At 43.1% G+C, this 57,383-nt stretch carries 44 protein-coding genes and 2 pseudogenes (1 of these 46 running past the window's edge); 10 read left to right on the plus strand and 36 right to left on the minus strand.

Annotated elements, in window-relative coordinates; genetic code table 11:
• From recD to BLT94_RS16465, 3 genes are all read left to right on the plus strand, one after another.
• A protein-coding gene (gene recD / locus BLT94_RS16455; protein ID WP_245743155.1) for an exodeoxyribonuclease V subunit alpha crosses the window boundary here: on the plus strand, positions 1-59 show its 3' end. The gene continues 1,930 nt to the left of window position 1, outside the view; only the last 59 of its 1,989 coding nucleotides appear in the window; its start codon lies off the left edge, out of view; it ends in the stop codon at positions 57-59.
• A 94-nt stretch (positions 60-153) separates the two neighbouring features.
• Positions 154-705, plus strand: coding sequence for a hypothetical protein (locus BLT94_RS16460; protein WP_092236512.1), 552 nt, complete (start codon positions 154-156; stop codon positions 703-705).
• Between the two features lie 328 nt (positions 706-1,033).
• Positions 1,034-2,491 (plus strand): UbiD family decarboxylase, encoded by a 1,458-nt coding sequence (locus BLT94_RS16465; RefSeq protein ID WP_092236515.1) that lies wholly within the window; start codon positions 1,034-1,036, stop codon positions 2,489-2,491.
• Between the two features lie 138 nt (positions 2,492-2,629).
• Here BLT94_RS16465 and BLT94_RS16470 read toward each other — a convergent pair whose 3' ends face one another.
• The 36 genes from BLT94_RS16470 to BLT94_RS16645 all read right to left on the minus strand — a co-directional run bounded on the left by BLT94_RS16470 (position 2,630) and on the right by BLT94_RS16645 (position 46,572).
• Entirely contained in the window at positions 2,630-3,385 is a 756-nt protein-coding gene (locus BLT94_RS16470) for a 4Fe-4S binding protein (RefSeq protein WP_139169053.1), read from the minus strand.
• A gap of 63 nt (positions 3,386-3,448) precedes the next feature.
• Positions 3,449-3,673 carry a MoaD/ThiS family protein gene (locus BLT94_RS16475; RefSeq protein WP_092236521.1) on the minus strand — a complete coding sequence of 75 codons (225 nt, stop codon included), beginning with the start codon at positions 3,671-3,673 and terminating at the stop codon, positions 3,449-3,451.
• Positions 3,674-3,739: 66 nt separating this feature from the next.
• Positions 3,740-5,710 carry an aldehyde ferredoxin oxidoreductase family protein gene (locus BLT94_RS16480; RefSeq protein WP_092236525.1) on the minus strand — a complete coding sequence of 657 codons (1,971 nt, stop codon included), beginning with the start codon at positions 5,708-5,710 and terminating at the stop codon, positions 3,740-3,742.
• 16 nt (positions 5,711-5,726) lie between these two features.
• Complete coding sequence (locus tag BLT94_RS16485; protein ID WP_014959514.1) at positions 5,727-6,374, minus strand: 4Fe-4S dicluster domain-containing protein; 648 nt, start codon at positions 6,372-6,374, stop codon at positions 5,727-5,729.
• 84 nt (positions 6,375-6,458) lie between these two features.
• Entirely contained in the window at positions 6,459-6,974 is a 516-nt protein-coding gene (gene mobB / locus BLT94_RS16490; RefSeq protein WP_092236528.1) for a molybdopterin-guanine dinucleotide biosynthesis protein B, read from the minus strand.
• Between the two features lie 71 nt (positions 6,975-7,045).
• Positions 7,046-7,837 carry a formate dehydrogenase accessory sulfurtransferase FdhD gene (fdhD, locus tag BLT94_RS16495; protein WP_092236531.1) on the minus strand — a complete coding sequence of 264 codons (792 nt, stop codon included), beginning with the start codon at positions 7,835-7,837 and terminating at the stop codon, positions 7,046-7,048.
• A gap of 97 nt (positions 7,838-7,934) precedes the next feature.
• Positions 7,935-8,966 (minus strand): molybdopterin-binding protein, encoded by a 1,032-nt coding sequence (locus BLT94_RS16500; protein WP_092236534.1) that lies wholly within the window; start codon positions 8,964-8,966, stop codon positions 7,935-7,937.
• Between the two features lie 41 nt (positions 8,967-9,007).
• A complete protein-coding gene (locus BLT94_RS16505; RefSeq protein ID WP_092236538.1) occupies positions 9,008-9,397 on the minus strand; it encodes a hypothetical protein in 390 nt (129 codons plus the stop codon).
• Between the two features lie 201 nt (positions 9,398-9,598).
• Entirely contained in the window at positions 9,599-9,799 is a 201-nt protein-coding gene (locus BLT94_RS22060; RefSeq protein ID WP_175530385.1) for a hypothetical protein, read from the minus strand.
• A gap of 54 nt (positions 9,800-9,853) precedes the next feature.
• Positions 9,854-11,752, minus strand: coding sequence for a methyl-accepting chemotaxis protein (locus BLT94_RS16510; RefSeq protein WP_092236541.1), 1,899 nt, complete (start codon positions 11,750-11,752; stop codon positions 9,854-9,856).
• A 10-nt stretch (positions 11,753-11,762) separates the two neighbouring features.
• Positions 11,763-12,779, minus strand: a complete 1,017-nt coding sequence (locus BLT94_RS16515) for a molybdopterin-binding protein (protein ID WP_092236544.1) — start codon at positions 12,777-12,779, stop codon at positions 11,763-11,765.
• Between the two features lie 178 nt (positions 12,780-12,957).
• Positions 12,958-13,770, minus strand: coding sequence for a selenium-dependent molybdenum cofactor biosynthesis protein YqeB (gene yqeB, locus BLT94_RS16520; RefSeq protein WP_092236547.1), 813 nt, complete (start codon positions 13,768-13,770; stop codon positions 12,958-12,960).
• 100 nt (positions 13,771-13,870) lie between these two features.
• Complete coding sequence (locus BLT94_RS16525) at positions 13,871-16,279, minus strand: xanthine dehydrogenase family protein molybdopterin-binding subunit (RefSeq protein ID WP_092236549.1); 2,409 nt, start codon at positions 16,277-16,279, stop codon at positions 13,871-13,873.
• A 14-nt stretch (positions 16,280-16,293) separates the two neighbouring features.
• Entirely contained in the window at positions 16,294-16,767 is a 474-nt protein-coding gene (locus BLT94_RS16530; protein ID WP_014959504.1) for a (2Fe-2S)-binding protein, read from the minus strand.
• A 24-nt stretch (positions 16,768-16,791) separates the two neighbouring features.
• On the minus strand, positions 16,792-17,652 hold the full coding sequence (locus BLT94_RS16535) for an FAD binding domain-containing protein (protein ID WP_092236551.1): 861 nt from the start codon (positions 17,650-17,652) through the stop codon (positions 16,792-16,794).
• Between the two features lie 264 nt (positions 17,653-17,916).
• Complete coding sequence (locus BLT94_RS16540; protein WP_014959501.1) at positions 17,917-18,594, minus strand: FmdE family protein; 678 nt, start codon at positions 18,592-18,594, stop codon at positions 17,917-17,919.
• A 157-nt stretch (positions 18,595-18,751) separates the two neighbouring features.
• Positions 18,752-19,633: a DmsC/YnfH family molybdoenzyme membrane anchor subunit gene (locus tag BLT94_RS16545; protein ID WP_014959500.1), complete on the minus strand. Its 882-nt coding sequence runs from the start codon at positions 19,631-19,633 to the stop codon at positions 18,752-18,754.
• 25 nt (positions 19,634-19,658) lie between these two features.
• Positions 19,659-20,276 carry a 4Fe-4S dicluster domain-containing protein gene (locus BLT94_RS16550; RefSeq protein ID WP_014959499.1) on the minus strand — a complete coding sequence of 206 codons (618 nt, stop codon included), beginning with the start codon at positions 20,274-20,276 and terminating at the stop codon, positions 19,659-19,661.
• Positions 20,277-20,288: 12 nt separating this feature from the next.
• A complete protein-coding gene (locus BLT94_RS16555) occupies positions 20,289-22,877 on the minus strand; it encodes a molybdopterin-dependent oxidoreductase (protein ID WP_092236554.1) in 2,589 nt (862 codons plus the stop codon).
• 17 nt (positions 22,878-22,894) lie between these two features.
• Entirely contained in the window at positions 22,895-24,214 is a 1,320-nt protein-coding gene (locus BLT94_RS16560; RefSeq protein WP_014959497.1) for a thiamine pyrophosphate-dependent enzyme, read from the minus strand.
• 27 nt (positions 24,215-24,241) lie between these two features.
• Positions 24,242-25,498 carry an NADH-dependent phenylglyoxylate dehydrogenase subunit epsilon gene (gene padH / locus BLT94_RS16565; RefSeq protein WP_092236556.1) on the minus strand — a complete coding sequence of 419 codons (1,257 nt, stop codon included), beginning with the start codon at positions 25,496-25,498 and terminating at the stop codon, positions 24,242-24,244.
• A gap of 9 nt (positions 25,499-25,507) precedes the next feature.
• Positions 25,508-26,704, minus strand: a complete 1,197-nt coding sequence (gene padG / locus BLT94_RS16570) for an NADH-dependent phenylglyoxylate dehydrogenase subunit alpha (protein WP_092236559.1) — start codon at positions 26,702-26,704, stop codon at positions 25,508-25,510.
• Positions 26,701-26,994 (minus strand): 4Fe-4S binding protein, encoded by a 294-nt coding sequence (locus BLT94_RS16575; protein WP_092236565.1) that lies wholly within the window; start codon positions 26,992-26,994, stop codon positions 26,701-26,703. The genes padG and BLT94_RS16575 overlap by 4 nt, the downstream gene beginning before the upstream one ends.
• The gene (padE, locus tag BLT94_RS16580) at positions 26,991-27,563 is read right to left on the minus strand and encodes an NADH-dependent phenylglyoxylate dehydrogenase subunit gamma (RefSeq protein ID WP_014959493.1); all 573 of its coding nucleotides are present in this window, start codon (positions 27,561-27,563) and stop codon (positions 26,991-26,993) included. Before padE ends, BLT94_RS16575 begins: the two co-directional genes overlap by 4 nt.
• Positions 27,564-27,625: 62 nt before the next feature.
• Positions 27,626-28,978: a dihydroorotase gene (locus BLT94_RS16585; protein ID WP_092236567.1), complete on the minus strand. Its 1,353-nt coding sequence runs from the start codon at positions 28,976-28,978 to the stop codon at positions 27,626-27,628.
• A gap of 66 nt (positions 28,979-29,044) precedes the next feature.
• Positions 29,045-29,464 (minus strand): VOC family protein, encoded by a 420-nt coding sequence (locus BLT94_RS16590; protein ID WP_014959491.1) that lies wholly within the window; start codon positions 29,462-29,464, stop codon positions 29,045-29,047.
• 480 nt (positions 29,465-29,944) lie between these two features.
• Positions 29,945-31,225, minus strand: coding sequence for a DUF1329 domain-containing protein (locus tag BLT94_RS16595; protein WP_175530386.1), 1,281 nt, complete (start codon positions 31,223-31,225; stop codon positions 29,945-29,947).
• Between the two features lie 73 nt (positions 31,226-31,298).
• Positions 31,299-32,807, minus strand: coding sequence for a DUF1302 family protein (locus tag BLT94_RS16600; RefSeq protein WP_092236573.1), 1,509 nt, complete (start codon positions 32,805-32,807; stop codon positions 31,299-31,301).
• Positions 32,808-32,984: 177 nt separating this feature from the next.
• Positions 32,985-35,366 carry an efflux RND transporter permease subunit gene (locus tag BLT94_RS16605; RefSeq protein WP_092236576.1) on the minus strand — a complete coding sequence of 794 codons (2,382 nt, stop codon included), beginning with the start codon at positions 35,364-35,366 and terminating at the stop codon, positions 32,985-32,987.
• Positions 35,367-35,437: 71 nt separating this feature from the next.
• Positions 35,438-36,415, minus strand: a complete 978-nt coding sequence (locus tag BLT94_RS16610; RefSeq protein WP_175530387.1) for a WD40/YVTN/BNR-like repeat-containing protein — start codon at positions 36,413-36,415, stop codon at positions 35,438-35,440.
• Between the two features lie 279 nt (positions 36,416-36,694).
• Positions 36,695-37,051: a hypothetical protein gene (locus BLT94_RS16615; RefSeq protein ID WP_092236578.1), complete on the minus strand. Its 357-nt coding sequence runs from the start codon at positions 37,049-37,051 to the stop codon at positions 36,695-36,697.
• Between the two features lie 10 nt (positions 37,052-37,061).
• Positions 37,062-37,901 (minus strand): sulfite exporter TauE/SafE family protein, encoded by an 840-nt coding sequence (locus tag BLT94_RS16620; protein WP_014959485.1) that lies wholly within the window; start codon positions 37,899-37,901, stop codon positions 37,062-37,064.
• A 459-nt stretch (positions 37,902-38,360) separates the two neighbouring features.
• Entirely contained in the window at positions 38,361-39,788 is a 1,428-nt protein-coding gene (locus BLT94_RS16630; protein ID WP_014959484.1) for a sigma-54-dependent transcriptional regulator, read from the minus strand.
• A gap of 4 nt (positions 39,789-39,792) precedes the next feature.
• Positions 39,793-43,488 (minus strand): PAS domain S-box protein, encoded by a 3,696-nt coding sequence (locus tag BLT94_RS16635; protein WP_175530388.1) that lies wholly within the window; start codon positions 43,486-43,488, stop codon positions 39,793-39,795.
• A 484-nt stretch (positions 43,489-43,972) separates the two neighbouring features.
• The gene (locus tag BLT94_RS16640; protein ID WP_014959482.1) at positions 43,973-44,524 is read right to left on the minus strand and encodes a 4Fe-4S binding protein; all 552 of its coding nucleotides are present in this window, start codon (positions 44,522-44,524) and stop codon (positions 43,973-43,975) included.
• 20 nt (positions 44,525-44,544) lie between these two features.
• The gene (locus tag BLT94_RS16645) at positions 44,545-46,572 is read right to left on the minus strand and encodes an aldehyde ferredoxin oxidoreductase N-terminal domain-containing protein (protein WP_092236580.1); all 2,028 of its coding nucleotides are present in this window, start codon (positions 46,570-46,572) and stop codon (positions 44,545-44,547) included.
• A gap of 1,481 nt (positions 46,573-48,053) precedes the next feature.
• Between BLT94_RS16645 and BLT94_RS16650 the strand changes: the two genes are divergently transcribed.
• From BLT94_RS16650 to BLT94_RS22550, 7 genes and pseudogenes are all read left to right on the plus strand, one after another.
• A complete protein-coding gene (locus BLT94_RS16650; protein ID WP_041279681.1) occupies positions 48,054-48,686 on the plus strand; it encodes a TetR/AcrR family transcriptional regulator in 633 nt (210 codons plus the stop codon).
• Positions 48,687-49,375: 689 nt separating this feature from the next.
• Positions 49,376-51,403: an aldehyde ferredoxin oxidoreductase N-terminal domain-containing protein gene (locus BLT94_RS16655; RefSeq protein WP_014959479.1), complete on the plus strand. Its 2,028-nt coding sequence runs from the start codon at positions 49,376-49,378 to the stop codon at positions 51,401-51,403.
• Positions 51,404-51,423: 20 nt separating this feature from the next.
• On the plus strand, positions 51,424-51,978 hold the full coding sequence (locus BLT94_RS16660; protein WP_014959478.1) for a 4Fe-4S binding protein: 555 nt from the start codon (positions 51,424-51,426) through the stop codon (positions 51,976-51,978).
• A 35-nt stretch (positions 51,979-52,013) separates the two neighbouring features.
• Positions 52,014-53,165, plus strand: coding sequence for a (Fe-S)-binding protein (locus BLT94_RS16665; protein ID WP_092236581.1), 1,152 nt, complete (start codon positions 52,014-52,016; stop codon positions 53,163-53,165).
• Between the two features lie 98 nt (positions 53,166-53,263).
• The gene (locus BLT94_RS16670) at positions 53,264-56,275 is read left to right on the plus strand and encodes an FAD-dependent oxidoreductase (protein ID WP_092236609.1); all 3,012 of its coding nucleotides are present in this window, start codon (positions 53,264-53,266) and stop codon (positions 56,273-56,275) included.
• Between the two features lie 110 nt (positions 56,276-56,385).
• Positions 56,386-57,144, plus strand: a pseudogene (locus tag BLT94_RS16675) (hydrogenase iron-sulfur subunit); the annotation flags it as partial.
• Positions 57,145-57,282: 138 nt separating this feature from the next.
• A pseudogene (locus BLT94_RS22550) lies at positions 57,283-57,383 on the plus strand (NAD(P)H-dependent oxidoreductase subunit E); the annotation flags it as partial.

Here is a 57,383-nt window from a genome sequence, read left to right on the forward strand (position 1 = left end):
CATCTGCTGTTGGGCAGCGCACCCACAGGGCCTCTGGCCTTGGTGATCTGATCCGTTAAATAGAATCTATTGCCCACATGCAGTTTCGTGCTTAATTTATTGAAATGAATGATGAATGATCTCAAACATCAACCCATCATTGAGGAGGATAACATGCATGCAAAAACAACAAATTTGATTTTACTTCAATTATTTTGGGTGTGTCTTTTGACAATTCTCCTGGCCGGCTGTTCTGCCAAGTTTTTTACTTACAATGGATCATGGGTTGCAGAAGACGACCGCATAATTGTACAGGATGGCAAACCCCATAACGGAGCCTGGCAGACCCGCGACGTGACCATCGACTATACATATCAAAAAAAGATGCAAAACTTACAGATTTCCGGCGATGTAACACTGAGGAGTTACATCACCATGGGCTTTGGCACTCTGGACAACTTAACGCTCAATCTTCACATGCTGGACCCTGATGGTATTGTCCTGGATTCAAAATTGATACGGATTTTTGCCTATCGTCTTGATTTTCATACCCTTGGAAAGATGACCTTTAACAAGCAATTGGAATTGCCTGCCAATACCGCTGCAATTGCTTTCGGCTACAGTGGCAGGGTTTCCGAGGGAGGCGGCGGGATTCACGGGGACAAAAGAGGGGGGCAAACTGACTGGAGCTTTTGGAAAATACCCGGTCGCAAGCCCTCAGAGTAAAACAAAATGGTTTTTGCAGCCTTCCTGAAATTATGTGCTATTCCAACCCTCTGGTATAAGCTGAAAAACTAACCGCACAGATTGAAAATTTTCATAATCCGCCTTCATTAAAACACAGATTCGCACAACAGGTTATATATTTAAATTATAAAGCAAAAGAAATTATTATACTTATATAATAAGTCAAATATTATTATTAGCCTAATAATGACTGTATATTTATCGTATTTATCCTTATAAAATAAATTTTGCCTTGACAGTGAGGCTTGAATCTGATTAGCCTGTACAAAAAGAAGATAAATTAATTTGCTTTTATAAGGAGACTGGTATGCCGTACCATAACTTTAGAGAATATGTGGAGAGATTAAAGGAAACAGGGGATCTGGTGGTTGTTGACAGGCAGGTGAGTACTGATATGGAAATGTCTGTGATTACCCGGCGAAATTGTCAGCGCCAGGGCCCGGCCCAGCTGTTTACCGATATTAAAGGATATCCCGGATGGGATGTAGTGATGACCCCCATCGGCACATGGCGAAGGTATGCCATATCCCTTGAGATGGACCCGGACAGTCATTTTAATGATATAATGGCCGAATACAACAAAAGAAAGGAAAATCCGATCAAGCCGGTGCTGGTGAAGAACGCACCCTGCCAGGAAAACGTGATAACCGGTGACAATATAGATCTTTTTTCCTTTCCCGTACCGTCCGAAGGCCATGCCGGGCTGGATTCACGTCAGGCCCGCAATATCGGGACCTGGAACAGCGCAATATGCAAAGATCCTGACAGCGGCTGGGTGAATTACGGCAATTACCGTTCCATGATTCTGGATAAAACATCCACCACGGTTTTCACTTCACCGGCTCAGCATATCGGCATGATGTATTATGAAAAGTATAAACCTGCGGGAAAGCCCATGCCCTTTGCCATTGCCATTGGCGGTTCTCCCTTGACAGGTTTGATTGCAAGCACGAGCCTGCCGGCCGGTGTCAGTGAACCCGACATCATAGGTGCCCTGCAAAAAGAACCACTTGAGCTGGTAAAATGCACCAGTATAGACCTGGAAGTTCCGGCAAATTCTGAGATTGTCCTGGAGGGAGAGTTGTCGGTGGATGAACCCCTGGCAGACGAAGGCCCCTCCACCAATTATGCAGGATACCGGTCCAAGCTGTTCTTTAAGCACCCGATTTTTAAAGTCAAAACGATTACACACCGAAACAATCCCCTGTTTATCAGCTCAATTTTAGGGCTGCCCGTATGTGAAAGCACCATTGTCGCCGGCATGGGCATGTCATCTGAGTATTTGCGGATATTAAAAGAAAACGGGTTGCCGGTAACCTCGGTTTATGTGCCTCCGGAAGGCGGGCTTCACATTGTTGTGGTGGCCACGAAAACCCCGTATCCCAACATTGCCTCCAGAATAGGCGCAACGATTCTGGGACATAAAATGGGGGCCTTGTCCACCAAGGTTGTTGTTGTGAATGATGATATTGATATCACCAATCTAAATGAGTGGTTTCATGCCTTCTGCACACGCCTGGACCCTGCCGAAGACATAGCCGTGAACAAACATGCGTTTAATTACCCTTACGGCACCTCCTACCTGGGGCCGGAACAAAGGGTTTCCGGAGACGGCAGCAATGTTGTTTTTGACGCAACCATTCCCCATTCCTGGAAACCGGAAGAGACACCGTATCGCCATTCATGGGACAATCCCAATATTTATACGCCTGAAGTGATTGAAAAAGTAAGAAACAACTGGGATAAATACGGATTTGAAAAATAGCGGATAGCTTACCCCATTGTGTTGTGTGTTTTTATTTGACGAATCATCGCTGGCTTGGGTCATCCTATACGGATTCCAAGTCAGCGGTATTCAAGTCAATCCAAAACTGAAACGGTTAACAAGAGTCCAAACTTTTTTTTATCCATCCCTCACGGATTTTTTCAAATTTAATCCGATTGTTGCAGGTTTAATTTTCTTTTTGCGATACATCGAAATCAACTCATGCAAATCACCAAAGGTTTGCGCCGGAAGACCCTGCGTTTTATCTTTCCTGTATACCATGGCAATTGCGTCCGTATGGCAGGCCGTGACACAGACACCACAACCGATACACCAGTCGGTATCAGTTTCCGACACATCATCGGCCGACATATTCACGGCATCCACCGGGCAGATATCTGCACACGCCCCACACCCGATGCATTTATCAATGTCTGTTTCCCGGATGAAATAGGTCGCCATAATTGCATTCCTGGGGGTTGATCTTCGTCGAATGGCTCCCACATTCCAGCAGGCGCACCCGCAGCAGTTGCAGTTATGCTGAATCTCTCCCTCGGTATTATCCACAAAATGGACCAACCCATGTTCCTCGGCCAGTTTTATCACTTCAAGGGCTTCGGTTTTGGTAATTTCTCTTGCAAAGCCCTTGTCGATGAAAAAACTGGCCATATCATTAAATTTCATGCAGACCTCAGTGGGGTGATCACATCCGCCGCCGACAAGGGCAAAGCCCACTCGGCAGGGGCAATGCCCCAATGCAATGCCACGGGCATCTTCAATGACCTTTTCCATCAGATTAAAGGGCAACACGCTCTGAGGGGCAGACTGGATGGTTTTTCCTGCGGGTATATAGCGATAGGCCTTAGGGTCTGTGTCGTGTATCTCCCGGCTCATTTCGGAGTTGTTATTATGAAAAAACCGTTTAAGATAAATGGGAACCAAAGGGCAGATGAGTCATCAACCACCAGCCATCATTGGGATAAAAAAAAGATCGTCCCCGGATTTTAGCTGCTGAGTCATCTCTGCTTTCTTTTTGTTTATCAGGACATACTCGATAGAATAATCCGATAAGCTTACGTCTTTCATGAATTCCCGAAGTGTCTTTCCTTCAGCCACTTCAACCGTTGCATTTCGCAAATCAGGTCTTAAATGGGTGATAGGAGTATTAACAGTAATTTCCATAAAACCTCCTTTAAATTAATTAATGTTTAGGGATTTTCATACCCTGCTAATTATAGATTGCCTGGTTCAGGCGATTGCTTTTTTTAATTTTCTTGCAACATCCACAAGCCCGAGTTCTTTTAGATGGTCTTGCTTTGGAATACCTGTCTTTTTATCCCAGCCTCTGACTTTATAGTAAGCATCAAGGATTTTATTGTATTTTTTACTATCAATTGGTGGTAAAGGAACAGGTCCCGCAGGGTGATCACCGGGACAACTTTGTGTCAGGCATTTATGGTTTGGCTGATCATCCTTTCTTCTGATCCCGCGCATTGTAATGGTAGCTCTTTCAATCTGGTTGGATTTTTCAAAGATGGCAAACAACTCCTCTTTGCTATACTTGATGCCGGAAGCATAATAAATCCCCTTAAGAACCATATCATACATGTATTCCAGATGTTCCGGCTTGTCATGGAAATAGCCCAGATGTCCAAAATTAAACTTGCAGACTCCTAAAGAATCGCTCATAAAGAAAAGATTTTCATAATACTGTACCAGTTTTGCTTTTCCCTCGGGATGGTATGACCTGATATCCCCTGCTTCTTTATGGCCTGTAACATGCAAACCGAGTGCAGGCACATTGACCCATTCTGCAGTGGGCAGACCGCTCAGGTGATGCGAGCCTCTCGGAGAAACAGCAAATTGAAGCATGGAGCCGATGGTTGAACGTGTTTCAACCCCGGTGGCACACATTCCTTTCTGGTGGTAGACTGATTCCATTGCTTTTTCACCAAGTGTCCGGGCAAGCCGGTAGGGTCCTAAAACCAGTTTTTTCCCGCATCCTTTCTTAAACACTATTTTCGGCATGAGTTCCACCATGGCATCGCCGTTTCCAAAAACCAGGTCAACATCATCAGTGAATTTTTTATCAATGATATTTTTTTCTCTCAGTTCCATCAATGTTGAGAAAAGGGCACCTGTTTCTACGGTATCAAGGCCGTAGTCATTACACATGGTATTGAGCTTGAGAACAACTTTTTCATCTGTCACATCACATTTATGTCCAAATGCGGTGGTGGTTTCATATTCAGGACCGCCGCCCCGGGTGGGATATTTGCCCTGAGTTACTGCGTAGGAAGCATGGCAGTGGACAGGACAGCTAAAACAGGACTCCCTGCGGGTGCCCCATTTTTCAAACCAATAGGTCACAAGTTTGTCAAATTTAGGATCAATACCGCATCTTTGCCAGTTTCTGATAGGAGTCATACCTGTCTGGGCAATGAGATTGGTAACGGCTGGAACTCCCCCGGTGGACATCAATTTATAGGTCAGGCTGTGAACCATGCCATAATCAGGATCCATGAACGTGTTGCGAAGTTCAAGGCTAAGTTTATAAAACTCTTTTGGCTTAAAGAGTTTCACAGGTTTGGTTCCCTTGGCAACAATGGCTTTAAGGTTTTTGGAACCAAATACAGCACCCAGACCGCAACGCCCCATGGAGTTTGTCTGCTCGGTACGCACATTGGCAAACGTAATCAAATTTTCACCGGCCGGACCGATACAAAGGATTTTTGCCTCTTCTCCATTCTTGTTTAACAGTTCTGCCTGGGTATCATTACACCCTTTTCCCCAAAGGTCTTGTGCGGGAGAGAGTTTGACCGAGTCGTTTTCCATTTGGATTACAACAGGCTTGGGGGATTTACCCGTAATAATAAGCATGTCATAGCCACAGCGCTTCATAGAAGGTCCAAAATGACCTCCGCAGTTACTGTCCCCCCAACCGCTGGTATTATGGGGAGACAGAAAAGTTGCGTGGGTTCTGCCGGAACTTGGAAATGTGGTTCCGCCCAAAACCCCTGTGCTGATCAATATCATGTTCTGGGGGGAGAGGGGGTCTGTTTTTGCCACGTCCACTTCCTTGAAAAGAAGGTGATGGCTTAAGCATCTTCCCCCTAACCACTCTTTATAGTATGGATTGGCATCTTCTGTTTTTGTGCTTCCTGTTGTAAGATCTATCCTGAGGATTTTTCCCATGTTACCATATGTTTGATTTGTCATTTCATTATCCTTCTAACTATAATTTATGGAATGTTATGGCTTTTGTGGGGCACCAGGTTACACACTGGGGATCTCCATCACACAGGTCGCATTTATAGGCTTTTTCAGTTTCAGGATTAAGATGCATCATTTCAAACTGACAAGCTTCAATACAGTCTCCGCAACCAACACATTTTTCTTCATCCACCACCCGTGCCCCTGTTTTGGAATCAACATATATGGCATTTTCAGGGCAGGCATCCAGGCATTCTGGAGAATCGCACTGACGGCAAAATTCATTGGTGCTGAAATCGGCAAATGTTGCCATGGCAATGGGCTGTGTCCAACCAGGGGCATTGGCTGAAATGGGAGAAATGCCCATGCTTTTGATTAACGGTTTTGCAGTGAAACGGTTTCTATGCGTTGCACCGGCGTCACCTTCATGAAACTGGGCACAGGCCACTTCACAATATCCACATCCTGCACATTTTTTTGGGTCAAATTGTAATTCATACTTGACCTTTGGAAGTTCACAGCCTTGGCCGTCAGATCGATAGGCATACGCACTGCCTGTAATTCCCTGAAACAGAGCCATTCCAGCTAATACGCCGCCGGTTTTTTTTCCGGCCCTCCTGAAAAATTCTCTTCGTGAAAATTGTTTGGTCGAAATTTTTTTTGGTTTCATAATTCCTCCTTGGCAAGAGTCATATTATGACAATTAATAAAATAATATGGGGTAGGGTTTTTTGAAAACCCCCGGCTTCAATCGTTATCCACTTGTAAGACCCATAACAAAATCGGCAACTCCTTCAACATCAGAGCGTTTCAGACAGTCAATTTCATTTGATCCGGCATCCTGTACAACCCTGGATGGAAGTGCATCATCGGTCACCAATGCTTTCACTCTTTTCAGGTCGGGGAAAAGCGGCATGCGCTTAACAACTTCCCTCCAGAGTTCAATCTTGTCATACGGACCGCTGATCCAACCTTCAATCAAGATAATATCAGTCTGCTTAAAATATGTTTTGATCAATTGATCAGGCGTATTGGTATGATTTCTAGGCAGGTAAACGGCAGCCATCTCTTCTGTCATCATTGCGGCAGGACAGGCACCGGCCTTTCTGTGACGATAGGAATCCTTCCCGGGTTTGTCCAGCTCGTGCGCATGGGCACTGTGTTTCAGGGTACCGACCGAAATCTGCCTTTTGGTCAGCTCTTTAACCAGATCAACGATCAAGGTGGTCTTTCCGCAACCTGCATGGCCAATGATGTGGATGGGTGTCATTTTCTGACTCCTGTTTCGATATCGTATTAAAAATCACCTTTGGTGACAAAAAAATATTGTGGTTGTTTGTATTACACCATGGCAAGACGATGCTCTCCGCAAAAAACAAACAAATCCTTATTTCTGGTCTGGCAGACAAGCGCCATGCCGAGACTTTCAGCCAGTTCCACCGCAAGCGCAGTCGGTCCTGAAACTGCAAATATAACAGGGATTTTTGCCCGTGCCGCTTTTTGAACAAGCTCATAACTGATTCTTGAAGTAAGAACCAGCACAGACCCCATATCAAGTTTCCCATCCTGAACAAGCTTTCCTATTGATTTATCCAGGGCATTGTGACGTCCGACATCCTCTCCTACAGATAAAAGCTTTCCGTCTCCTGTAAAAATCGCGGCAGCATGGCAACTTTGGCGATGAGTCTGGTGATCTGAAAGCGTATTAAGGCAATGGGTTGCCATTTTTGCATCAACTTTCGGACCTTCCAATATCGGTGTTATATTTTGTTTAAGATCATCAACAAGTTCTTTGCCACAAATTCCGCAGCTGGTCTGACTGATAAAACCCCTGCGTTTCAAAATATCCGGTATGCGGTTAATCCTCTCAGGTTTTAACGTAACCGTAACAACATTCACATCTTCACCGCAATATCCGAGATTTTCAAAATCATCAGAAGAATCAATGATCCCCTCTCCTAAACAAAATCCGGCAACATGAGCGATTTCATCACCAGGTGTCCGCAGAACAACCGTATAGGGTTTTCCCTGTATTCTTATTGAAAGCGGATCTTCCTTAATCAGATCAAGACAAATTTCATCTTTTTCCGGACCGGAAAATTTACTCATTATGCAATTTTTATAGCCTGTCATCTGCTCACCTTTTTTAAAGTTATGATGAATCCTTTTTGAGTTCAGATCCTAAGCCCAAACCGACCCGGATGATTTCATTATTCACCTTATTTAGAAATCAAACACCTTTTCCAAAGGGACAATGGGGAAACGTGCATTTCTTACAATTCATGCAAAGCCCGCCATGACCCAGAAATGCCAATTCTTTTTTATCGATATGCTCCCCTGCCATGACTCTCGGGAGTATCAGATCCAATACTGTAATTCGATGGAACAGTCCGCATGCAGGCACACCCAAAAGCGGTATATCATTGATATATGCCACAAGAAACATGGCACCCGGCAGCACCGCACTCCCGTAATACATCTCGGTTGCCCCGGCCTGCTGAATACCCGTCCGGGTCACGTCATCGGGATCAACACTCATCCCGCCGCTCAAAATAATGAGATCACACCCTGAATCCAGGCAGTTTAAAATAGCCTGCTGAATATGATTTGAATCATCAGGCGCATATTTTACGCTCAGTATCCGGGAACCAAGATCATTGATTTTCTTTGACAACACTGGAGCAAACCCGTCTTCAATCAATCCGTTATAAACTTCACTCCCTGTTATAACCAAGCCTGTTTTCAGGTTTTTCAACGGTTTTACGCTGACTATTCCTTTGTCATGGGCCCCGATCAACGCGGCTCGTTCAATAGGCGCCTGTTTCATGACCAGAGGAATTGCACGGGTGGCAGCAACCAGATCGCCTTTTTTAACAAGTGTGTTATTATGCTGGGTAGCACACATGACCTCATCTATCAGATTGAATGCAGCCAATGATGCGATATTAATGGAAAGAATGCCGTCATATGCGGCATGCAAGGTGATTTTCCCTTCTTTTGGATCGTCATTCCATTCTATCCCTTGACCGGCCAGACCTTTTGCCAGAATTTTTGCAGCCTGGTTTTCATGGATTTCACCTTCTTCCATATTAAGCAGATAGAGATGGTTCTTGCCAAGTTTTTGAAGATGGCAGATATCTCCATCACAGACTGTATGCCCTTTTCTGAATGCAGGGCCCTTAAATTCACCCGGTCTGATTTCAGTAATATCATGGGCAAGGCGAGTACCAACCGCGTTTTGTACAGACACTTTTTCTAACATGCAATTTCTCCTTTATGATCATTTTTAATTTTGGTTTTCCATTAAATTTCTCTGGTCTTTGAACGCTGAATTAAATTATGTAAAATATGATTCAAGTACCCATAATTACGCCCAATCTCGGTAATATATCGCGGATAAAGTTCTCTTCCATAAATGAGGGCTTTTTTATCATTTTTAGGTACAATAAGAATAATATCCATGTGAATTAAGCAGTCTTTCCAAGCATGAAGACAATTAAGCTCCTCCATATTGCAGGCCGTGAGAATTGCGATATTATATTGATTGTTAACGTCTTTAAGTTTCTTTGATAATGTATGAAACTTTTTGATGATATCGATATGATCCGAAGAAATTTCTTTCTCTATTATTTTTCTTAATTCCGTAAAGGAACCATTTAATTCCTGAGAACAATAAAAAAGTATTTTAAACATTCTACTTCTCCAAAAAAACAAGGCGTTTGCTGCTAATCCATACTATTGCAAAAGTCTTGCCAATAGATTAGCATATGATTATTATATATAAATTCAACAGGTTAAAAAATATCATGATCTTTAGGACACAAAACTCCTGAAAAACAGGAGCTTTGTGTCCATGGGTATTAAATTTTTTATTCCTGAAAAACAGGAGTAATTTTAGAAAGAAACTAAAAACTTAAGATCAATAAATAAAAAATATGGAAGAAAGTTTAAACCAGGAGTTGCACCGGCACGATTGATCCGACTGGAATTTTTATCGTTCTCTCGGGCAGGATAAAAATTCCTTCTTCTTTTACTATGGTTTGAAGCTGGCTTTTTATTAAGAAGACCAAAACCAAATGCTTTTCCCGGATCCATTCTGACCCGTTGAAAAATCTATAAAAGGGATTACCTGGTCCGGTCTTACCTCTCTTAACTTGTGTGCAAGTTTTTTATTTTTCCTTGCCGGACTTGGATGGGAGGTGGAATGAGGCATTTTTCTTTTGGAAATGCTGTGTGTTTTCTGTTTTTTTCGCCGTTTGTCATCATAACAAGGTCGCTGACATATTCCTTGAGCTGCTCTGCCTGGGCACTCATCTCTTCGGATGCAGAGGCGGATTCTTCGGCATTGGCTGCATTCTGCTGGACAATTTTGTCCATTTCCGCAATGGCGGTATTCACCTGTTCAATACCATTGGCCTGCTCATCAGATGCCCCTGAAATTTCATCAACAAGTTTTCCGATTTTCATGGAAATGTCTACATTTGCCTTAAACGCTTCCTGGGTTCTCTTTGTGAGTTCATTGCCTTTTTTAACTGCTGTAACCGTCCCGTCAATTAACTCAGATGTGTTTTTTGCAGCTTCTGCAGCCCTCATGGCAAGATTTCTCACTTCATCTGCAACAACGGCAAAGCCTGCACCGGCTTCTCCTGCACGGGCAGCCTCAACTGCAGCGTTTAAAGCAAGTAAATTGGTTTGAAAAGCGATTTCATCAATGGTCTTAATTATATTGCTGGTTTCCTCACTAGACTTTGTGATCTTATTTATAGCGCCAATCATTTCTTCCAGATTTTTATTGGCATTAACCACAATCTGGCCGGCTTCAACCATTTTATTCTGGGCTTCTTTGATGTTTTCAACGTTTTTCTTGGTCATTGAAGACATTTCTTCCATTGATGAAGATGTCTCTTCAATGGAGGCTGCCTGTTGCGAAGCGCCTTCTGCAAGGGACTGGCTTGAAGATGAAACCTGGGTCGAAGCGGAAGAAACCTGGTCCGCCCCTTTCTGCAAACCGTTAATAAGCATATTCAATGGTTTGGTGATGCCCCTGGTGATAAAAAAGGCCAAACCCAAACCGATGATAACGGAGCAGGCTATTATGATGGAAAGAAGCATCCTTAAATTGAATACAAGCCCTGCGGTGGAAATTCCCATGTCATAGGCAGCCTTATCCGCTTCCAATGCTGTTTTAGTGGTAAGGTTGACAATTGCCCTGACATTTTTATCCAGCCAGGATAGAAGCTCTGCCTGCCTTTTCTTGTTTAGTACCCAGACTTCAAACAGTTTCTCCGCTTTTTCCGTATCAGAAAGTATTGCTTCACCCGTTTCAACATTTGCCGAATCTATAGACATGTTGATCACACTATTAGCAATACCAATCAGTTTGCTGATGTTGGAGTTTATCGCCAGGGCCTGTTCATCCTCCTGGTAAATAGTATAAAGGTATTGGTTTTTTATGATCTCATTAAAAAAATTCATACCATCGTTGGCTATTTTGATCATGTCTACCCTTATAATAATATCATCAAGCTCCTGATTTTCAATTGATCTTTCTATTTTCATATTCTGATCCAGAATATAATCAAGCCAATGTTTGGCAACAATGGAAGCGCCGGTTTTCAGGTTTTTTTCGATTTCTTTATTTTTCAGGGCCAGGGATGTGTATTCTTCACTGATCTTTGAATACTCCCCCAGCATCTTTTTAATATCATTAACTGACTTTAATATGTCCTTATGATTTAAAGCCGTGGCAATGGGCTCAAGTTTATCAAGGCCTTTTTTTATTTCTTCGCGCTGCCTGACCCATTCTTTTTTACTTTGTTTGTCTTGTTTTAGATCAAATTCATAGGACAGAATATGGGTATGCCAAGTGGCCCGCTCAGTCTCAATCACAGCAGATGTTTCAGGAATTCCCTGTGTTGCCAGACGGTTAACAATATCGCCGATTTTACTGATATTGTACACACCTGTAACACCAATTATAACTGACAAAAGAATGCCGATAAAAAAACCGCTTACAATTTTTGTTCCGATCTTCATATTTTTAAACATTTTTACCCTCTTATTTGCCGAATCCGCATAACGGATATCGGCAATGCTCGCAACTGGAGCAGAATCCGCCATGTCCCATGGCTGTGATGTCGGATCTTTCTACTGTTTCACCGGCAAGAAGCCGGGGCACGATCAGATCAAATATGCTGGCCTTGTGATACATGACACATCCGGGCAGGCCCACCACGGGCACATCTCCGATATAGGCCAGAAGGAACATGGCTCCGGGCAGGACAGGCGCACCATAGCTTATGATCCGTCCGCCGGCGGCTTTTATGGATGCCGGGGTCAGATCGTCCGGATCCACGGACATCCCGCCGGTCACCGCTATCATCTCTGCACCTTCGTCCAGAAGTTCATGAACGGCCGCAACAGTCATTTCAATATCATCGGGAACAAATATCTGCCGGGATACGACGCTTCCCAGCGCATCAAATTTTTTCCGGACCACGGGACCGAAACCATCTTTGATCAGGCCTTTGTACACCTCGTTTCCCGTGGTGACCATGCCGACTCTCAACCGGGCAAAAGGCTTGATTTCAATTACTGGAAATGCGGCCCTGCAGATCTGTTCCACAGCCTCAACCTTCGCCTCCTCAGTGGAAAGGGGGATGATCCTTGTCCCTGCAAGGGAAGTTCCCGCAGACACCTGGTGATTTGATTGAAGGGTCGCGAACATAATATCCTGGATATCGTTCATCCTGTTTACCGCATCAATATTGACTTTCAACAGGCCGTCTGTCTTTGCGGTAAACGATACTTTTCCCTCGTAGGGTTCTGAAAGTGTCAGCCCGTTCCCCGCAGCAGCCCGCGCAATACGCTGTGCCGCATCATTTTCATGAACACTGCCGTCAAAGCTTTGGACATAGATATGTTCCTTTCCCAACTCCAGGAGCCTGGGAATATCCTCCTCCCTGATGACATGTCCTTTTTTAAACGCTCTGCCTTTAAACAGGTCCGGAACAATTCTCGTGATGTCGTGGCATAGCACCATTCCTATGGATTCTTCTACGGTGACGCTTTGCATAACCTGATTCCTTCTTTTTCCTCAGGTCGTACCCCCGTCGGGTTACGGCTTGAGCATTAACATTAATGACCTCTCTTTAAAAAATTACCAAAACGATCAATCAGCAAGGCAGATTACCGTCATTCCAAGGAATACAGCAATCGCCCCTGCAAGGCTTTATCCTTGAGTTAATTGTATTTTATTGATTGGGTATTGTTGCATGATGTAAATGATGCAGAACCGCCTCAAGCACGCCCCCGGCAACAGCCCGGGCCTTATCCGAGAAGCTGTAACAATACTCCTTTTTGCATCTTGGATCAACATCCCCTATTTTCAACCCTTTTTTAACGCTTGCGCCTTGCATGATCAATCCTCTCAGCATTCCATCAAAAGGAGCTTTAACCGGCTCGTTGTTAACAGAACAGATGACGCAACCTTTATTTATAAAATCTCCTATTTCCCGTTTATGCATTACAGTTCCCTGGCAAGGAGCCCTTAAAACCCTCTCTTTGCCATAGCCGTTGACATTCTCGGGAATACCTGTATTGGCGATGGCCTGGCCATTGTAGATTATCCTGCCCAGGAAATGGCCTCGTTTGGTTTCTATAACGGCATCGACATCCTCTTTTGCTTTAAATCCTGGACCAAGGGCCAGGGTAAGGGGCGCCATTTGAATGTTCATGCCCCTGTTTTTTTTTGACATGGTTGAATCAATAACGGCATAGGGTTTCAAGCGCTCAATGATACCTAATTGAGGATCAATAAAAACAGGAATATCGCCATGGGATATGGCTGGAATAATATCATCCTGGGTTTTAACAAGAACAGCCTTTACGCCTTCAACTATGGATTCACCTTCTATCACCGCCTGGGCATAAGAAACGGTTCTTCTGACCACCAGAGGATTTTCAACCTCTGAAATAACAACTCTGAAGCCGCACCTGTAAAGTTTGTTTGCAACTGCAGAACCCAAGTCTCCACCACCACGCATGAGTATAAGTTTACGGTCCATTGGTTCTCCATTAAAATAATCTTGGTGAGCCTGTTCATCCCATCCAAATCCTGTTGACAGAATGAACAGGGACTAATCCTTTTTTTTAAGCCACCTTTCTTTATTTTAAATTCGGGATATCATTGTCCTCGCAACCATATCCGAATGGAAGGATGGTATCGGAATCAATGCCGAATTCCTTAATAGCTTTCAGTATTTTTTCCGCCGTAATGGGTGCGCCGGTGAACTGGATGCCGATGGCATTATAAACTGCGTTTGCAGTCGCACCTGTAGGAGCTACAAGTCCGGATTCGCCGCAACTTTTTGCGCCGTATGGCCCTATCGGATCAGGTTCTTCAACCAGTATGGATTTGCAGACAGGCATATCTGAAGGTCCGAACATTTTATAATCAGTGAAATTATTATTCACGCAAAGCCCTTTTTCATTATAATAGGTCTCTTCAGTAAGAACCATTCCAAGGCCCTGGTGTACACCGCCTTCCAGTTGGCCTTCAACCGATGGCGGATGGATGGCCTTTCCTATATCATGAGAACTTACAACTTCAATCACTGCCGCTTCGCCTGTTTGCGTGTCCACTTCAACTTCAACAAAACACGCTGCAAACGGGGGAGAATTATGTTCGGCATAATGGCTTGAATATCCCTGGATTTGTCCCGGGGTACCTATTCTTTGACCTGTAGCACCGTCAAGAAAAGCGTTAACACCTTCATAGCATATTTGCTCCACTGAGATGAAGGTATTCGGATCTTTCTTAACACAGACCTTTTGATCAATTATTTCAAGAGCCTCCTTATCAGTTTCAAGGCTGATGGCTGCCTTTTCAAGGATTTGATCTTTTGCATCATTACACGCCTTTAGTACGGCAAGGCCTGCCACATAAATAGTACGGCTGGCATGGGCGCCGATATCATAGCCTGCAGCATCCGAGTCTCCAACCTTCATATGTACCTTCTCTAAGTCAAACCCCAGTGTTTCTGCTGCGATTTGCTGTAAGGCTGTGTGGGCACCTGTGCCCAGGTCAGATGCCGATGTTATGATTTCTGCGGAAGCATCTTCATTAAGCTTAACAGTACATGTGGTGTGTTCATGGAGAAACGGAAAGGCACCGCTTGTATGGTTCATGACTGCAACCCCGATCCCTCTTCTTTTTGTCCCGGTCTGTGTCTTGTATTTATTGCGTTTTTCGAACCAGCCAAACGATTCAGCACCCTGGTCGAGACAGGCATCAAGGGCACAAGAAGAATAGGGAACCCCAAGCATCCATCCGTCATCACCGGTGGTTTTATGCCATTCTCGCCTCCATTCCACAGGATCAATATCCAGTTTTTTCAAGGCCCGGTCAATGATCTGTTCCAAAACAAAATTAGTCTGGGGATTTCCATACCCCCTGAATGCACCGCAGTTCATCTGGTTGGTATAGTATCGCTGGCATTTGAAATTACAGGCCGCAAATTTGTACATTCCGATCATCCAGGTTCCGGCCACGGCAGGCGCGCCGGAAGAATGGCTGTAATACCCGCCCCCATTGGTTAAAAAATTTGCCGTGCAGGCAATTGGCGTGCCATCATTTTTCAGTCCGATCTTAATTGAATATTCTCCCGGATGGCGGCTTTCGGACATGAGCCAGTCTTCTTCCCTTAAGGCAGAGACCTTCACATACTTTCCGGGCACACTCATTGCCATGGCACAGGCCTCAGGTTCCATGATCATCCCCAGCTTCACCCCAAAGGCACCGCCAATAATGGTCTGATTAACCTTAACCTTATTCATTGGAAGTTCAAACAGGTCTGAAATCTTTTTTTGGACCGGCTTGGGCATCTGGGTGGAGGACCAGCAGTTCATTCTGCCTTCATCGTCATAAAGTGAAATATAGGTGTGGTTTTCCATCTGGCATTGCTTTACCTTTGGTACATAAAAAGTATCTTCAACCACCAGATCGGCCTCTTTCATCAATTCTTCCGCATCGCCCCAGCCATAAGTATTGCCGGGAAAAACCTGTTCAGGCAGCTCAAATGCCAGGTTGCCCGGTTTTTGGGAATCAATCTGAAAAGCTTCCTCATTTTTTGCCTGTGTTGCCGTGTGATAAACAGGAAGTTCTTCATATTCAACCTTGATCAGTTTTGCCGCAGCTTCCGCAAGCTCTTCGGTTCTTGCGATGATTCCGCAAATGGCATCCCCCTGGTGTCTCACATGGTTTGTAAATATGTTTTGATCGTCAAGATCACCTACAAGCTCGGCAAAGTTTTTCGGGTAAAAGAGATCAATCACCCAGTTTGAATATTTCTTTTGCGTCACATCATCCGGACCGAGAATCTTCACAACCCCGGGAACTTTTTGCGCTTCAGATACATCAAGATTTAACACCCTGGCATGGGCATACTTCATACACCGAACAACTTTTCCATACAGCATTCCCGGGAATTTAAGATCACCCGCATAAGCCGCCCGGCCCGTCACTTTTGCTTTTGCATCAATTTTTGGAATTCGTTTGCCTATAATAGAAGCCATGGGAAATCCTCCTTTTACTTGTCCATTTGTTTGCTGGCATATTGAACAGCATCAATGATTTTCACATAGCCTGTGCAGCGACAAATATTTCCTTCCAGATGACTTCTGATTTCAGCCTCTGTGGGGTTTGAGTTTTTTGCCAGCAAAGCCGTGGATTTCATAATCATGCCTGGTGTGCAGAATCCGCATTGAACCGCATTTTTTTCAACAAAAGCCTCTTGGACAGGATGCAAAACACCATCCTCCTCAAGGCCTTCGATGGTGGTTATATTTTTTTTGTGCATAACCGCAGCCAGTGTCAGGCAGGATAGAATAGGTTTATCGTCCATAAGGACTGTACAGGAACCGCACTCTCCTGTTCCGCAACCATATTTTGTTCCCATAAGCTCCAAATCATCCCTGAGTACCTGGAGAAGAGTTCTGTTCACAGGAATGGTCATGCTGTATTGTTCTTTATTGACAAAAAGCGTAATATCACATGTTTTCATTTCATACATCCCTTTCTCTTGAGTTTAACTCAAAATTTCTTTAATGACTTTTTTCATTAAAACACCTGAAACGCTGCGCCTGTATTCTGCAGAGGAACGAACATCATCAATGGGATTTATCTCTGTTGGGGCAAGTTCAACAATCCTTTCAAGGATGTCGTCATTAATTTCATGCCCTTCCAACAAGGCTTCACATTTTTTGAGGCGGATATGGGTCGGGCCAACGGCCCCCATTGCCAGGCGGGCCTTGGAGCAGATGTTTTTTTCCATTGTAATGGCAGCTGCCGCATTTATTTTTGCCAGATCTTTTTTAGTTCTGGTTAAAGCAGAGAAAGAAGATTTACTGTTTTTCGAGGGATGGATAACAACTTCTACTGCAAATTCATCAGTTTTCTTTTCCGTTTCACGATAATTAATCCAGAAATCGTCAATATTAACCTGACGACTGCCATCAGGACCATGCAGGACAACATATCCTCCTAATGCAAGGATCGCACATGCACAATCCCCTGCCGGAGAGGCATTTAAAATATTTCCAACAACAGTGGCAACATTACGTGTCTGCTCCGTTCCATTTTCATAGGCTGATTTATGGAGAGCCGGATAGTTGTCTTTAACATCCCGGGATTCAAGCACCTGATTTAAGGTTGCCATCGCTCCGATGGTCAATCCCTTATCTTCATCATATATAACATGGTCAAGCCCCGGCACATTGGAAAGGCTGACAACATACTCCGGGGAAAACCCGGATTTCATACGAACCATCAAGTCGGTTCCGCCTGCCATAACGGCAGCTTTATTGCCATGCTTGCCAAGACAATCAACAACCTGCTCGATACTTTCCGGCATGAACAATTCAAATTTTGGTAAAATTCTGCTACTCACTGTTTTTGCCTCCTGTTAAATTAAGTTATTTAAAAATGGCTTATGGAACAATATCTTTCAAGCATAACTAATCCAATGCAGTCATCTGTTGGTTAGTCCTTCATGTTTACCAGTATTTTCCTGGTATTCTTCCGTAGAAGGCAGATCTTCATTCTCAGTTAATAGCCCCCGCTTTTCAAAATCATTGCTCACATAATCCAAACCCAGTTCATGTAAAGATTCTTTGGTTGGAATCCTTTTGAGGTGTTTTATTTAAGCTTGTTTTTAATTTTGGTTTTCCATCATATGGGTGTCTAAAACAGTGTTCTTGTTTACCGGGGCCCAATCCATATCTCCCATTGATATTTCATGGGGATCTGAAAAATAGACCTTTTCCGTGCATGGTCGGCAGACAGGCATATTGTCAATCATTACCTCGCGATGATCCCTTACCACCTGGCCGCACCGGCTGCATATGGTTTTACTGCGGGTCGGGCCGGGCATGTCGTAATCTTTAAGAAAGGTATTTACCTCCTGAACCCTGAACAGAACATAGTCCGGCATGCGCTTGTACGCCGCAAGTTGCTGGGCTGCTTTTCCTTCAATTTCCGGCGCATAAAATTGTGCAAGATCTCTTGATTCTTCTGTGGATATGATCCGGAAGGCTTTCTGGGTTTCAAGGTTGAGAAATGTGGCTGCCATAATTCCGTAATTCATAAATTTCAAACTCCGCCTGCCCAGCTTTACGCCTGTTACATGGGCCACGGCATCCCCTGCGCACCGATCCATTTCAAGGTAGACAATGAGCTTTTTTATTTGAGTATGGGACCGGGGATCATCCAGCCCAATCAGGCGACACCCGAGTATGGCCATGCGAACGCCGATCACCTGACCTGAACATAAATGTCCATGTATTATGGCCGATTCATTTAAAAGGGTTTCAAAATTTTTTCGAAGAGACATCTACTTTCTCCTAATATTTAAACCTCAACATTTTTATCCGCTTATCAGCAAAAATTGTTTTTGTCCGGATACCTATAGAACAAACCACCTGGCGGCTCTTCGAAAAATTCTCGAAGAGCCGCCCAAGGCAGATCTCTTTCAAGTCAACTGTATCCTGTTAAACCATGGAATGAGTAAGCGGCGGAGAATATAGAGCAGATTTAAACAATACCATCTTAAGTCCAAAATCTCCGATCAACTCCATGACAGCCACAAGGAGCAGCACAAAAACCGATATGGAACCGGTTAATGCCAGAAGTCCTGCACCGATAATACCTACCAGCACAACGTACCCCAAGAACCATTTTGCATATTCTCCAAAAAGTAATTGCAGAATGGTTGCCATGCCGGTGCTGCTTTGATACGCTGCACCATGAAGCATGCTTACAATGCTTACAGCGGTAATTCCAATGAGAATCAACTCAATTGTTTTCAGCATTTGCAATGCACTGGGATCAAGGGAGTTGCCACCAAAAAGGATCGTCACGGTTACCCCGCCCATAAGTCCATACACAAGACATATCACCGGCATTAAACCGCTATTCCAAAGCGGAATGGAAGGAGAATGGGACAACACATATCCCAGATAAATCATCACGATAAAACAACCCAGCATGGCCAGAAAGAACACAAGGCCTCCTGCAAAAGAGCCGAAAACAGCCCATTTCAGATTTATCATATGAAAGAATCCAAACCCCGTGAAAAGAATCGCGCCCAGAACACCTCGGCTGATCCAAGCAGTGCGCAGATTTGTAATGGCTCGCCAGAACCTTTTCGGTTGTCCTAAATGCATGAAAAGCGCTGTTGGTTTAAAAAAAGTGGTGAGAATCCAACCAAAAATCAGACCCGGCATGTAATCATAAAATGCCGAAACAAAGAAAGTTCCTGCTCCCACATCACCAAAGAAAAATGCGAGGGCTATTTTCCAACCCCATGCGTTCTGCTTTCTATATCCTACTCTAAAATCGTCCCCCACGATATCATACGTTCTTGAACTCATAATTTTCTCCTGCTTAGTTTCCCTGTTAATCCACATAAAAAACTTTTGGTTTGGTATTCAGCTCTGACAACGCTTGATAACCCTTTCTGGCCTGAATCAGCTTGCGCGGTTTACTTTCAGGGTCATTAAGATCACCAAAAATCCGTGCCTCTGTCGGGCATGTAACAACGCAGGCCGGATCAAGCCCCTGGTTCACCCTTTCATGGCAGAAGGTGCATTTTACAGCCGTACCAACGGTAAATCGTGTATAACCCTGAACTTCAAAAGGCGTAATTTCCCCGGCGGTATAGAGTCCTTTTTCAAACGGTTCTTTAGCAAGTTTCGCTCTTTTTTTATACGGGCAAGCCGTTATACAGGCACCGCACCCTATGCATTTATTATCGTCCACCAGCACGATTCCGTCATCTGTAATATAGGTTGCCCCGGTGGGACATACCCTGGCGCAAGGGGCGTCTTCACAATGGTTGCAGGTGGTGGGAATATAGGCCCGTGTCACGTTGGGATATGTGCCTATCTCTTCACTCAGGGTTTCCGTCCAATTGATGCCGGCTGGAACACTGTTCTCCTGTTTACAGGCTACTGTACAGGCATTACATCCAATGCATCGTTTTAAATCCAATACCATTCCCCATTTTACAGTCATATGTCACCTCCTTCATTTTTCATAACGATATTTTGAAAATTCACTTTCAACGACTTGTCCATCATTGGGATTCTTCCTGAAAAACTCCACCTTTACCTTTGCGGCCGCTTCCATTTGTCCGCTGCATGCGCATGTGTTTTCAAGGTTTGCCGGAAGAAGTTTGTTAAAATGTCCGCCACCGGCTTTTACCACGGCATGGTAGCCGGTCCATCGTGTCAATGCGTTGGAAACAGCAATTGTTTCATGGTGAACCCCTTCTGTTAATCTGGCAAGCCCCATAATGGTGCCATAAGGAGAGGTGACCTTCATCAGATCCCCATTACCGATCCCCCTCTTTTCAGCGGTTTTGGTGTTGATCAAAATTCCCATGTGAACAGGATCTTTGTGTACAATATCAGCAATCCAGGGAATGCTCATAGTTTCACCGAAATTTATCTGGACATCTTTGAAACTGATGGCATACATATCAAATTCAGCTGCTTCTTTGTGAATGGGATCCAAAACATCAGTTGGAACTCCCTGGTAATCATCCCATCCCCAGATATCGTAAAAGGGAACCTTTGCTTTTTTCATTTTTTCCTGAAGCTGTTTCTTTTCTTTAAGAACATCTTCAAGATAAAAATGAATTCTCTGACCTTCCCATGGGCGGTAGAATTTATCCGGCCGTCTCTTTGTGACTGCATGACCTTTTTGTTTAAACCACTCAAGGTCTTTGTTGTCCCACAATTTGCCTTTTCTTTCAGCAATATCCTTATCCGAATATTTCACCCCGGGCTTGAGCATAAGTTCAGGTTTTTCAAAAAACATGTTTGCAAAATTTTGAACTTCATTCCATTGATCAAGGATGCCGACTCTTTCTGAAATTTCGTTGAAAATTTCCTCTTCACTCTTTCCATCATACAGCGGTTTGATAATCGGCTGTGTCAGACAAGGTCCTTCCGTAACAGTCGGTTCGATCATCGTCATGTTCCAGCGTTCAAGGTTATCAAGGGTTGGAAGAACCACATCCGCCCACACAGTACTTTCATTGAGCAGAATATCTATGGCAACTATAAACCGCATGCTTCGCATGATCGCAAAATATTTATCCTGGGGCCCGTTCATGTTCCACAATGGGTTGGAATGACAAATCAGCATGGTGTCCGGTTGAAAATCCATTCCCCATTTTTTAGGGTCAAAAAAAGTTTCAGCGATCAGATGGCCGGTATGAACTCCAACGGGGAAATAATCCATTAAATGTGCGGTATTTGGCGGATAGGCAAAGGGCACTCCAGGACCAAGCTGATGGGGAGTGGTTTTGATCTGTCCGCCTTCTCCTTCCCAGATATGTCCTCTGTCAATCATAACATCATCCAGAGTAAAACCAACATGGCCACCGGGTGCATCAATGCTTCCCACCAGAAAATTCACCAGTTTATATGCATGGTTGCTCATGGTTCCGCTTTTATGTCCCTGGGCTCCCCTATAATAATTATAACCGGCAGGTCTCAGCGGCAGTTCTTTTCCATCAATCTCTATTTTAGACCCGATAGAGGCTGCTTTGGCAAATTCCCTTGCGATGCGCTGGATATCCTTTGCCGGAATCGTGGTGATCTGAGAGACCTCGTCCGGTGTGCAGTTCTTTATATGATTCTTAAATATCTGAAAGGCAGGAGATGCTTTTACGCCCTCAACCTCGTATTCTCCTTCAAGGGCATAGTCTTTAATGGTTTTATCATCATAAGTTTTTGCTTTATTTTCAACGGAATCCCACACATAGGGTTTTTTATCTTTATTCCTTACAAAAAAGCCGTCCGGTCCCACCAGATAAACCGCATTGGTGTCTTTTTTTAAAAATTTGGCATCATAGAGGTTTTCAGAAATCATCACATAACACAGGCCCAGTGCAAAATGCCTGTCTGTTGCCGGCCTGATGGGAATCCACTCATCTGATTTTGCAGCGGATGTGGATAGTCTCGGGTCTACGGAGACCAGTTTCATGCCCCTGGCACGGGCTCTGGCCATATGGCGTGCCGCACCTGCCACATGGAGATGGGAAGAAAAACCGTCGCAACCACCGTTATTGATCCAGTAATTGCAATAATCAGAGTCATTCCCTGCGGCAAAGGTAGAGTGGATAAAACCGTTCATGGGATGATAACCGCCACCACATAAGGTTCCCACAACCGAAAAATAATTGTTATTTCCGCCAAAGGCAGCAGGCCATCCCCACAAATAAAGTTTGTGAAAATCATTAATTGCCGGCAGCAATTTTCTGGGATCATCATCAAAGGTTTTCTTCAGCTCCTTGCCGACAATATCCAAGGCTTCGTCCCATGAAATAGGTACCCATCCAGGATCATCATCCGGACCTTTTCTCGGATTGGTTCGTTTCATAGGGGTTTTAATGCGTTGAGGATCATAAAGCCTCATAAGCGCAGAATTGCCTTTTGGACAAAGTCCGCATTCATTGCTCGGGTTTGTTGGATTTCCCTCAATCTTGTTCACCACGCCGTCATCGGTGACATGAACTCTTATGCTGCATGAGTGAAGGCACATTTTACAGGTTGAATTAATCCATTTGCCGGGTTTTACAGAATTCTGTACAGCGTTTTCATACATCTCCCGTTTCCTTTTTTTTATGAGTTTGATATATTTTTAAGCATCTCGATTCTTCTGTCTCTATTCTGTTCAATAAATTCAAGCTGGGCTTCATCAAGATGCTTGTATTTACCAATCAGAAAAAGATAATCTTTTATCGAAACCGGATCATCCACAGGGTGAGTAAACTCAAGTTTTTTTGTTGCATTTGTATATTCCCATAAAGGCACAATATTGGATTCGACTGCCTTTCTTCCAACCTCAATGAGTTTTTCCGGCGGAAACCGCCAACCCGTTGGACATGGAGAAAACACATGCAGATATGCCATTCCTTTTTTTGAGGCCTCATAGGCCTTGTCCAGCTTCTCGTAATAATCATCCATAAAAGATGTCGAAGCCGTTGCAACATACTCGCAATTATGCATCATCATAATGATAGGAAGATATTTGGCATCGCGGGTTTTGCCTTTTAACGCAGATCCGACCGGCGTAGTGGTTGTCCATGCGCCATAAGGTGTTGTGCTTGATCTTTGCACACCGGTATTCATGTAGCCTTCATTATCGATACAGATATAAATCATCTGTTCACCGCGTTCCGCAGCACCGGACAGAGACTGGAAACCGACATCTGCGGTTCCGCCGTCTCCGGCAAAGGCCATCATGGTGATATCCCGTCCTATTCTGTTATAATATCTTTTTATCCCCGCAAGCATTGAGGATGTATTGGTCAGCAGAGGATGAAAGGACGGCACCTTTGTGGCCGTAACCCCATTAACACCGACAGCCCCGACTCCGGCAGTACATCCGGGAGGAATGGCAAGTATGGTGTTTGAACCGACTTTTCTTAAGGTATGCCTGAAAACAAGCTCCGTATTACACCCGAGACAAGATGAAATACCAGGGGCAACAAGATCTTCTTTATCGCCCCAGGATTTGAACATTTCATTGTTTTTAAGAAATTTCAATGCGCCTTTTTCACATGCCTTTGTGCATGCAGGATCTCCGCCACAAAGATCGCATTTCATGACCCTTTTTGTAATGGCATTGATCGTAATGCCTGCATAAGCACAGCTGAGCGTGCAGATTTTACAGCCGATACAAGAGTCATTGCAAGAAATAACACCTGTATCCGGGTCTTTGGAAAGCGCTCCCACAGGACAATTCTGAACACATTCAGGTTCGGCACACTGGCGGCACAAAGCCAGTCCAAATTTTTTATTTTCATCTTTTGCAAGCTGAATGCGTGAATTTTCAATGGACCCCTCTTCATCATAGATCAAAGCGCAGGCATTCACACAGTCATCACATCCGTCACATTTATCCGGATCAAAAGCTATGGTTGAGTAACTTTTCCCCAAAACCGTATCTCCTTTTTATTAAATTGTTTAAAACAATTCCCTCATCACTTGTCTTCCGGTTTCAAGGGGAGTTTTTATAAAGTCTTCTTTTTTTGTGGAAAGGTCTGTTTTACGCAGGATTAATTCCTTTAAAATGCCAGGATCAAGCCGCCTGTTAATGGCGGAAACCCCTGTTAAAACAGGTCCGTCAAAAACAAATTTGCAAAAACTCTTTTTTTCCGGATCAGTTTGTATTTCAAATTCTAATTTGCTGTCAGGAAATGTGTCTGCCACATTTCCTATGGAAAAAGCAAAATTCCCGAAAAATCCAAAGGTATTCATATTCAAATTTCCAGGATAATCCTTAACATAGGAATCTTGCGACATATCCATACCTGCAATCTTTCCCTGCGCTGTTGCGCAGGGAATCGTTCCGCCTATGGTTTTCATCGGAGAGAAAAAATCGGAGGCACAAGCAACATCACCTGCTGCCCACACATTGGGAACACAAGTACGCATCCTTTCATCCACAACAATCCCATGATCACAGTCAATTCCGGAATCTGCAAGAAAATCGGCATTTGGTTTAATGCCTGCTGCAATGACAAGCATGTCCCCGGAAATCTCATCTCCGTCCATAAGAGAAAGAACAGTTTGATCGCCACTTTTGTAAACCTTTGATACTTGCTTGCCTGTGAGTATGGTAATGCCTTTTTCAACAAAAGCCTTTCTGATGAGATCAGACGATTCAATATCAAAACTTGCCGGCATAATGTAATCAAAGGTTTCTACAACGGTTACGCTTAAACCCGAATTTGCAAGGTTCTCCGCAGCGTGCATGCCGATGAAACCAGCCCCTATGATGAGTGCGGACTTGGCCTGTGACATCTCTTTTTTTATTTTTTCAGCATCCGCCATTGTGCGGATACAAGAGAACTCAACATCTTCAATTCCGGCAATGTTCGGGACCAAAGCACTTGCACCCGTTGCAACAAGTAACTTTTCATAGTCAATTGTGCCCCCGTTATTCAACCTTACCTGATTGATTTGGGTGTCTATTTGAGTTGCGGAAGCACCGTTTATATAATTAACATCAAGGTCTTTGAAGTAGTTAGATGGTATGATATCCGTATTCGCCGGTTCTGTTTTACCGGAAATTACATATGGTAAAGCAGTTGGAGAATAAGGCGGTCTTTTTTCCGTTGTCACCAATGTCAGGGCAGCTTCACTGTCGCATCGTCTGATGGCATCAATGGCGGAAAGTCCTGCATGGCTTCCGCCAATAATAAGATATTTGGTATGCATGATAATCACCTATTCATTTATCCAGATTGTTGATTTCGGCAAATCACCATTTAAAGCCTTTTTCGTTGTCATAATGGTGTCTTTGAAATCGTTGATGGTAATATCGGCTCCTGCCAGACCTCCAATAAAACTGACCGCTGGAATCTTTTTTTCCATTTGATAAAGAATCCCTAAGATTTCCTGATAAACAGGACCGGAATTCCAACCAAAATTAACAGACCGATCCACAACACCTACGGCCGCAACCTTGGAAACAGCTTTTAATAAAGCTTCCTGGGGAAAGGGACGAAAGGTTTTAATTTTGATAAGACCCACATTCTCTCCTTCAAGGCGCATCTCATCAACAGCATCCTTGCCGGCTCCGGTCATCCCGCCTATGGTGACGATTGCATAATCCGCATCGTCTAATCGGTACTCCTCAACCAAAGGTGCATAATGTCGTCCTGTGAGTTCACCCCATTCTTCATGGACATTCGTGATTACATCAAGGGCATTTTGCATTCCCTTGCAGGACCCTTTTCTGTATCTTACGAAACGCGAAGGCCCCTCACCGCCTGCACCACCTGTCAAAGGATCAATTCCCATGGGTTTTTCAGGATCAAGAGCAGCATGCCAGTTTGTATTTTTTTCGCCAAGAAACCCATCCACCATATCCTGATCCGGCAGTAGAACCTGCTCTACGCCGTAAGATTGATAATTTCCATCATGACATACATTCACCGGCAACATAACATCTCGATTTTCCGCGATCCTGTAAGCCAGGATCATGGTGTCAAGAATTTCCTGGTTTGTTTCGCAATACATTTGAATCCAGCCGACTTCTTTTACCGTCATGGCATCCTGTTGCCCTCCCCATACACATTGAGGGGTAATGCCGTCCCTTGTCACAATGGACATAACAATGGGAAGCCTTAAAGGCGGCGTTCGAAAATAAGGTTCAAACATAAAAGCAAGTCCCTGGCCACAGGTAGCCGTATAGGTCCTGGCCCCTGCAAGACATGCTCCCTGGAGAACCGACAAAACACTGTGTTCTCCTTCTACATCCATCAAATCAGCATCAATCAACCCGTCCGCCACAAACTGAGCAATATACTCGGCAAGTGAAGATTGAGGAGTTATAGGATATACTGCGACCATATCAGGTTTGGCTTTGGCAACACCCCATGCAGCCGCTTCATTCCCGTCACAAACTATTTTTTCGGTCATACTTCAGTTTCCTCTTCCATTATGATTGCATTATGGGGGCATTCCTCTGCACAGATTCCGCATCCCTTGCAAATATCAAGATTTGCTTCAAACCATGTTGCTTTTTCAGAAATGCATTGAGTAGGGCAATAAAGCCAGCAGGTGGCACACTTTACGCATTTTTCCCGCAGGAGAATGGGGCGCATGGCCCTCCAGTCACCGGTTTTAAGAAACACAAAATGTGTTGCAATGGGGCACAAATCATTGGGAATCGTTGAACTGTCAAAGGTGGGGGTGGATTGTTTAATCATGATATCTCCTTTCCTTTAAGTTCAAGCACAGTGGTTCTCTCATACCCTAATTTTACAGCGGTAATATTTTTATTCAGGGCGGCATCCCTGAAAGCAACGGATTCCATGGCTTTATTAATTGAACCCACAGACACAAGCCCGGTGGTTTTTGCAAACACGCCAAGCATTATTGTGTTTGTAATTGGCCTTCCGATGATCTCCATGGCAAGACCGAAGGCATCACATGTGCCGACTTTTGAAAGGGTATCCGGAAATGATAATTCAGATATATCTTTCTTTGTTGCCTGAATAAATATGGCATTATCATTGATGCCTTCAAAAATATCCACGGATTTGGAAAGGGTTGGATCAAGACACACTATGCAATCCGGATTGTAAATATTTGTCACCTGTCTGATTTCCTTGTCTCCGAAACGCAGAAAGGCGGATACCGGCGCACCGCGCCTTTCAAACCCGAATGAGGGAATCGCTTTAACAACATGACCTTCTTCGACGAGGGCTTTTGCCAAAATTTTGGATGCCATCACAGCTCCTTGACCCCCTCGTCCATGAAAACGCATTTCAAACATCACATCTCCTCGTTAACTGCTTCACACAGTCTGTTATTTTGAGATATATCAATCAATTAGTCTTATAGTTCCCGTTTTAAGAATGATCCGCTTCCCGGTTCCACCATGATTTCGTCATTTGAGAAAGCAATCTTCCCGCTTTTTACGACAGTTGTTGGCCATCCTTTAATAGTTTGTCCTTCAAAAAGAGAAAAATCACCGTAAGAAAACAGATTTTTACTCTCAACAGTCTTGGAATTGTCAAGGTCAAGAATAACGATATCAGCATCGCTGCCCACTGCTATGACACCTTTTTGAGGATAAAGGCCAAAAATCTTGGCAGGATTTATGGTTGCTTTTGTGATAATGGTTTCAATATCAATACCCCGGTTGTGGTATCCTTCGTTGATCATTGCAGGAAAATGGGTTTGAAGAATGGGGTAACCGGGCATTGCGCCCAGCATTCCGTTTTCCTCCTGCTTTACTTCCAGGGTCATACTGACATTATCTGTTCCAAGGGAATCGATTGTGTCATTCTTTACGGCATCCCACAGTCCGTCATTATCAGACTTGTCTCTGAGAGGAGGAAGCATTTTGCCCTTTAATCCGAATTCGCCATGTTTGTTCACGGTAAGATAGGCTGACGTTGTTTCACCAAAAACCCTTGCACCCTCGTTTGCTTTTATCTTTGTCAGGCGATCGGCTCCATCCTTGGTGGAGATATGAACAATATACAATCGATTTCCTGCCTTCTCAGCAAGATAACACGCACGGATGATGGCCTCTTCTTCTGCCATATCAGGTCCTGTTTTTGCCCAGTCCACAAGTGTTCCTTCAGGTGTTTGGGCAGATACCTTATCAAAGGCAACATCAATAAGGGACTGATCTTCACAATGAACACATGCGATCGCCTTATCACCAAATTCTGCTACTTTTTTAAATCCCTCATAAATAAATCCATCGCTGACATTTGGGAAAACGCCCTTAACGCCTGCCATGTAGAATTTAAAAGAAGTAATGCCAAATTTCTCGTAATATGACTTCATTTCAGACATCTGCTCTTCTGTAAAAATGGCCAGATGCATAAACAGATCAACGGAAGACTTGGCTTCAATTACATCAATCAGCTCTCCCACCTGACCCAGATATGACTGATCACCGCCCATGAACACGCCACAGGTGGTTACGCCGCCGGCCAGGGCAGCTCTGGTCTCATGCTCACATTCATGGGCGAAATCGTTGAAAATTCCAAGGTGAATATGGGGATCAATCACACCCGGCATGACAATGTTTCCAGCGGCATCCAGAATTTCTTTTGAATCTGAAAGATTATTTTCAAGTGCCACAATTTTTCCATCTTTTATTCCGACTTCAATATCAAGTAATCCTTTTTCAGGAATAAATACTTTTCCATTTTTTATGATTAGATCCAACATCTATGAACCTCCTTATCTATTTTTTTTGTAAGAACATGAACGTCATAAGAAAAAATAACCAATATGCTATTTTTCAAATTCCTTCCATTTGTAATCAATGAGTTCAGTCAATACCCCGTTCATTTTTTTCGGATGAATAAAGGAGAATTCACAGTCACGAAATGGCCTTGCGCCACCAATAAACGGATAATCTTTTTCTTTAAGTTCAGCCATGGATTCTCTAGTGTTATCAACATTAAAACTGATGAGCATTACCCCTTCGCCCCTTTTTTCGATAAATTTGGCCACGTCTCCATCCGGTGTTGTGGACTCCATAAGTTCAAAACCAACTTCACCGACCCAGTATCGTGCAACTTTAATTTTTTCCGGCTCATCAATATATTCATCGTCTGGTTTTGTTTTTCCAAGAACCGGTTCCCACACCTTGCGTGCTTCATCAAGATTTTTAACTGCTATACATATGTGATCAATTTTATTTGTTTCCAATTTGCCTCCTCAGATCTAAGTTGGTTTTCATATTTTTCTCAAATGACATGTGTCTTGGCTTTACTCTTACAAGTAGTATGCCAAAGTGATTGTTTGTGACCTAAGTGCCTTATATTTTAAGTTATTTTTAAGAATAGCGATAAAGTATAACTACAATCAGAACATAAAGCTCCTGAAAAACAGGAGTCTTGTATTCTGATTATTAAATTTTTTACTCCTGAAAAACAGGAGCGATTTTAAAAAAGATCCAAAACAGTATTTGGGAGAGAATAAAAAAAAGGGGGGGGGGTATTTCCGATTATTTAAAATCGGAAAGAGAGACACCATGCTTTTGCATTAAAAAATAATGTTTTTTGCCTGAGTTCAAGAGCTGTTCACTAAATCATTTGTATAAAGTTGCCGCTTCAAAAAAATGGCGGGCATTCAGTTTCCCTGCAAAAGGAACAAAATGCCCGCACTTGAATCAAATCATGATAATGTTTATCTCGAAGGATATGCCATCTTCAGGCTATCTACCTTGAAATAGTCCGGCGTCAGACCTGTGTTGAACTTGGGATCGGTCACAGCGTATCCGGTGCTGTGAATTTTCTGCATATCAACGTGGTTCATGACCACTGCAACGAAGATGCCGTTTTTATTCGGTGCATACTGGAACTGGGAGAAAAGATATAATTTCCCTTCCTTATCGTACCACTCCCCGTAATAGGGCACCCAGGTTTTGGAATCCGTATAAAGTATGACTTTGGAAAAGGGAAAGTCTGGATCCTTTGGCGTCAATTCATTTATATACACTTGTACTTTCTGGTAGTAATCATTGGGGCCTGACAGATGCTTGCCATGAATCCAGGAACCTTTGGGATCACCGTTATGTACGAACAGCATCTCTTTTTTGCCCATCAGCTTGCAATTATATTTGCTGGGGTTGCCGTTGAAGACATCAAAGTTTTCCCACATAAGATCCTGGCCTCCTGGAAGCCGGTCGGTTCTCTGAGCCGCTGAGAGGCGGCGTACGCGCCGAAGTGCCGGCAGGTACAGCCAAAATGAATCGTCCATTTCCGGGTCATCGTACTGGGTGATCACCGACAAAGTTCCCCGCATTTCATAGGGATGAGCATTGGCGTACGCATCAATGCGCCGTTCATTATTGGGGCTTTTATACAGGGGTTTTGGCGATTTTTCCAGCCTGCCGTCAAAATACATAAGGTTGCCGTCGGAAGTCTGGTATCTGACCTGACCGCCGCGGTTGGTAATGATAGTTACAGCCGAGAGTATCCGGTCATCCTCCCTGAAATGTTGTTTAAAGTTCCATAACGCCTCAATCCCATCCTTAGGCTCGGGAAAAGGGACTCCCGCTGTGTAATTTATAAGCCATCCTTTGTCAATCTTGGCAGTATCCTTGTATTCTTTTGTGGCTTTTACAAAACGGTCCCATAGATAACCTTTATTTTCTCTATAAGCTGTAACATTGATCCGCCTTGGACCCCATACATCCGGATTTTTCAAAATTATGTACATGGACGGAGGTATCATATCCTTGATTTTATCTACATCCTCGGCTTCCCATCCATAGGCTTCAATCACATCCTGGTTAAACAGTTCTTCATCATACTTCATGTTCCCAGGTTTCCATTCCGAGTAGGTATCCTTCCAGGGATAGTGCCATCCTGCCCCTTCCATAGGTTCCCTCATACCAGCGTTGGCAAAAGAAATAAATCCCAGCGTTACAATGAAACAGCCCAAAAAGATAAACCCTTTCTTCATAATCATTACCTCCAAAATAAAATTTGTCTTGTTAAAAGCAAAAAAAATACTGAAAAATCAGCACTTATCATCACTAAAAGCTCCATTTAGCCTTTAGGTACACCTGATCGTTACGCTTAACAGGACCAAAATAGAGCCCAGCCTGGTTGTCGTTTCCCCATATTTTGAGAATTCCAGCTGTAACGCTGAAAGTAAAGGTGGGTTTGTATGTAATATTACCGTCAAAAAAACCGCTGCCTGAAGTAAAAAAATGTACTCCGAGTAATTCAGGAATAATTTTTCCTTCATAATACTCGGTATTGATCAAAAGGGAACCGATCGTCTGCCAGGTTTCAGCATCATTATCTCCCAAAAAAGTGAGATATTTGTCCGAATCCAGATCCAATATCCATTTGTTGAACCATTGACCGCTGAAATAAAAGGACTTGGTTCGGTTGAGAGAGGGGATCATTACATTTTTATCAAAACCCAACATGATGGCAAAGGTATCGCTTTCTGCATATTCAGTGACAGGTGCAAAGCCTTTGCCGTCATTTGACCCAAGGTTGGTACCATAAGGCTGGTCGATTACATAGGCTGCTTCTCCACGAAACACCGTTTCAAGAGCTGAGCAATACATATTAAAAGTTCCGCCGATATTTATAATATGGGGGTATTCATACTTGAATGGATAATTTGCAGGATCCAGAGATGCACCGGGATCAAGAGTGGCTACTCCGATCTGATCCCTCTGATAATAGCCGAAAAGCGTAGTGTCCCACTGACCAAATTTTCCTTTGATTCTAAGACCGCCCTGTCCGTTACCCAGGTCGTTGTCCGGCAAATCGTCTCGCATTTGATTAAAAATGGTAGTACCTACAACATCGGGCAAACCAAAACCGCCGCTGTAAAGGGACCAGTTGCCACCCGGAGCCGCATACTGATGGGGTCTGAAGTCCGCCGGCACCCATACCACCTCAAAACCGAGATTGTGCTTGGACTGTGGTACATTATACACCACATCAAGCATGTGCAGGGGAACACGAATTTCTTCCCATGCTGGAAATGACCAGTTCCAGCTTAAATCCAGAGGATTTATCACGTCTGCGAGCCGCATTGCGTCCGCCTCACCCCAGGCAATCTGCTGTCTGCCCGCCTTGATGATGAAATTTCCTGCCACTTTGGTTAGATAGTATTCCCGGAAATCCCAGTCCTGCTCCATATCTTTAGTATGGGGGCCAGGTTGTGTTGTTAGGTCTTTTGGATACTGATTAACGTCGTCATCAAGACCGTAAACCCCCTCATGCCATCCTCTGGCAATTGCATTGAACCGCAATTCATCGCTAAATTTTGCTGAAAAATCAAGAAACAATTCAGTTCTAGCAGTGGACAAATCACCTTTCTCATTCCCGGACGCTAATGGTCCGGAATTGGTCGGATTGATGCTGTCTTCCGTACGCACACCAATAGTGTGGCGTATATAGCCGCCAAGCTGATAATTACCTTCGGAATCGATCGTAACTGCACCAATATTGGACACGACCGTCAATGAGACAATTGAAATCAGACCCATCATTGCAAACAACAAACATTTCCTTTTCATTATCTTTTTTCTCCTATCATGGTCATAGCCCCGGTAAAACCGGGGGCTTGATTGTTAACCGCTCAAAGCGGCATCAAAAAACGCCTAAAGGCGCACGTTAATAAAACAACCCTATCTGTTCATAGCGTCTGTCTTCATAATCCTGATGACGGATATACGAACGGACGACTTGCTCATCTATTCAAACAGTGGAGAAGAAACAGCCTCTTGCCCGGAATTTCTCGCTGCTATGGTTTCTTTTTTAAAAAGAAACTGCGGTTTTATAATTTTAACCATAGCGGGAAGCAGGAGCAGGCTCCCCAGAAGATGAAATATGGTGACAATAGACAAAAGCAACCCCATCTCAGCCTGGAATTTGATGTCTGAAAAATTCCAGAATACTACACCCGCAATGATAACAATTCCCGTGAGTACAATAGCATTTCCCGCCGTGCCGATGGCTTCTTTTAAAGCATCATCCAAATTTCCTTTTATAGCGTATTCTTCACGGATTCTGCTTAAAAGATAAATCCCGTAATCCACTCCAATACCGATGGCGATTATTGATACAGGGAGCGTTTGAAGATTTATGGCTATGTCCTGGATTGCCATGTACGCAAAGGTAAACCAGGATGCCAGAGAAAGAGGTATTACCAGAAGCAGTCCCGCAAGAAATGAACGAAATATGATGCCTGTAACAATGCCGGTTAGCAGCAATGCCACTCCCAGGGTGGTGGTTTCATGCACCATGATAGAGTCATTGAATGCCGCAATAACACCAACGCGGCCCCCTGCCAGTTTGAACTCGGCAAGGTCGGTCTTATGGGTAGATATAAACTCTCTTGCAGTTGCAAGAAGTTTGTTGATGACCTCTGGCTTGTGGTTTTCAACGTACAATGTGATATTGAGATTCTTGAAATCAAAATCATAATAGGTATCGTAATCGCCAGGCTCGGCACCGCCACTGGTCAGCAGATGAAGGTTGGCGTAAACTCCCCTGGCAGAGTCGGGCAGCATGAAATATTTGGGGTTATTTTCCCAGAAGGCCATGTTAATGCCTTTAACCAGGTTCACAATAGAAAGAGTGCATGTCACCTCCGGAATCTTTGCCATGCAGGCCTGGAATTGATCCACCAGTTTCAGCAGTTCCGGTTGTTTGATGGCACCCTCTTGCTTTCCTTCCACCACCACAAGCATAGGGTTCATGCTGCCGGGAAGGCGTTCAGCCATAAATTTAACATCCTGGTTATACTGGGATGAATCTTTCAAAATGGGAGTGCCTTCATTAACATTGCCCACCTTGATGTTCATATTCAGATAAAAGGCAATCACAGCAAAAACTAAAAAAACGCATACAATGCCCCAGGATGCACCTGGCCGGCAGTTGATCTCCCCGATTTTTTTCAGCAGGAAAGATTCCATAAAGCCGTTTCGTCTTTGTTCTCTCCATTTTTTAGCATTTTTCATTCTCGGGAGATAGAGATTGATCACAGGGTTTAAGACAAGAACAACAGGTATCATGGACAGACACCAGAGAAACATAAACAGCCCCAGTTTATTCATCAGAGGAATGGGAATCATGGAAATAAGAAAAATACCCATACTGTCCGTAAGTATGCCGCCAAGACCCGGAAAAAAAAGGCCTTTGATGGTGATTATGCAGCTTTCTCTAAGGTTGCCTGTAGACGCATATTCCTCGTTTACTCGCCTGTTGAACTGGATGGAATGGCTCAGGGCAGTGGCACTGATCAATAACGGAATTACCAGGATCAACGGGTCCAGGTTGAAGTGCAGCAATTGTATAAAGCCAAGCCCCCAGATTGCACAAATACAGGCAGAAGTCATGGGTATCAGGATCAAACGCAGACTGCGCGTGTACAAAAAGGCGATCAACAGCATGGCAACAATGGTTATCACGAAAAACATGCCGGTCTGGGGCAGATATGAGAATATGACACCGTAAAGGTAGGGATCTCCCACAATGTGAATTTTTGTATTTTCATCCTCAAAGCGGGTTTTCAGCTTTTGCAACTCCTTATAAATTAAACGCGGTTGCAGTTTGTCTTCAAAAAAACCCATTTTAAGCAAGGCAACTTTGGCATCCAGGCTAACCAGGTTTCCGTAATAGGTTGGGTTGCTGTAGACATCCGCTTTGAGCTGATCAATCCCTTCTTTTGTTTTGGGTGCTTCCGGAAATAAGATAGAGGGGCTTGATATGCCCCAGGAGGTAATCTTGGCATTTCTTACTTTGTTAACGCCAAGGGACATCACTTTTGTTCGGTCAACACTGGGAAGAAAATAAAGATCATTGCTGAAATCAATGATTTTCTGAAGGGTTTTTTGCGTAAAAATATCCCCGTTTTTGACCTCCAACCCGACAATCACACTATTGGTTCCGCCAAACTTGGGATGCTTTTTAATGAGTTTCACAAAGGGGTGGTTTTGTGGCAACAGATCCGGAAAAAATGTTTTAATTGGGATCTGCAGCGCATTGTACAAAAAAAAACTCGTGGCTATAAACATCAATATGGCGATCAATAACCTGCGATTAACAATAAAATGTGCAATCTTCTCTATCATCAGTCAACGCCTCTCATTTCTTGGTATATTTTATGATTTTTTGTCAGTTTGTCTTCATTGGCAGTACTTTTTTATTTCGTCCCGGACTGGTTGCCAGGAAACCAAGTTTTACCTCCGTCAAGAGTATGCAAGAGAGTGCCAACACTGCCGACAAGCCAGCCGGTTTTTTCATCGACAAAAACACAATCATTGAGCCACGCCCGTGTCGGAACTCTGTGGGTTTCATCATTCCACATCTCTTTACCAAGCATTCCATACGCTCCTTTCAGCCCGATGACCCAGCCATTGTTTCTAACAACCTGAATGCACATTAGGTTTTCCGTTATGGATGATTTGATTGCAGTCCATGTTTTACCACTGTCTACTGTTTTCAAGATAGAGCCATCCATGCCGGCGATCCAGCCATTTGTTCGGTCATTAAAACAAACGCTGAACAGAGTTTTTTCTCCCAGAGGGTTCTTTTGTTTCATCCAGTTGAGACCGCCGTCTTCAGTATAAAGGATGGTTCCAAATTCCCCCACGATCCAGCCATGTTCAGTATCGTTGAAATAGATTTTGTTATAAATTTTGTCTGTTTTTTCATTCTGGACATGCCAATTTCGGCCTCCATCAGAGGTATGGAGGATGGTTCCAAAATCCCCCACTGCCCAGCCTTTTTCTGCATTCTTGAAAGTAAGGCTGAACAAGTGTTGTTTGGTACCGCTCGTTTGCACCTGCCATGTTTTGCCACCGTCTCGGGTATGGGCAATCTGACCGTTTTGACCACAGACCCAGCCTTTTTGGGCGTTAACAAAGGAAACGCTGTACAGGTTGCCATGAAGACCGGATTCTTGAACATCCCATTCATAATTTTCCGGGTTCAGACGACAGATCATGCCATTGCTGCCCACTGCCCATACATCTCCGCTCGGCAGGGGACAAACACTGTAAAAATTATAAAAATAAGTTTTATTCCACAAAAACTTTCTGGCCTCCACAGTATCTGCAAACCCACTGAAAAAAACACTCAGCATCAATACTGCAACAATGTACTTTAGGTGTTTCATCATTACCTCCATCTCCTTTGTTGATTCAATACCCCTCAAAAGAAGGGAAGATTAAAAAAAATATTTGCTCAATACAGGTAAGCTTATAATACCTGCAAATCCAGCTCCCACACATCCATGTTTAATCAGTTCCTTGGGAACAATAGCAAAAGGCCTAACCCTACTGCAGCTGCCTTTTTCCATTTTTATAGTAATGTCCGTATTCACAAAAGGTTGTATGATTAAGTGTTTTTGCAGGTGCTGAAATGGTCTCCCCATCAAAAAACAGCAGGTTTGTACGCATTAATAAATGGTCTTGTCTGTAAGGCCGAGATATCTGTAAGCCGCATTCAATCCTGCAACAAAAGAAACCCGATTTCTTTTTGTGGAACGATTCATGGATAAGATATCTTTAATGTTATATGCCCTGTTCTCAAAAGCGTCTGTAAATCCCTGTCCTTTTACCTGAAGAAAATCAGCCTCAACCATGAATTTTTTGCCCTTGATAATGGAGTAATAGTCGTGTTTATGTCTTCCTATAGCCTGTCTGGGCAAAAGCCTTTTGCATTTTATGTTGATGGATTCATTAACAAGATTGTGGGAAATTACTTTTTCTTCCAAATCGTTTCTCAAGGTGTCATATATAGTTGTACTATACATTTGTTTCTCCTTATTCATGACGTTGTGTTTTTGAGAGTACGGTTTTTATTGCCATAGTCCAAAGCTGGTAAAGGTATGAACAGGCAATCAATGCCAATATAATGCCAAACAGTTGTTTGAGGAAAAAACACGGCAGTAGACCGGATATGGCAGAACCAATAACAGCCCCTGCAAGAGACGGGAGAAATAACGCTTTATAGGACTTGAAATCCAGTTGTTCAAGTTTGTGGTGCATGAGAGTGGCGGATATCGTTAAAAAAAACATTGTGGTTAAAGACAGGCAGATGGCTTCGTGTATGTTAAAATTCATCACAATCACAAAAAAAGGGACAATGAGCAGTCCGCACCCAATCCCCAGCCATGTGGCAATTATGCCGATAAAAATTCCGAACGTCATGATAAAAAGGGCTTCATGGGTCCAGGAGATTTCATTCAGGCTTGAAAACATTAAAAAAGGTAAATCAACAAGTTTTAAGATTCGAAAACTTGCAATGAGAAGAAAAATGGTAAAAATCCATTTGAGCCATTGGTTGTTCCATTTATGAATAAATTTTGAACCTATAATTGTACCAATGATACACATGGGAATAAAAACAAGAAAATATTTATAAGAAGGGGGACTGGAAAAAAAAAACAGGTGAGATGCTCCACCCACAAACGTGATGGGGATAATGGTTGCAAGTGAAAGACCTGCGGACCGTTTGAAATCAAATTTAAAAATCGATATAAAAGCAGAAATAAATATGGTGCCTCCGCCAATACCGATACCGGTACTGAACAGAGCAACAACAAACCCCAGTAGGTGCAGCACCCGTTTATGATAAAATTCAGGGATACTTATTTTTAACATAATAATAGTACTCCTTATAAACATCGTCGGGTTCTGTTTTTACAAAGACCAGTTCCCACACTTTACATGCTTCATCAAAATCTTTAACTGCTATAGGGATATGATCAATTTTATTTGTTTCCAACTATAAGTCATTGATTCCCCGTAATAAGTTGGTTTTTATGTTTCTCTTCAATTGCATAATTGGCTTTACTCCTACAAGTAGTATGCCAAAATAGTTGCTTATTGTATAAATATCTGAAATTTTAAGCTATTTTTGAAAATATAGCTTAAAATGAAGGTGCAATCAGAATACAAAGCTCCTGAAAAACAGGAGCTTTGTATTTATAAATATTAGATTTTTACTCCTGAAAAACAGGAATGATTTTTAGAAAAATAAGTGATCCCAATGTCAAAACAGATTTTGACATTTTTTAAACTACATTTGCTTGCAGAAAATAAAAAAGTGGATATTTTCAATTATTTAAAATCGGATAGGGAGATACCATGCTTTTGCATTAAAAAATAGAGTCGGGACTGGGATAATCCGGTAATTTTACAGGCATCCTTGGCATGCCCTCCAGACAGCTTGCAGATCCTTAAAAGATAATGTTTTTCCCCTGCGTTCAGGAGTTGTTCACGAAACCGTTTATAGGTGCCGACAGATTCATCCGGCATGGCAGAAACTTCTGAAATACTGTTCTCAATCAATGTTTGATGGGTATACTTTTTTAGACCGGATCTTGCGATTCTTGTGCGCATTTTTACAGGAAGATGCTGAGGAAAAAGAATCGGCTGCTCTCCGGCAGCTGCCATGGCACTGTCTATTGTATTCAATAATTCGCGAACGTTACCAGGCCATTTATAAGAATTTATAACTTCAAAAAAATCAGGAGAAAACCCTTTTATCGGGATTTCCATTTTTTCACATTGTCTGACAACATGATACATGGATAATTCGGATATATCTTCCGAACGGTCCCTTAATGGGGGGGTATGAATTAAAAAGGAGCGAATCCGGTATAGAAGATCTTCACGGAACTTGTTTTCCGTCACCATTTTTTCAAGCTGCCTGTTGGTGGCAGAGATCAGCCTGAAGTCACTTTCCTTTTCATACCTGCTGCCCAAAGGACGATATATTCTCTCCTGAAGTACTCGCAAAAAAGCCTTTTGCATGGATATGGGAAGTTCTCCCACTTCATCCAGAAACAATGTCCCTTTATTGGCCTGTTCGACAAGACCGATCTGTTTTTTGTCAGCACCTGTAAATACGCCTTTTTCGTGTCCAAACAACAATCCTTCAACCAGAGATTCAGGGATAGCGCTGCAGTCAACAACGATAAACGGTTCATTGGATCGCTGGCTGTTTTCATGGATAGCCCTGGCCATCAACTCCTTTCCAGTTCCGGTTTCTCCCTGGATCAAAACGCTGATATCACTGCTTGACGCCTGGGCCAATTGGTCCAGACACGATTTCATTTCAGCACTGCTGCCGATAATACCATCCCTTTTCAGGATCATCCTGGTATTGTTGTTACATTTCTCTTTTCTGTATTCCAGTGCTCGAATGATCGGCAGGGTAATGGCCTCAATTGAACTTGGTTTTTCAATGTAATCCCAGGCCCCCCATTCAATGGCAAGTTCGGCACCATCCGGATTTCCGGAACCGGTAATAATGATAATTTCCGGAGGATAGTCAAGTTCCTGAAACCGGTGGATCGCCTCTATACCATTACCATCAGGCAATTGGACGTCCAGTAAAATCACATCAAATCCTCTGGAAAATGCCATACTAATCCCATCTTCCAAAGTTAGTGTAAATACACTATTGTGGCCTAACCGCTTAATTTTCCGTGAAAGAAAATCACAAAACACCCTATCATCGTCTATGATTAACACATTGGCCATTAATTTAAACCCCTTTTTCTCTGGTTTGATCCAATACCCGGCGGATGGTTTCAGCCAGGTCTTTCTTGATGACAGGCTTATGCAGCATGGCTTTTACCCCGATCTTTTCAGCTTCTTTTAATGATAATTCATCACCAAATCCTGTACACAGGATAATCGGTATTTCCGGACACAAATTGACTATTTTTTCAGAAAGCATCAAGCCTGTTATTTCGGGCATGGTCTTATCTGTAATGACCATATCAAAAAAATTTGGATTTTTTTGGAATGTTTCCCATGCGATCCGGCTGTCAGAAAATGCTGTAACCCGATAGCCCAATCGCTGTAGTGTCTGTTTTCCAAACTTGATTAACGGGATCTCATCATCAACCAGCAGGATGTGCTCCGTGCCGCCGGATATGGGTTTGTCATCCTTTACAGCCAACGGATCATCTGCTTTTAAAAGGGGTAAAAATATATGGATGGCGGTTCCTTTTCCAGGTTCGCTGTAGACCTTTATATTCCCTTTATGATCTTTCACAATACCATGCACTACTGCCAGTCCCAAACCGGTTCCCTCTCCACGGGGCTTGGTTGTAAAGAAAGGGTCGAATATTTTATCGATAAGTTTTTCAGGGATACCATGTCCGGTATCAGTCACTTTCAATTTCAAATATGACCCCGATTTCAGGTCTGAAAACTCCATCAAAGAATTTTTATCAAAATCGATTTGATCAAGGGTGACGGTCAGGGTTCCCCCTTTCTCACCCATTGCATGGGCTGAGTTGGTACAAAGATTCATTAGAATCTGATGAATCTTAACTGGATCTGCAAGCACCATATCCTTTTTGATTAAAATATTTTCCTTAACATCAATCGTCTTATGGAGGGTTGACCTGAGCAGCTTAATAACCTCCTTGATCAGGGAAGTTATCTTCACCGGTTTCATCTTATGTTTGCCCTGACGGCTGAACAAAAGAATTTGTTCCACCAGTTCTTTTGCCCGGAAAGCGGATTGTAAAACCTGATCAATGGAATATCTTACTGGGTCACCTTCTTTGATATCTTCAAGCGCCAGTTCAGAAAAACCGATAATTGCACCAAGAATATTGTTAAAGTCATGGGCGATACCACCGGCAAGCGTACCGATAGCCTCCATTTTCTGGGCTTGGTGCAATTGTTTCTCCAGCTTTACCCTTTCCTTTTGACCTTGTTTTTTGTCGGTTATGTCTCTTCCTTCCGCACACAGATAAATGATCCTGCCATCATCACCCAGAATCGGTTTAAGTGACGTATCAATATGGTGCAGATTGCCGGAAGGATCTATATGGGTGGTTTCGAATGAAATGTATTCACCCAAAGCAGCCTTTTTAATTGCCTGAAGTATTTTTTTTTGCTCCTTTGCAGAGTGAGTCCACCAGGGAGTCTCCCAAAAGAGTTTGTCAATCACATCTGCTTCTTTGGCTTTTATAAATTCAAGGGCGACCCGATTTACTGTCAACAAGTTACCTTTCAAAGAAAGCAACCCCATGAACTGGAAGGTCTGGTCAAACATCGTCCGCAGTCTCATTTCTCTGTCCCGAAGCATTTCCTCGGCCAGTTTGCTGTCAGTGATATCCGAGTGAGTTCCTATTATCCGTTGGATTCTGCCTTTTTCATCCCACTCCATTGCTGCACCACGACTTAATATCCAATGATACCCATTTTTTTTCGACCGTATCCGGAACTCGTGTTTGAACGAGCTTTGTCGTTTTTGAAGGAAATCCTTTACAACCGTCTCAGCAGCTAATTTGTCTTCCGGATGTAATAAATCAGCCCAAGTGTTATAATTATGGGGGAACTTGTCAGGTTCATATCCCAACATTGTAAAAAAAGTTGGGCTGAAGTAGGTTTCATTGGTCACAGGATACCACTCGTAAAATCCGGTATTCGTGCCTTCAAGCGCTAAACGAAGCCTTTCTTCGTTCTTGCGAAGTTCCTCTTCGGCAATCTTACGCCTGGTGATGTCCCTTATAGTTCCTTCGACTCCCAAAATATTACCATTTTGATCTGTGAATAATTGAGAATTCGAAGAAGCCCACCAGATTGACCCGTCTTTATGTTTGAACTGGACTTCATAATCTGAAATATGTCCCCATTTTTTAAGGATTGCCATGACTTTTTTTCTTTCTTCCGGATATAAATACATATCAGCTATATTTGATCCGATCGCCTCTTCTACGGTATAGCCGGTTAAGCGCTGAACCGCCTTGGATAGAAATATTAAATAGCCATCTATGCTTGATCTATAACTAATATCTGATGTATTATCAATGAGTTCTCTGTATTTTTCTTCGCTTTCCTTCAGCAATCTTTCTGCGTGCTTGCGCTCTGTAATATCAATACCAATTAAAATTGTGCCTTCTACTTTTCCATTTTGTTTGATTGCATTATTACTCCATAAAATAATTCGTTCCCTGCCATCTTTTGTTTGAATTTTATATTCAGACAATTTGGGCAGGCCTTCATTCATAAAGTTATTAAACAAATGCCCTGCAGCTTGATCACTTTTCCCGGGGACTAAAATATTGAACAAGTTTTTACCTTCAAATTCTGACGTGAGATATCCGGTTAACTTCTCAACTGCAGAATTCAACAATGTAACATTGCCTTGGGTATCAAACCCCAAAATCAGAACATTCGCTGTTTTGATCAGGTTATCTCTGAATTTTCTTGTTTTTGAACGCTTTATTTCCGACAATTTGGTTTTTCTTCTTTGGACAAGTAAAAAACCGATCAGTATTGCCTCGCTTATGCAAATCAAAAAAACAATGAGGATTTGTTTTTTATAGGTATCCCAGACAGACATCTCCTTGAATTTGATCCTACTGCCTGATGGGAGATTCTGTTCCTTTATACCCCAGCGCTGAAGCTGTCTCCAGTTAAACATGTGAGTGTTGGGTATTGTAATTAAAGAAGGAGACTCTATTTGCCCATTTAAGATTTGTTTTCCTTTTTCAGCCATATTTCGACCCAGCGAAACAAAGCTGCTTAAACATCCACCTGTCATCCGGTGTTCCAAAAGAATATCCCAAAGGCCGTATACAGGTGCATTTGATACATCACTGATCATTTTTAAAGCGTCCGTTGAGATAATGGGTTTGCCATCACCATCCTCCGACATAACCAGATATAAGACAATGGTATCAGATGAAAGGTTGTGAACTTTTATTAGAATCTTTTCCATTGAAAAGTTTGATAATGAGGTTACTGAAATTTGATCAGGAATAGTGTCAATGGCCTGTTTTGCCCTTTCCTCCAGTAATTGTCCAAGCTGTGTTTTATCAGAAACAATGACCATATGTTGTGCATCCGGTTGAATTTTCATGGCTGCTTTTATGGTGCCGTCAATACTGACATTCATGGCAAACCCAGATGTATTGGCTGGAAGTTTTTTGGGCTTGTCAAACCCTTCGTCAATCAAGCCATAAACAATGGGCACACCTGGGAACAGATCTTTACATTCACTTTGTATAAAGTCAAAAGCGGGTTTCATTATTGTAATGATCAAATCAAATTTGAGATGGTTATATTTTAAATAAAATGATTCTTTTAAAGTGTTTTTATATTTTTCTCCAATGAAGCGGGACAGATCTAATTGTTCATTAAAATAAATTATATTGCTATTATCCGTATTCAGCTCAGATCGTATGGTCTGTTCCACTATATTATACGCCGGCATGCCATATTCATATGAAAAAACGATGAGTATATTTTTCTTTTTTGCTTCGGAACTGTTTGAAAATGATGTGAACAATAATACAAAAAAGAAACAAAGAGGTATCCACAATTTATATCTATCCAAATATGTATTCAACAAACAAATGGGATATTGCATACCCTTTATCTCCCTGGATAGAATTTTTAATATGTATTAAAAAAAGCTATCAGAATGAAAGAGGGGATCGCTTTCATTCTGATCTTATTGAAACATTGTTGTTATTCAAAATTCAAAAAGCGTTTTATACAAGTATATATTTTTAAGACTTTCAATTCCCAACACATTTTGAAAATTATTGAATAGTCTTTTTGTAAAAAATCATAGTGCCTATGTTTATAATGTTTGTCAATGTCAAGAAAATTTTACTGAAGGTCGCTGGAAAATCATAATAACTGGAAACGACGTGAGCTGTCGATTTTCAAATCAGATATCGGGGAAAAGTTTATCAGTGTTTTTTATTCTTTGCCAGACGGATAACGGCATTTTTTATCTTTTTTAAACCATGTTTTTTTAACAAGGACTCCAACCCTATTTTCATTTCTTCCCACTTTACTTCATCTTGCTCTTGAACTTCCTCTTCTCTTGTTGAATAGGTCAAGGCGTCACGACTGCAAATTTGAACACACATGGGTATTTGTTCCGGATTTTCCCCACACATGTCGCACTTGAGGGGAAGATCGGAATCAGGTTCTTTAAAGACATCTCTGGCGGAACAGATAGTACTGCAGAAGCTGCACTCACTATATTCTTTCCCGTTGATTATATACCTGGATCTGCCTTTACATTCGGTTTTAGTGAAATTACTGGAGCGAATTGCAACCCATTCATCATTTATCTCATTGATTACCATCCGTATCCTGGAGCGGCTCGGGTTAAAGCTACTGTATTTTGGTTTGCTGTGGAATGCTGCACAGGCTATCTCACAGGCGCGACACCCATTGCATTTGTCCGGATCTATTTTTATTTCTTTGATAACTTTTTTTACTGAATCACTCATTGCAGTTGTCACCTCCCGGGTTATTTGTTTTTGAGGTTATAATCAGTCAAAGTGAAATTTTCAGCCTGACGGACAGTCAAAACGGCTTCTTTTTTTCTTCCCTCTGAATAACACGATTGATCTATATAACAATTATTTTCATTGCCTTTAAGGATTCCTTTTTTGATAAATTCCTTGGCTATATAATCCAGGCCTAGTTTATCCAATGTTGCTTTGGTAGGAATTCCCTCTTTGGTCCACCCCTTAAATTTGTAGTACTCACCAAGAAGCTCCTGTTCCTTTTTTGGCTCCCTGACTTTCCAGTGATCTGCAGGCGGTTTTTCATCGGCTCTTTTCAAACCTCTACTGATGTTAATGGCCCTGACAAGGTTCCGATTTCTTCTGGTCGCTTGCCACAGGTCATCAGCATCCAGATTCATACCGGTCGCCAGGTTTATGAATGTTGGTATGTTGTAGATGTGGTATGCGGAGCCTCCGCCGAACTGACCTCGAAATGACGAACAGAAAGCGCAGAAACCAATGGCGTCATCAACGTAGTGCATAGTCTCATTCCAGTCGCAAATGTTAATAGAGGCTTCTAATGATGGATGTGTTCTTGGCTCCCATTCCATGAAGAATTTTTTAAACCTCTCGGGTGCTGATATCCAACCGTCTGCAAATTCTTGTCTTTGCGTAATATTTTTAATGGCATCCTGTGGGAAGGAACCCTCGGTCTGATTAATCGCCATCTTGTCGCTGGTGCAATACATAAGATAATACGGATGATTCACTTTTCCCAGCTTGAGTGGTATCTGCTCAAATTTTTTCATTGTATTGTGGTCATACACTTCAGCGCCATTGCCAATCTGACGGGCTGCCGCATAGACTCCATTTGCCAGAACATCCCCGATCCCTTCCCTCCGGACAAGCATTTCAAGCAGATAGTAAAATCTCTCACCACTATCTTCAGGAAAATCAGGCAGTTCTTTGTCGGTTAGAATGCCGGCTTCGTAGAGTTCGATTGCAAAGGCTATGGTTTGTGGTGCGGCATAACTGTCCAGACCGTACTCCTGGGTTAGAGCAAGTATATCAAAGGTAAAGGGAAGGTCTTGAAAAGCTGCCATATGCCAGGTGCCTTTTCCGAAGCATTTTAAAATGTATCTTTGCCGTCCGGGTGGCTTGACCACGAGATGGCAGTTCTTAGGACAATTATAGCAGCCTTGCAAACGGTCGCGGATCTCCAGAGTGTAATCCTTCCATCTGTCTTCTAACTCCTGGTTCCAAAAGCCTTTTCTCCGTACGCGCGCATTGCCCCAGGCAAAATTGTCATGGTGAAAAGCGTCATTCCACTCAATTGCCATAAGATCCCCGTTAAACGGGCTGGCATGTATATCCTGGCTGTGTTTAAGGCATAACTTGAATAACTCATCAGGATTGAAAACCTGAAAATCTTTTGTGCCGCGCACTGCTATGGCTTTCAACCTTTTATCCCCCATAATCACGCCGACTCCTCGAGATGCGCTGGCGTTAGAATGTTCTATGGTGGACATAAAAAGTCTGTTTTCTCCGGCAAGACCGATTGCAGCCACTTGAATTCTGGGATCTTTCAACTCTTCTTTGATCGCCCATGCGGTTTCTTGAGCTCCTTTCCCCTTAAGATGAGAGGCGTCCCGTATTTCTACTTTGTCATTATGTATCCACAAATAAACCAAATTTTGTGCTTTGCCTTGAATGATGATTTTATCGTAGCCGGCATGTTTAAGTTCCGGTCCGAAATAGCCTCCAAAAATCGAATGAGAAAAAAAGTTCGTCTGGGGAGAAATAGTGTTTACCATAGTACGGTTGCAGGCCGGAACAGGAGTCCCGACTAAAAGACCCGCGCTGAATATGAGTAAATTTTCAGGAGAAAAGGCCTCTGTTTCGGGACTCACTCTGTCCCATATTATCCTGGCAGCAGTACCATTGCCACCCAGATGAAGCCTTGTCAATTGGTGATCTGTTTCTACCCGCTCAATTTCGCCTTCAGTCAAATTGATTTCCAAATTGTAGCCTGTCTCTCCATATCTCATAATGCACCTCCTGACAGCCCTCGTCGTTCTTCGCGGTTTTTGATGAATTCAGCGACTTTCACTGTCTGCTGCTGTTGATTCCATCAATTCAAATCTCATCTTTCCCAAAAAAAATCTTGCTTGTAAGAAAAAAATATTTACCCAGGTAATTTATATGAAAGAACTTTTAACCTTCTGAAATTAAATGTCTTTCATTATTTGTTGTGGCAGAGTGATCTGCCATGGCCGTTATTTAAAATTAACTGTCACCAGACATTTTTTCTGCGGATGCGGGTATTGCCCTGAGAGAAATTTTTCCTGTGCCACCCGTGAATTGGGATTTCGACTGTAAACATTCAGATTCTCCTTTTAGGTTCAATATTTTAAGCCGGATTAAAAATCTTAGTTGTTTTTTTGGGGAAAAAGTTCCTTTATTATTCAGTCACTATTGTAAAATACCTAATAGCATTAACTAATATAGCGGTCAATGATTTTTTTTCGAAAAAATACTGTATAATAATAACAATAATTTATTGGCTGTATTATATAAATAAGCTTTTATTTTAATTATTTAAAAATAATAATATTTATTTGAAAATGATTTCTGTTTTATCCTAATCTTATTATGAAAGCACTATGATCATGGGTTGACCTTATAATTCCGATTATTTTTATATGCAAGGCTGCTGCTCTGTGTGATAATTACAGATTGATTTAAAATTCTTTAACCATCCTTAATTATAACTATTATCATAATGTTCAAAAGTTATTTGAACTTAGATAAATAATTTTTGTTGTCTAAGCTTTTATTTTAACCACTACATATTATGTAGAGAACATAATCATACTTATTGTTTTGGGGTGAGATTTTTTTACCAAAGGCTATTTTCAGGTGCTTGTTATTTTATGAGCTTTATAATCGGTTAGATTTTGTTGCTTCTGTTAATAATTTATATTATCATTAAGTAATATAGAAAGATGGTTTGTATTTGTATTTTTGTTGTAAGTTACTTGAATAAAAGTAAAAATAATATTTAATGCGGGTGAATTTATTATAAATTTTTTTTGACATTCAAAAAAAATATTCTTGAATGTGTTTATTCTAAGTGGCATTTAGTTTATAAGACTCATTTTAAAAATACACTAAATGTTGCACACAAAATAAAATTAAGAAAAGCTTTGATAAAAAGGGTTTTTATTGGCAACAAACACCACCATGAAATAGCAAGTGAGTTTGGTATGAATTATAATTTTTTAGGGAAGGTTCAATACATATTTTAAAATAAAAATCTTGTTGAATTTTATTGTTTAAATGTTATTAATCTTTATATGAAAGAACTTCTAAGATGTTGGAATCAAGCCTCTTTCATTTTTTGTTGTGGCAGATTGATCTGCCATGGCAGTTAGTGACATTGGCTTTTTTTTCAAAAGTTGAGATAATGATGGCTAAACATTTGCAGGATGTTGCAATTGAATTTTTTTGAGGGCAAACTGGTAACTCTATGAAGAAAGAGAAAGTTTTAAAAAAAAAAGTAAAAAGAAAAACCGGGAAGCAAAGTAGCTCGGATACAAGAATGCAAATAATTGAAGCTGCAAAAAAACTTTTTGCCGATAAAGGCTTTCATCAGACAACCGTTGTTGATATTTCAAAAAGCATTGGCCTTTCCGAAGCAGCTCTATATGAATATTTCAAAGGAAAAGAAGATCTTCTACTTGAGATACCGGATTTGTGGATTTCCGAACTTTTAGAAGATCTTGAAAACCATCTTTTTGGGATAAAGGGAGCAGAAAACAAACTGAGAAAATATTTATGGTGGTATTTAAGAAGAATAGAACTTTCTCCATTAGATGCAAAAGTAGTCTATCTGAATTTAAAAACTAATGCAAAATTTCTTAAAACTGACGTATATTTAAATGTCAAAACTCTTTATTATTACCCTGTTTCTATCATTTCTGAAGGCATAAAAAATGGAGAACTCAGAGCAGACCTTGATCCTCAGGCTGCTCGTGATATTTTTATCAGCACAATGGATCATCTGGTTACATGTTGGCTCTTAAATGATATGTCATATCCACTATTTGAAAACATTGAAACAATTTTCAGTATTATTGTTAATGGGTTCAGATGTGAGTAGCCCGTATCAGTGATGTCCGGTTTTTACTTGTTTTTATTTTTTGACTATAAGTTAATAATTCATATTGGCATCGGCTATGCATCGGCTATGCATCGGCTGCAAACATGAAAATCCAGGACCAGTTGGTAAAACATCTGAGTTTTAAAAGCTATGCCTATCTTCTGCGCGGAATCAGTCAGCCCTGATTCTTTTTAACACAGGCAGGTATCCGATCCCTTATTTTTTTTCAGGAGTGGTTGCCTAATATCACGAATACAACACTCCTGTTTTTCAGGAGTGTTATGTCCTGATCGCAATATCATTACGCAACGTGCTGATTTTATAGTTAAAGAAATGTCTTAAATCCATTGGTAACTTATTTTCAATAATAAAATATAGATGATCGCATGGTTGATCACAACAAAACATTAATTTATTCCTTACAAAAGGAGTTTCAGACTTATGCATCGTTGTTATAAGTTCATTGGGGGATAAAAACAGAGACTCCTGTTTTTCAAGAACAAGAATTTAACATTTATTAACAAAAACTCCTGTTTTTCAGGAGTTTTTGTTTTTTTTCACTATCTTTTTCCTGCTCATACAAATAAACATCTGAATTTATAAGTAATTTTATTTTTTTTGCCCATTGGCAGGCTTTTTGCTAACTTTAATCGCCATGTCCGTCAAATAGAACTATTAGGAGGTATATTATGAGATATGGAGAGACAGGCATTAATTTGGAAGTAGATTTGACTGTGGGCAATATTGAGCGGGTAGAAACAGATCCCGAAGTAACCAGGCTTCATCTGGGTGGTAATGGCTCTGCCGCCAGGTTGATATGGGATCGAGTGAGTCCGGAGACCGATGCCTTTTCTCCCGATAATTTGCTTATATTCAGCACAGGCCTTTTTGACGGTACTCCTATCCCAGCAGCCAATCGAACGATGGTCGATACCATTTCTCCTCAGACGAACATGTTTTCCAATTCGATTTTTGGAGGTTATTTTGGGCCGGAACTCAAACATGCCGGCTACGATAAGATCGTCCTTCGAGGCAAATCACAAGATTTGGTATATTTGTGGATACACAATGACAAAGTGGAACTGCGGGACGCTTCTCACCTTAAGGGAATGGGGGCTCAGGAAACCGCACATGCTATTAAAGATGAGTTAAATGATCGTGATATTCAAGTGGCCGCAATCGGCCTTGCCGGTGAAAACAGGCTTTTCATGGCCTCCATAGAACATTATAACGGGTCTGCATCTCGCGGCGTAGGTGTGGTTATGGGGGATAAAAGGCTGAAGGCGATCGCAGTGCGCGGCACAAAAGATTTTCAAGTTGCCAACCCCGAAGAGATGTTCAAATTATGTCTCCAACACTATCAGGATATAAATGAAAGTCCGTTTAACGGGGATCTCATGGCAATTGAGTGGAACGATGCCTGGCACCATAACAATTTTGCCTGGGGCAATGCACGCACAAGGAGAAAAGATTTCTGGCATCAGGAGCAAGAAGACAGGTGGAAGGATTACACTCTGAAAATCCGCGACCGGTTGCAAGGCTGCTACAATTGTCCTAAAAACTGTCATCTTGTGGTCAAGCCACCCGGACGGCAAAGGTACATGTTAAAATGCTTCGGCAAAGGCACCTGGCATATGGCGGCTTTTGAAGAGCTTCCTTTTACCTTCGACATAATGGCCCTAAGCCAGGAATACGGTGTGGACAGCTATGCCGCACCACAAGCCTTAGCTTTCGCCATCGAACTTTATGAAGCAGGCATTTTAACCGACAAAGACCTGCCTGATTTTCCGGAAAAATCTGCCGACAGGTTTTACTATCTGCTTGAGAAGCTTGTCCGGAGAGAAGGAGTAGGGGATATTCTGGCCAATGGGGTATATCGGGCAGCCCGTCAGATCGGCAATGGTGCCGAAGAATATGATCATAACACAATGAAAAAATTCGAGCAGATACCTCTCAAGCTGGGCAAAGTGAATTATCCGTATTATCTCATGTATTGCACCAGCGACAAGATGGCGATCAATCAGACCGAGGGCTCTTATCCGCAGGATCCAATTAAAGAACCTGCAGAGAGAAAGGAGTTTACCGACGAATGGATGTCGGCACCCGAGAGGTTTAAAAAATTCTTCCAGGAATGGGAGCCACGCACACATCCATCATTTGAAGCGGCTATTAACATATGTGATTGGAACGAAACCATGCACTACGTTGATGACTCCCTTGGCCTTTGCGCATTCTGTTCATCATTTAGAGGTCAATTCGGTGGCGGTTCCGCATACAACATCTACAACATACCCACTTTTATTAAATTGGCGACCGGGATCGAAATGGATGCCGATGATTTATGGCAAGTAGCCAGAAGAAACCGGAATCTTGTCAGGGCCATCAATATGAGCAGAGGACTGAAAAGAGCCGACGAGAAGCCACCTGCAGATCACTGGAAGAAAAGGGAGCCGGAAAATGAGCAGAAGCTTCTTGACGGATACTACACATTCAAGGGGTGGACCAACGAAGGCGTTCCCACCAAATTAACATTGGACAAATTAGGCCTGGGTGATGTCGCCGATGAACTCATCAAGAGGGGACTCATTAAGGGCGATGAAGATATTTGCTACAAGGATCAATCATGTTACTCAGAAGGAAGACCAAAAAATGCAGAAGTGAGTTTCCGTAAAGCTGAAAATTTCACTCTAACTGAGTACAATATCAAGAATAAATAGTCCGGGAGGTGAAAACAGCAATGAGTAAACCGGCAAAAAAAATAATCAAAGAAATAAAAGTAGACCCGAGCAAATGCAATGGGTGTCGCGCCTGTGAGAAGGCCTGTGCTGCATTTCACGCCATACCGAAATACAGTAGCTTTAACCCGGCCCGCTCCCGGATCAAGGTGGTAATTGATGAAAGAAACGATCAATGGGTGCCGGTTCGAGCCGGCGGCTATACGCAAGCCGAATGTAACGGCCGGAATCATTATGTGATCGACGGCAAGGAGTATTCGGAATGCGCTTTCTGTCCGGCTTCCTGCCCGTCGAGGAGTTGGTTCAAAGAACCCGATTCGGGTCTTCCTCTCAAATGCGACATGTGTGAAGATGTGCCTCCACTTTCTGAGCCGATGTGTGTTCAGATATGCGCACGTGACTGCTTGACCTATTCGGAAAGGGAAGTGGCAGTGGCAGAGGAAGAAACGCAGGAAGCAGATAATCAGATGGAGTTGAAGACAGCTTACGAGTCACTCGTGAAGAAACACGGGCAAAAGAAGGTCGTGGATACTTTTTCTCGATTATCAAAGCGTTAACCACTTAAGTTGAAAGAAGAGGATTAATAAATACAGTGGAAACAGTCGCCCCCTTCAAAGAAGTCATAGAAGAAATAAAAGAGGCCAGTGGAGAAGCCTTCAGGTTTTGCTTTCAGTGCGGACTATGCGACACGGTTTGCCCCTGGAACCGGGTCAGGCAGTTCAGTATCCGAAAAATCATCCGTGAGGCCACGTTTGGCTTAACGGAGATAGAAGGCGAAGATATATGGAGATGTACGACCTGTGGCAGATGCCCTGATCGGTGTCCGCGAGGCGTCAAACAGGTAGAGGTCGGCATGTCTTTGCGCCGGATAGCTTCGGAATATGAGGTGTTTCCGGCGTCGGTCAAGTCGGCCCGTACCGCGAGAGCAAGCCTTATTTCCGAAGGCAACCCCTTGCAGTTTGATAGAAATAAACGGGGGGATTGGGCAAAAGATCTTGGCGTCAAACCGTTCACAAAGGACATGGAAGCGCTGTATTTTGTCGGCTGCTATCTCAGCTTTGATCCGAGAATGAAAAAAATCGCCACAGCCACGGCCAATATCCTTAAAAAAGCAAGAGTGAATTTCGGCATATTGGGCGCTAAAGAAAGCTGCTGCGGCGAAAGCATCCGAAAAATCGGCAGTGAGGACGTATTTCAAAGCCTGGCCAAGGAAAACATCAAGACCTTTATCGACAATGGTGTGAAGAAGATTATCGTTTCTTCTCCCCATTGCTACCACACGTTTAAAAATGAATACCCCGAGTTTATGGTGAACTTTGAAGTCGTTCATATCACTCAGTATTTATCAGAGCTGATTGAAACGGGACGGCTTGAATTGTCAGGTGAGTTCGGGAAGAAAGTTACATATCATGACCCGTGTTACCTGGGGCGGCACAATAAAATATATGATGAGCCTCGCAATGTTTTAAAGGCAGTATCCGGGTTGGAATTGGTTGAGATGGCAGATTGGGGCAAAGACAGCCTTTGCTGCGGCGGGGGTGGCGGCCGAATCTGGATGGACACTCCCAAGGAAGAACGGTTCTCCGACCTCAGATTGGTCCAGGCCAAGAAAGCTGGGGCACAGGTGCTGGCAACGGCCTGCCCCTATTGCATCACCAATTTTGAGGAAAGCATGTTAAACCTGGAATATGACGACGTCTTAGAGGTTAAAGACATCACGGAAATTATTCAGGAAATGATTTAGAAAACCGTAGAATTCTTAGAAGGACAAAAAAAGTGGAAAAAGAAACGGTTGAAGGGCTGCCTGTTAACAGTCCTGAAAAAAACAATCTAATAGATGTGATGGTTGTCGGCGGCGGCATCAGCGGCATCCAAGCCGCCCTTGACCTTGCGAATACGGGGTTTAGCGTTTATCTCGTTGATAAAGCACCAGCCATCGGGGGAAAGATGTCTCAGCTTGATAAGACCTTTCCCACGAATGACTGCTCCATGTGTATTGAATCGCCAAAGTTTATTGAATGCAGCAGACATCCTAATATAGAGATTCTGTCATACACTGAAGTTGAAAGTATAAAGGGCAAAGCAGGAGACTTTAAGGTCACTTTGACCAGAAAGCCAAGATATATCATTGAAGATCGATGCACGGGGTGTGGGACCTGTGTAGAGGTTTGCCCGGTCAAGGTTCCGGATGAGTATAATCAAAACTTATCCTTGAATAAAGCCATACATATATACTTTTCTCAGGCCGTTCCGCTGATTACATACGTTGACCCTGATACCTGCCTTTATCTCCAGGATGAAAAATGCAATATCTGTATCGGTGCCTGTCAAAATCAAGCTATAGATCTCAACCAAAGAGAAGAGACGATCCAGGTAGAGGTCGGCGCAGTCATCATGTCCCCGGGGTTTGAGGTATTTGATCCAAAACTGCGGAACGACTATGGTTATGGGATCATGGAGAACGTGGTTACAAGCCTCGACTTTGAAAGGATTTTAGCCTCTACCGGTCCTTATGATGGAGAGATTTTGCGCCCATCGGACAAGAAGCATCCGAAGAAAATCGCCTGGATTCAGTGTGTGGGGTCCCGGCAGGTGATCGAGGGCGGAAACAGCTATTGTTCAGGCGTATGCTGCGCGTATGCGCAAAAACAGGTGATCCTGGCAAAGGATCATGAAGCGGATCTTGAGGCGAAGATCTTCCATAACGATATTCGTGCCTTTGGCAAGGATTTCGAGCGGTTTTACCAACGGGCGGAAAACCTGCCCGGGGTTGAATTTATAAGAAGCTATGTATCGATTGGCAAAGAGGACCCGGAAACCAAAAATGTTTCCATAAGGTATTCAACTGCTGATGACGGCGTCAAGGAAGAAGAATTTGAACTAGTAGTATTATCCGTGGGGTTAAACCCGCCGAAGAATGCAGAAGAATTGGCGGACCAGTTTGGTATTGAGCTTAACGAACACGGGTTCTGCAAATCCAATCCGCTAAATCCAATTGAGACCACGCGGCCGGGGATTTTTGTCAGCGGCGCGTTTCAGGGGCCTATCGATATCCCCGAGTCGGTCATGAGTGCCGGCGGGGCCGATGCCCTCTGCAGTCAACTGCTGGCCTACCGTCGGGGGGATCTTGCCAGAGACCGGGTCTACCCGCCGGAGAAGGATGTATCCCAAGAGAAACCTCGTGTGGGCGTTTTTGTATGCCATTGCGGTGCCAATATCGGCCGGGTGGTGGATGTGCCGGCAGTGGTAGAGTATGCGTCCGGGCTGGAAAATGTGGTGCATGCCCAGGAGAGCCTTTTTGCCTGCTCAACGGACAATGCCAAGCAGATATCGGATCAGATACGGGAAAAGGGTCTCAACCGGGTGGTGGTGGCCGCCTGCACGCCAAGAACCCATGAGCCGTTATTCAGGGACACTTGCCGTGAAGGGGGTATCAATCAGTACTTCTATGAAATGGCCAATATCAGAGAACACTGCTCCTGGGTGCATTCCAAGGAGCCGGAGAACGCCACCCGGAAGGCCAAGGAGATCGTTCGCATGGCCGTGGCCAGGTCATCGCTTCTTGAGCCCCTCCAGGAGTTTGAGCTGCCGGTGAACAAAACAGCATTGGTGGTAGGCGGCGGACTTGCCGGTATGACCAGTGCCCTTAGTATGGCCAATCAGGGATTTCGGGTTAAGCTGCTGGAAAAGGATAAGGCGCTTGGAGGCATAACGCGAAGAATTCATACCACCCTGGAAGGAATGGATGTTCAGGCTTTCTTAAAAGACACTGTCCAAAAGGTATATAAACATCCTTACATCCAGATATCCCATGAAGCAATCATCACGAATGTGACTGGTTATGTGGGAAATTTTGTCACCACGGTGAAGACTGAAGGACGGATCAAAGACATAGAACATGGCATTGCGGTTCTCGCGACGGGTGCGGCGGAATATAAGCCTACCGAATATCTTTATGGAGAAGATGACCAGGTAGTGACCCAGCTGGAGCTTGAGGATCGTATCTTCAAACAAGATGAAGCGCTGATGAATGCCGAGAGTTTGGTAATGATCCAATGCGTTGGTTGCAGAAATGAGGACAGAAATTACTGTTCCCGAATATGTTGCAGCCATGCTGTAAAGAACGCCACGAACCTGAAAGATCTGAAACCCGAGATGGACATCTATATCCTCTTTAGAGACATGAGAACCTATGGGTACAGGGAAGATTACTATCGTGAGGCTGCCGATAAGGGCGTGAAATTTATCCGTTGGGAATTGGATGACAAGCCCGAAGTGGAAGCGACCACAGAGGGCGGCAAGTCGATATTAAGAGTTACTGTGCCGGATCTTATCTTGGGCCGGCGGCTTGAATTAGATGCCGATGTGCTAACGTTGTCTGCTGCGGTGATTCCATCGGAAGAGAGTATGGAAGTGGCCCGGCTGTTCAAGGTGGCCATGAATCCGGACGGTTTTTTTCAGGAAGCCCATGTAAAATTAAGGCCGGTAGACTTTGCAGCCGAGGGGGTATTCCTGTGCGGTATTGCACATTATCCCAAGCATATCACGGAGACGATCAGCCAGGCGTACGGGGCTGCAGGCCGTGCGATCACGATTCTGAACAAGGATTCGGTGACAGTCTCGGGAGCTATTTGCCAGGTGGACGAGAACGCCTGCGAGTCGTGTGGGGCCTGTATATCGGTTTGCAATTATGGGGCCATTGAATTTCATGAGACAGGAAAAGGCAAAAAGGCTACAGTCAATCCCATTCTCTGTAAAGGGGATGGCCTCTGTAACACGGTGTGTCCGGCAAATGCGATTTCTCTAAAACACTTTACCGATGATGAGATCTTTTGCCAAATTGATGCGTCCTGAAAAATGCTTTTGCCTGATTGATATGGCGGTGGTTGTTCCTGAGGTGACCATTGCCCTGATAGAATTTTAAGAAAGAGAACCGCAGTGAAGACTGCCGTAGGAGTGAGAAAATGGGACCAGGACTTGAATTTAAACCAAGTATTTTAGGCTTTTTATGCAATTGGTGAGGGTACTCCGCTGCGGACCTGGCTGGAGTTTCCAGACAACAATACACGCCTGATATTAAAATTATTCGTGTCATGTGTACCGGCAGAGTCGACCTGTCATTTATATTCCGGGCTTTTTCAAACGGAAAAGACGGGGTGTTTATCGGCGGTTGTTGGCCCGGTGAATGTCATTATATTACTGAAGGAAATTTTTCTGCATTAAGCACAAAACATATTGCCGGCAAATTATTGGAAATGATCGGGGTGAATCCCGAAAGATTAAGGTTGGAGTGGATTTCAGCTTCAGAAGGAAGCCGTTATGCCGATGTGATGAATGATTTCTCCAGGACGGTGAGAGCGTCAGGACCTCTTGGTGCAGGTGAAGGAGTCGATCCCGAGGAATTGAAAGCCCGGCTGGATGCGGTTCAGCAGCTCATACCGTATATAAGGCTGGTGGAAAGAATAAGGTTGAGAATTCCTCTGAAAACAGTGGAAGAATATGATGAATTTTTTACCAGTCCTGCATTTGACAAGCTGTTCAAAGAAACGGTTGTGGACAAGTATGAAATCAGCCGGATTATGGCCCTGTTGAGGAAAAAAGCCTGTACGCCCGGTGAAATCACAAAAAGCCTGGGCATCAATCAGTCTGACGTATCACGGCATCTTAACCTGGCGGCCAGACAGGGATTATGCCTGTTCGACGAAAACCGGAATCTTTTTTCAGCCACATGTGATGAAAACGGCGTTTCATATAAGGATGAAGCAGATGTAAAAGTTGAAGCATCTGCGTTGGACAATGGTGAGGTTGATCAGATTATTGCCGAATACCAAGGCCGTTCGGAGGCATTGATCCATGTGCTGATGGAGGTTCAGAGCAAAAACCGTTGGCTGTCCAAGGAAATACTGGACAAAATCAGTGTGAAACTGGAAGTGCCATTAAGCCGGGTAATGCAGATCGCCAC

Source organism: Desulfobacula phenolica (assembly GCF_900105645.1).
In the GTDB taxonomy this organism is placed as follows: domain Bacteria; phylum Desulfobacterota; class Desulfobacteria; order Desulfobacterales; family Desulfobacteraceae; genus Desulfobacula; species Desulfobacula toluolica.

What these genes read in the sequence shown, in the direction of transcription:
- BLT94_RS16460 (WP_092236512.1), top strand. Translation starts at nt 154, where the DNA reads ATGCATGCAAAAACAACAAATTTGATTTTACTTCAATTATTTTGGGTG.
- BLT94_RS16465 (WP_092236515.1), top strand. Translation starts at nt 1,034, where the DNA reads ATGCCGTACCATAACTTTAGAGAATATGTGGAGAGATTAAAGGAAACA.
- BLT94_RS16470 (WP_139169053.1), bottom strand. Translation starts at nt 3,385, where the DNA reads ATGAGCCGGGAGATACACGACACAGACCCTAAGGCCTATCGCTATATA.
- BLT94_RS16475 (WP_092236521.1), bottom strand. Translation starts at nt 3,673, where the DNA reads ATGGAAATTACTGTTAATACTCCTATCACCCATTTAAGACCTGATTTG.
- BLT94_RS16480 (WP_092236525.1), bottom strand. Translation starts at nt 5,710, where the DNA reads ATGACAAATCAAACATATGGTAACATGGGAAAAATCCTCAGGATAGAT.
- BLT94_RS16485 (WP_014959514.1), bottom strand. Translation starts at nt 6,374, where the DNA reads ATGAAACCAAAAAAAATTTCGACCAAACAATTTTCACGAAGAGAATTT.
- mobB (WP_092236528.1), bottom strand. Translation starts at nt 6,974, where the DNA reads ATGACACCCATCCACATCATTGGCCATGCAGGTTGCGGAAAGACCACC.
- fdhD (WP_092236531.1), bottom strand. Translation starts at nt 7,837, where the DNA reads ATGACAGGCTATAAAAATTGCATAATGAGTAAATTTTCCGGTCCGGAA.
- BLT94_RS16500 (WP_092236534.1), bottom strand. Translation starts at nt 8,966, where the DNA reads ATGTTAGAAAAAGTGTCTGTACAAAACGCGGTTGGTACTCGCCTTGCC.
- BLT94_RS16505 (WP_092236538.1), bottom strand. Translation starts at nt 9,397, where the DNA reads ATGTTTAAAATACTTTTTTATTGTTCTCAGGAATTAAATGGTTCCTTT.
- BLT94_RS22060 (WP_175530385.1), bottom strand. Translation starts at nt 9,799, where the DNA reads ATGGATCCGGGAAAAGCATTTGGTTTTGGTCTTCTTAATAAAAAGCCA.
- BLT94_RS16510 (WP_092236541.1), bottom strand. Translation starts at nt 11,752, where the DNA reads ATGTTTAAAAATATGAAGATCGGAACAAAAATTGTAAGCGGTTTTTTT.
- BLT94_RS16515 (WP_092236544.1), bottom strand. Translation starts at nt 12,779, where the DNA reads ATGCAAAGCGTCACCGTAGAAGAATCCATAGGAATGGTGCTATGCCAC.
- yqeB (WP_092236547.1), bottom strand. Translation starts at nt 13,770, where the DNA reads ATGGACCGTAAACTTATACTCATGCGTGGTGGTGGAGACTTGGGTTCT.
- BLT94_RS16525 (WP_092236549.1), bottom strand. Translation starts at nt 16,279, where the DNA reads ATGGCTTCTATTATAGGCAAACGAATTCCAAAAATTGATGCAAAAGCA.
- BLT94_RS16530 (WP_014959504.1), bottom strand. Translation starts at nt 16,767, where the DNA reads ATGAAAACATGTGATATTACGCTTTTTGTCAATAAAGAACAATACAGC.
- BLT94_RS16540 (WP_014959501.1), bottom strand. Translation starts at nt 18,594, where the DNA reads ATGTCTCTTCGAAAAAATTTTGAAACCCTTTTAAATGAATCGGCCATA.
- BLT94_RS16545 (WP_014959500.1), bottom strand. Translation starts at nt 19,633, where the DNA reads ATGAGTTCAAGAACGTATGATATCGTGGGGGACGATTTTAGAGTAGGA.
- BLT94_RS16550 (WP_014959499.1), bottom strand. Translation starts at nt 20,276, where the DNA reads ATGACTGTAAAATGGGGAATGGTATTGGATTTAAAACGATGCATTGGA.
- BLT94_RS16555 (WP_092236554.1), bottom strand. Translation starts at nt 22,877, where the DNA reads ATGTATGAAAACGCTGTACAGAATTCTGTAAAACCCGGCAAATGGATT.
- padH (WP_092236556.1), bottom strand. Translation starts at nt 25,498, where the DNA reads ATGCATACCAAATATCTTATTATTGGCGGAAGCCATGCAGGACTTTCC.
- padG (WP_092236559.1), bottom strand. Translation starts at nt 26,704, where the DNA reads ATGACCGAAAAAATAGTTTGTGACGGGAATGAAGCGGCTGCATGGGGT.
- BLT94_RS16575 (WP_092236565.1), bottom strand. Translation starts at nt 26,994, where the DNA reads ATGATTAAACAATCCACCCCCACCTTTGACAGTTCAACGATTCCCAAT.
- padE (WP_014959493.1), bottom strand. Translation starts at nt 27,563, where the DNA reads ATGTTTGAAATGCGTTTTCATGGACGAGGGGGTCAAGGAGCTGTGATG.
- BLT94_RS16585 (WP_092236567.1), bottom strand. Translation starts at nt 28,978, where the DNA reads ATGTTGGATCTAATCATAAAAAATGGAAAAGTATTTATTCCTGAAAAA.
- BLT94_RS16595 (WP_175530386.1), bottom strand. Translation starts at nt 31,225, where the DNA reads ATGAAGAAAGGGTTTATCTTTTTGGGCTGTTTCATTGTAACGCTGGGA.
- BLT94_RS16600 (WP_092236573.1), bottom strand. Translation starts at nt 32,807, where the DNA reads ATGAAAAGGAAATGTTTGTTGTTTGCAATGATGGGTCTGATTTCAATT.
- BLT94_RS16605 (WP_092236576.1), bottom strand. Translation starts at nt 35,366, where the DNA reads ATGATAGAGAAGATTGCACATTTTATTGTTAATCGCAGGTTATTGATC.
- BLT94_RS16610 (WP_175530387.1), bottom strand. Translation starts at nt 36,415, where the DNA reads ATGATGAAACACCTAAAGTACATTGTTGCAGTATTGATGCTGAGTGTT.
- BLT94_RS16615 (WP_092236578.1), bottom strand. Translation starts at nt 37,051, where the DNA reads ATGTATAGTACAACTATATATGACACCTTGAGAAACGATTTGGAAGAA.
- BLT94_RS16620 (WP_014959485.1), bottom strand. Translation starts at nt 37,901, where the DNA reads ATGTTAAAAATAAGTATCCCTGAATTTTATCATAAACGGGTGCTGCAC.
- BLT94_RS16630 (WP_014959484.1), bottom strand. Translation starts at nt 39,788, where the DNA reads ATGGCCAATGTGTTAATCATAGACGATGATAGGGTGTTTTGTGATTTT.
- BLT94_RS16635 (WP_175530388.1), bottom strand. Translation starts at nt 43,488, where the DNA reads ATGCCGGCGTATAATATAGTGGAACAGACCATACGATCTGAGCTGAAT.
- BLT94_RS16640 (WP_014959482.1), bottom strand. Translation starts at nt 44,524, where the DNA reads ATGAGTGATTCAGTAAAAAAAGTTATCAAAGAAATAAAAATAGATCCG.
- BLT94_RS16645 (WP_092236580.1), bottom strand. Translation starts at nt 46,572, where the DNA reads ATGAGATATGGAGAGACAGGCTACAATTTGGAAATCAATTTGACTGAA.
- BLT94_RS16650 (WP_041279681.1), top strand. Translation starts at nt 48,054, where the DNA reads ATGAAGAAAGAGAAAGTTTTAAAAAAAAAAGTAAAAAGAAAAACCGGG.
- BLT94_RS16655 (WP_014959479.1), top strand. Translation starts at nt 49,376, where the DNA reads ATGAGATATGGAGAGACAGGCATTAATTTGGAAGTAGATTTGACTGTG.
- BLT94_RS16660 (WP_014959478.1), top strand. Translation starts at nt 51,424, where the DNA reads ATGAGTAAACCGGCAAAAAAAATAATCAAAGAAATAAAAGTAGACCCG.
- BLT94_RS16670 (WP_092236609.1), top strand. Translation starts at nt 53,264, where the DNA reads ATGGTTGTCGGCGGCGGCATCAGCGGCATCCAAGCCGCCCTTGACCTT.